The following is a 57671-nucleotide window of genomic DNA, read 5'->3' as shown; positions in this document are numbered from 1 at the left end:
GAGTATGTCTGGGTCATCACGCTGGTCGACTTTGGCGCAAAAAACGTCAAACGCTCGCTCGTATCGGACGAGGCATACGCCACCCGTGCCGCCGCCAAGGACGCCGGCGAGGCTCATCTGAAAGCGCTGGAGGAGGACCGCTAGCCGGGCCTGGGCAAGCTCGTATTCGCGCGCCGACAGGCTATAAGGCCGGTCTATATCTCGACACTGAAAAGCGGGGCGATCTCTTCGTGCGCACGCGTGTTCACTTTACGGCTCACCCCGCCGATCACCCCGCTGCTGCTGCGCTGCCGCCAAGATACGCGGCGCGGACCCGGCTGTCCTGCGCCAGATCGCGGGCCAGGCCGGCAAGCGCGATGCGGCCGCTTTCCAGCACGTAGGCCCGATGCGCGATACGCAGCGCCTGACGGGCGTTCTGTTCGACGAGAAGGATCGATGTGCCTTCGTTGCAGATGTCGGCAATCATGCCGAAAATCGCGCGAACCAGTTTTGGCGCCAGTCCCATGGACGGTTCGTCCAGTACGATTATGCGTGGCCGCAGCATCAGGGCGCGCGCGATTGCCAGCATCTGCTGTTCGCCGCCGCTGAGCGTTCCCGCCAACTGGCTGCGCCGCTCACCAAGCCGCGGAAAAGTCTCATAGACGCGGTCGATCCGCTGCGCCAGCACGGCGCCGTCGCGCCGGATCAGATAGCCGCCGAGCTGCAGGTTTTCCGCTACCGTCAGCGCGCCGAACATGCGGCGGCCTTCCGGCACGTGGCCGAGACCCAACGCCACGATCTGGTGAGCCCGCAGTGCGTTCAGCGGGTGCCCGTCCATCACGATCTCTCCCGCTCGCGCGCGAATCAGGCCGGAAACGGCCCGCAGCGTGGTGGTCTTTCCGGCCCCGTTGCTGCCGAGCAATGCAACGATCTCACCTTCCCCCACGTCGAGAGATATGCCATGCAGAACCTCTACGTTCCCATAGCTCACATGCAGGTCGCGGATTTCTAGGAGTCCCACAGCGATGCCTCCCCGGCAGCATCGTCGGCGGCCTCGTCTTTCCCGGCCGTTCCGAGATAGGCGTCGATCACACGCGGGTTGGCCTGGATCTCGGACGGCAGATCCTCGGCAATGATGACCCCATGGTCCATGACGATAATCCGGTCCGACACGCCCATCACCAGCATCATGTCGTGTTCGATCAGCAGCACCGTTACGCCAAGATCCCGGATACGCCGGATCAACTCCATCAGCGCGTGTTTCTCGGTCGGGTTCATCCCCGCCGCCGGCTCGTCGAGCAACAGCAGGCGCGGGTTGCTGGCGAGGGCACGGGCAATCTCCAGCCGGCGTTGATCGCCATAGGGCAGGTCGGCCGCGCGTTCGCCCGCCCGAGCGACGAGGCCGACGAAGCCGAGCCAGCTCATGCCTTCCTCCACGTGATCCGCTGCTTCGGCACGCGCGGAGGGCCACGCGACCAGCTCGGCCCAGAGCCAGGTCCGAAGCCGGTGATCCATGCCGATCAGCACGTTCTCGAGGGCCGTCATGTTGGCGAACAGGCGGATGCCCTGGAAGGTGCGCGCCATGCCGCTATGGACGATGCGATGCGGCGCTCCGCCGACCAGTGAGGCGCCCCGCCAGAGAACCTGACCGCCGGTCGTACGGATTACACCGGTGAGACAGTTGAACACCGTTGTCTTGCCGGCGCCATTCGGGCCGATCAGGCTGACAATCTCACCGCTGCGCACGGTGAAGCTGACGCCGCCGACTGCCTGAACACCGCCGAAGCGGCGCTGCATGTTGCGTACATCGAGCAGGATTTCATCGGTGACGGTCTCCCGGGGCAAGGGTGCTGTCGCGCTGCCGGCATCCTTGCGCGGGAGCGCCACGCGGCGCAGCGGTGCCGGCCACAGCCCTTGCGGCCGCAGCAGCATCAGGATCACGAGCCCGATCGCAAAGGCGAAGATGCGCCAAAGATTGAGGAAACGCAGTATCTCGGGCAGGCCGGCAACGATGACTGCACCCAGGATCACGCCGGGAATGCTCCCCCGCCCACCCAGCACGACAACGATCAGGATGGTGACGGACTGCAGATAGGTGAAGCCGGTCGGGTCGATGGTCCCGAAGCGCGCGGCGAACAGGCTGCCGGCGAAACCGCCAATCAGCGCGCCCAGGATGTACGCCAGCATTTTGACGCGCAGTGTCGGCACGCCGACGGCCTCGGCCGCATCCTCGTCCTCGCGGATGCTGGTCCAGGCGCGGCCGAGCCGCGACTGGCCAAGCCGGATTGCAAACACGAGCACGAGCACGAGGAACGCGAGGCCCAGTTCGTAGACGGCACGCGGCGAGCTGATCTCGTAGCCGAACAGGCTTGGGCTCTCGATGCCGTAGATGCCGTTCGGGCCGCCAGTGATGTTGAGGTTGGTGGCAACAATGCGCGTGATCTCACCGAACCCAAGCGTCACAATCGCCAGATAGTCGCTTCGCAGGCGCAGGGTAGGGTAGCCGATGACGATACCCGAAGCACCGGCGAACGCCAGGCTGAACGGCAGCGTTTCCCAGAACGAGAAGTGCAGCAACGTTTCCAGCAGCGCCGTTGTGTAGGCGCCGATGGCGAAGAAGGCGGCATAACCCAGATCCAGCAGCCCTGCATAACCTACTACGATGTTCAGCCCGAGACCGAGGATCGAATAGGTGGCGATGGTCAGGCCGACATCGACGACATAATTGCTGGCGACAGCCGGCAGCGCCACGGCGGCCGCAAGAAGCGCGACGCCGGTGGGGCGGGACCAACGTGATGACGCCTGCAGTGCGCTCATGAGCTACATTCTCTCGACAACGCGTTCGCCGAACAACCCGGTTGGCTTGATCACGAGCACGCTGATCAGCACGCCGAACACGAACACATCGGTCCACCGCGACGAGACATAGCCGGCGCCGAAGGCCTCGAGCAGGCCGATCAGGATGCCGCCGGCCATGGCGCCCGGAATGTTGCCGATGCCGCCGAGAACCGCAGCGGTGAAGGCGCGCAGGCCGAGCACGAAGCCCATGAAAAAATTGATCTGCGTGTAGTAGATCCCTTCCATGACGCCTGCCACGGCGGCCAGCGCCGAACCCAGGAAGAAGGTCAGCTGGATCAGCCGTTCGACATCGATACCCATCAGGCGCGCCGCGTCCTGATCAATCGCCAGCGCGCGCATTGCGGTACCGACGAACGTACGGTGAACGAAGAAATAAAGCGAGATCATCAACGCAAAGCTCGCCACGATAATGCCGAGCTGCGCGAACGTCACCTGCACGCCGTGGACATCGAATCCTGTGTGGCTGAGCACATGGGGATAAGTGTTGAAACCGGCGCCGTAGAGCAGCAGCACGCCGTTTTCCAGCGCGAGGGAGACGCCAAGCGCCGTGATCAGGATCGACAGGCGCGGTGCGCGCAACAGTGGCTGGTACGCAACCCGCTCGATCGCGAGGCCAAGTGCGCCGGTGACCACCATCGAAGCCACGAGGGTGATCATCAGCGCCAGGGCGAGCGGCACGTGCGCGGCAGCAAGCGTCGTCAAACCGGTCCAGCCGATGAACGCACCGACCATGAACAAGTCGCCGTGAGCGAAGTTGATCAGCCGGATAATCCCGTAGACCATCGTGTAGCCGAGGGCGACAAGGGCATAGAACGAGCCGATCGTCAGCCCCTCGATGACGAACTGGAAGAAGGTGCTCATGGCTTGAGCGCGGCAGGCGGCTATTTCATCGCCATCCAGTGTCCGCTTGCATCCTGCTTCTGGTAGGGCGCGAAATTACCGTCGCGAACGATGATGGTGATGTACACCGCCACGCTGCGGTCACCCTTCGGATTGAACCCGATCGCCCCGGTCGCGCCCTGGTAGTTCGAGATCTTGTGCAGGGCAGCCGTGATCGCGGCAGGCTTTGCCGATTTCGCGTCCGCGATCGCTTTCGCCGTGACCCCGACGGCATCGTATTCGTAGACGGAATACGGGCCCGGGCCTTGCCCGAAAGCCTTCGTATAGTCGTCGACATAACCATGCGCGGCGCTCAGGAACTGCGCCAGCGGCGCCGTGGTGATGATCATGTCGTTGGCCGCCGGGCCCGCTGTTTTCATCAGCGTCGGGTCATTGGTGGCGTCACCGCCCATGAAGGTCATCTTCAGGCCCAGTTGCCGCGCCTCCTTCACGAGCAGACCCGCTTCGGAGAAATAGCCGGTGTAGTAGATCACGTCCGGTTTCAATGCGCCGACGTGGGTCAGTGTTGGCGAGTAGTCCATCTGGCCGGGTGTGATCGAGTCGTCGTAGACGACATCGACGCCGTCTTTTTTCAGGGCTTCCACCGTGTTGTCGGCCAGGCCTTTGGAATAGGTCGTGTTGTCGTTGATCACGGCCGCGCGCTTTGCATGTAACGAGTTTTTCATGAAACTGGCGGCAAACGGGCCCTGTTCGTCGTCACGGCCGATTGTGCGGAACACGTTGTCAAAGCCCATTTCGGTGAGTTTGGGATTGGTCGATGCATCCAGTACGTACGGAATCCCGGCGCGATGAAATGTGGTGAGTTCCGGTAGCGCCGCGCTGGAGCAATAACCGCCGGCCACCGCGACGACCCCCGCATCAACCAGTTTCTGCGCTGCCTGCACGGCCGTCTGCGCGTCGCAGGCGTCGTCCTCCGGCACTATTTCGATCTGTCTGCCGAGAACGCCGCCGGCCGCATTGATCCGGGTGGCGGCAAGCTTGGCGCCATTGACGATGTCTGTTCCGGCGTTGGCACTGCTGCCCGACAGAGGCACGGGAACGCCGATCTTGATGGTCTCGCCCTGGCTTTGCACCAAACCTGGGGCCATGCCGGCGAGCACGGCGAGCGCCGCGATTGCCGCCAGTTTCGTTTTCCGCAAAACGCGATCAGCGCCGGACGTGTCATTGTTCTGAGCAATCATGTTAGTGACTCCTTATTGTGAAAGGGATCGGATCGATCCGCCACACGGGTTTGCCGGTGGCGTCAGAAAACAACTGAAAACTTACATTTGCATGCACGCATGCACGTCAGGACCTGCCGGTTCAGCCGCCTGACCAGGGCGCTCATCGCAGCGTAATCATGAAAGCACTCCTTTCATGATAGGTCCCGCCGCACGTTTGGACCGTATAGGGTATCTGCGTATAAAACACCATGCAAAAAGTCTCGGCAACATCGTATTTCTGAAAATCTTGGCGAGGTTGTTCGCGCTGTAACACGTCGAATCACCCGGCAACGTTTGCTTTTGGAAAGTGGAGAGTGGACTCCTTACTTGTTGCGTTGAGCAGGCGCTCTTCGAGTTCCACCCAGATCATTTTTGATCCCCGGGACGGCCGGCGCCGAGTGCCTCGAGCAGAGGCCGAAGGGCATCGAGTTCCGAGCCGAAACCGCTCCAGTCTCCTGCCTTCAATCTTTCGATGGCGCGGTCATAGTGCGCGAGCGCCTCGCGGGCGCGCGCGTCCGCCGTGCCCCGGGGCATTGTTGCCGGGGTGGTCTCCTTGAAGAGCGCCGCCAGGGCTTCGCCCAGGGTCTCTTCCATCACCACACGGTCACCGTAGGCGGCGATCACGCGCTTCAACTCGGGCAGCTGACCGGACGCTGCGCGCAAGTAGAGTGGAGAAATGTAGAGGATCGAGTTCTCGATCGGCACGACCACAAGATGGCCCCGGATGACCCGCGAGCCCATCTGGTTCCACAGTGAGATCTGCTGCGAGATCTCGGTGTTCTGCTGGATGCGCGCCTCGATCTGGAACGGCCCATAGACCAGCTTTTCCTTGGGGAAGGTGTAGACGATGAGCTTGCCGTACTCGGGCGGATCGCAACGCGCCGCCAGCCAGGCGATCATGTTCTCGCGCTGGCTGGGCACCATCGGCAGCATCAGGACGAACTCGGCGCGCGCTGCCCCGGGGAGCCGCATGACGGTGTAGTAGGGCGTCATCGGCACGGGGGTATTCCCACCGTCGATGCCGGCCAGCTCCTGGGGAAACTGCCAGAGATCCTCGCGATTGTAGAAGACCTCGGGTGTGTCCATATGGTAGGCGCGGTAGAGCTGCGCCTGGATCAGGAACAGGTCTTCGGGGTAGCGGATATGCTGCTGCAAGTCTTTGGGCATCGCCTCCAAAGGCTTGAACAGACCCGGGAAGATCCGCTGGTAGGTCCGCAGGATCGGATCGGCAGGATCGCTGACGTAGAAGTCGACGGTGCCGTTATATGCATCGATCACCACCTTGACCGCGTTGCGGATGTAATTGCCTCCGTCGCTGATACCCGGCTGGGCATAGGGGAACCAGCTGCTGGTGGTATAGGCGTCCTGCATCCAGAAAAGGCGCCCGTCGCTCACGACAATATACGGGTCATGGTCGAGACTGAGGAACGGGGCAATGGTGCGCACCCGGTCCTGAATGTTGCGGTGGAACAGGATCCGGCTCTGGTCCGTGATGTAGCTGGTCAGCAGGATGTTGGGATCGTCGAACTGCCAGGCGAAGAGGCTGCGTCGCGCCAGGCCGCCGACAGCGACTCCGTCGTGCCCGCTATAGGCGGCGTAGACGTTGTCTTTCCCCTTGGGGTAGTCGAACTCGGGTACGTTGCCCTTCACGATCACATAGTCCTGATCGCCCCCGCCAAAATAGAGGCGGGGTTCGCGGATAGCCGGGCCACCATTGGCGACGGGCGGAATATCCTGCAGATAGAGGGAAGGCAAGCCTTCCGTGGATTTCTCGGTGACCGGCGACATCACGACGCCGTTGCCGTGGGTGAACAGGAGATGCAGGTTCACCCAGGTCTGGGCGTTTGCCGGGAGCATCGCCGGATCCAGTTCACGCGCCGACAGCATCACCTGCCGGTAGCCGTCGTCAAGCCGGTAGCGGTCAATGTCCACGGAGAGGAATTTGTAGTAGGTCCTGATCTCCTGCAACTGGGCGTAGGTATCCATCAACGGCTGCACATCCCACAGGCGGATATTGTCGATGGTCGGGCGATTGGCCTGGAGCGACGCGAGATTGAGCCCCTGCTCGGCAGGAAACGGTTTCGCCGCGATCTGCTCGAGGCCGTAGGCCTTGCGCGTCAGCGCGATATTGTGTTCGATATACGGCGTCTCCAGCTGGAGCTCGCTCGGCTTGACATAGAAACGCTGGAACAGCGCCGGGTAGATCACGGCAAACGCAAACGAGCCGCCGAACACCAGTAATACCGAGGCGGCAGGCACTCGATAGCTCCGCCAGCGCATATTGGCCCAGGAGGCCACGGATGCGGCGGCGGCAACGCCGACGAGCAGCCACAGGACCGGCAGCACGACGTGAACGTCGGAATAACTGGCGCCGACCACGACACCGTTGTCGCCGTACAGCAGCAGGAAGCGGTCGAGTCCGTAGGACCAGGCCTTCAGCACAAAGAACAATCCGAGCAGCGCCGAACCATGAACGGCGGCGGCGGGCGAGAGTCCGCGCGGCAACTGCTCGATGGCGATGTCGCCGCGCATTGCGTAGACCACGCCGGCAACGGCTGCGCTGCAGAAGAGCACATGCAGCAGCCAATTCTTGAGCGCGATATAGACGGGCAGCGAGAAGAGATAGAAGCCGATGTCCTTGCCAAAGATCGGATCGCGCTCGCCAAAAGGCACTTGGTGAATGAAGCGCAGCGCCATGTCCCAGCTCGAGATTTCGCTGACGGCAACGAGCAGCCCCAAAACGATGGCGACGCCGGCGATGGCGGAGCGCCAACGAATGCGCGGCGCGACCCGGTTGGCCAGATCGCTGATGGCCGCCGATGGACCGAACGAAAAAGCTGCTGACACCTGCGAGAATCCAAGGTCCCTCGCGTAACGATGCGCGAGAAACCCCGACACCCATATAGCACTTGCCGATACGGCGAATATGGCGACGAAGAGGAGCACCTGGGCTGAAAGAACCGTCCAGAAAACGTCGACATAGCCGATCGAAGAAAACCACAGCCAGTCGACCAGGATGCCGGTGATGCGCCCGACGACGATCAGGCAAAGTACGACGAGCGCAACCGTGATCGCAGTGCGTCTCAAGCGCGCGCCTGACCTCACTTGCGACCGCATCGATCATGCTCCTTTGCTGGCCCGTCAATCATGGCCGGCGGCGACCCCATCATTGTCTGCCGTTGATCTGTCAGGCGCGTGGATCAACCGGTGATCGATACGCCCCTCACAGTCCCTCATAGCTCAACACGCAGCCACGCAATGACGCGCGGCAGATGACGCCAGATGAATAATTGTAGTCCGGTGAACAAAAGGCGGTGCGCCCGCCAGACCGGACTCGCGCGCCTGAATGCGACGTATCCGCAGCAGCTTCGGGCGGAATGCCCCCGGCCCTTTCCAAGGCCTCCCATGCAAAACGAAACGGGTGCGTCGCACATAGTGGGAAGCCCGGCCCGAGATACACCTGCCCATGACACTAGGGAATGCCTACGCTTGAGCCGCCGCCGTGCAGCGTCGTAAAATCGTGGCACATCGGTTTGGGGGCCCAGCAATGTGCCTGGCTTCTCGTTGCGATTTCAGCCGCGATTTCCGGCGGCACCCGGCGCCCCGGCGCCCGACGCTTTTCCGACCCGCTCCTCGCGATGAGGCCAGCGGAGGTCACGGAATTGTCGTCAAATCCGCGCCATGATGCCGCTCATTTCCGTCAAAGGGCTCAGCAAGAGTTTTCCCGGCGTGAGGGCGCTTCACGAGGTCCAGTTCGAGCTGATGGCGGGTGAAGTCCACGCGCTGATGGGTGAGAATGGCGCCGGCAAGTCGACGCTGATGAAAATCCTCGCGGGCGTGTACACCCGGGATTCCGGCGAAATCCTCTATGACGGCCAGCCGGTCGAGTTCTTGAGCCCGGGCCAGGCGCAGGCCGTGGGCGTCTGCATCATTCATCAGGAACTCCAGCTGATGAACCATCTGAGCGTCGCGCAGAATATGTTCATCGGCCGCGAGCCGCGCGGACGCCTCGGCCTGTTCCTCGACGAAGACAAACTCAATGCGCAAGCGAGCGACATTCTCGCCCGCATGCATGTGAAGCTCGACCCGCGGGCGGTTGTCAGCAGCCTTACGGTCGCCAAGCAGCAGATGGTCGAGATCGCCAAGGCTTTGTCCTTCGACTCGCGCGTCCTGATCATGGACGAGCCCACCTCGGCGCTCAACGACGCCGAGATCGCCGAGCTTTTCCGCATCATCCGGGAGCTGAAGAGCCGGGGCGTGGGCATCATCTATATCTCCCACAAGATGGACGAGCTGAAGCAGATTTCCGACCGCGTCACCGTGTTGCGTGACGGGGAATATGTGGCCACTGTCACGGCCCGCGACACCAGCGTCGAAACGATCATCGGCATGATGGTCGGGCGAACCTTGACCGACGTCGTGCCTCCCAACAGCGCGGCGGACAAAGGCGAGGTTGCACTCGAAGTAAAAAATCTAAACGCCGGCCCGCTGGTCAGGGACGTGAGTTTCGCACTGCACAAAGGCGAGATATTGGGCTTTGCCGGCTTGATGGGCGCCGGCCGCACCGAGGTCGCCCGAGCGGTGTTCGGCGCAGATCCGATCGAGTCCGGCGAGATTGCCGTGAGAGGCGTGAAGGCGACGATCAGGAATCCGAGCGATGCGGTGGCGCGCGGCATTGGCTATCTCTCGGAGGACCGAAAGCGCTTTGGCCTTGCAACCGGAATGGACGTCGAATCGAACATAGTGATGTCCAATCTGCGCAAATTCCTGTCGCTCAATTTTTTCTTGCGCCGCGCCCAGATACGCCGGACAGCCTCCCATTTCATCAACCTGCTTGCCATTCGTACCCCCTCCGCAGCGCAGCCGGTGCGGCTTCTCTCGGGCGGCAATCAGCAGAAAATCGTCATTGCCAAATGGCTCGAGCGCGACTGCGACGTGCTCTTTTTCGACGAGCCGACGCGCGGCATCGACGTCGGCGCCAAGAGCGAGATCTACAAGCTCCTTCGCGCGCTCGCCGGGGAAGGCAAGGCGATCGTAATGATCTCGTCGGAACTGCCGGAAATCCTGCGCATGAGCGACCGCATTATCGTGATGTGCGAGGGCCGTATCACCGGCGAACTCTCGGCCATGGAGGCGACGCAAGAGCGCATCATGCAACTGGCGACGCAGCGGGAATCCCTGAAAGCAGCATGAGCTTCGAGAGGAGAGGTCCAATTTATGACACTGCCATCGGATACTTCGGCGCTGGCGAATGAGGGACGGCCGTCCAGCCTCAGAGCCCGCGTGTTCGCGCCGGCCGCTTTGCAAAAGCTGCTCGCCTTCGGAAGCCTGGTCCTGCTGCTGGCTTTTTTCAGCTTCGCCTCGCCCGCCTTCATGCAGATGGACAATATGCTCGGGATCCTGCAGGCGACGGCGGTCAACGGCGTTCTGGCCATCGCCTGCACGTTCGTGATCATCACCGGAGGCATCGATTTGTCAGTCGGCACGTTGATGACCTTCACGGCGGTCATTTGCGGCGTGTTCCTGACCTATTGGCATTTACCGATGACGGTCGGCGTTGTTGCTGCAATTGGGACGGGCGCGATCTGCGGGACCATTTCGGGAACCCTCACGGCGAAAATGAAAATACCGCCGTTCATTGCCACGTTAGGGATGATGCTGCTGCTGAAAGGGCTGTCGCTTGTCGTCTCGGCCGACAAACCGATCTATTTCAGCGACACGGAAAACTTCTACCGGATCTCTCAGGATTCGCTGATCGGCTATGTATTGCCGAGCCTGCCGGTTCCGAACGCGGTCCTGATCCTGTTTTTCCTGGCGGTCGTGAGTTCGATCACGCTTAATCGCACCGCGCTCGGCCGCTACACCTTTGCGCTCGGCAGCAACGAAGAAGCCGTACGCCTTTCGGGCGTGAATGTCGATCGGTGGAAGATCGCCATTTACGGCCTGGCCGGGGCAATTTGCGGCATCGCCGGGCTGCTTATCGCCTCGCGCCTGAATTCGGCCCAGCCGGCGCTAGGCCAGGGTTATGAACTTGAAGCCATAGCAGCCGTGGTGATCGGCGGGACCTCGCTCAGCGGCGGTGCGGGCACGATCCTGGGCACGATCATCGGCGCTTTCATCATGAGCGTGCTGACCAACGGCCTGCGCATCATGTCGGTTGCCCAGGAATGGCAGATCGTGGTGACCGGTCTCATCATCATTCTCGCGGTTTATGCCGATATCTTGCGACGCAAGAAAAGCTGACGAAGGTTGACGAAAGCGGATGGAGGCTGACGCAGCACGGGACAAGATCAAGACAAGATCAGAAAAGGGAGCGCCGCAGGCTCCCCCAACGGCTGAAGGTTAATGGCCCACCTTAGGAGGAGAACCACCATGTTGAAAAGAAGACTAATCGGTGTCGTGGTCGGCGTTGGCGCGCTCATTGGCGGGACAAGTCTTGCGCGCGCAGACGAAGCCTACATCCCGCTCATCTCGAAAGGCTTCCAGCACCAGTTCTGGCAGGCCGTCAAAGCCGGCGCAGAACAGTCGGCCAAGGAGCACAGCGTCAGGATTACATTCGAGGGGCCGGAAACCGAGGCCATGGTCGATAAGCAGATCGACATGCTCTCGGCCGCGCTCGCCAAGAAACCCCAGGCGCTCGGCATTGCCGCGCTCGACAGCAAAGCGGCCATTCCGCTGTTGAGGAAGGCGCAGTCCGAAAAAATACCGGTCATTGCCTTCGACTCGGGTGTCGACAGCACCATTCCGCTGACGACGTGCGCGACGGATAACGTTGCCGCTGCCGCACTTGCCGCCGACAAGATGGCCGAGGCTATCGGCAATTCCGGCGAGGTCGGCCTGGTCGTGCATGACCAGACCAGCCGCACCGGCATCGATCGCCGGGACGGTTTCCTGAACGAGATGAAAGCGAAGCATCCGAACATCAAGATCGTCTCAGTCCAGTACGGCGGCGGCGACCATCTGAAGTCGGCGGAAATCGCCAAGACGATGATCCAGGCCAATCCCAACCTCAAGGGCATTTTCGGCGCGAATGAAGGCTCGGCGGAGGGTGCCGCGATCGGCGTCAAGGAATCGGGCAAGAAGCTCGTCCTGATTGGCTACGACTCCGGCAAGGAGCAAAAGGACGACATCAGTTCCGGGCTGATGTACGGCGCCATCACGCAGAACCCGGTCGGTATCGGCAAATGTGTCGTCGATTCCGCGGTGAAGGCGCTGAAGGGCGAGACGCTGCCCAAGAAGGTCGACACGGGCTTCTACTGGTACGACAAGACCAATATGAGCGATCCCAAGATCGCTGCCGTGCTCTATGACTGACCGTCGCGTCAGGGAGTGATAAGAGGAGGGGGCCGCGGTACCTTTTGACGCCGCGGCCTTCTTTGTTCATGGGCTTGGTTTAGAGGCTTGGTTCACAGGCTTGTTCACAGGCGCCAAGTAGATATCTGTCGAAGAGGAGGATGTTCAGATGCCCACGATCACCAAGCTGTCCGTCCGGGACATCCGGTTTCCGACCTCGCGTTCACTCGACGGCTCCGATGCGATGAACGCCGCGCCGGATTACTCCGCCACCTACGTGACGCTCGAAACCGATTCGCCGGATGCGCTGACAGGGCATGGCCTGACCTTCACCATCGGGCGCGGCAACGAGATCTGCGTGAGTGCGGTACACGCGCTTGGGCCGCTTGTCGTCGGCAGAACGCTCGAGGACATTGCCGCGAACATGGGCGCTTTCTGGCGCGCGCTGACTTCGGACAGCCAGTTGCGCTGGATCGGCCCGGACAAGGGCGCCATGCATCTGGCGACGGCGGCTGTCGTGAATGCGGCCTGGGACCTGTGGGCCAAGGCGGAGGGCAAGCCGGTGTGGAAGCTGCTCGTCGACATGAGTCCCGAAGAACTCGTGCGTTGTCTTGACTTCCGTTATGTGACCGATGCGCTCACGCCGCAGGAAGCCATCGCCATGCTGCATCGCCACGCAACGACCCGGGGCGAGCGCGAAAAGGAGATGCTGGCGCACGGCTATCCGGCCTACACGACGTCGGCGGGCTGGCTCGGCTACGACGACGACAAGATCCGCCGGCTCGCCCGTGAAGGTGTCGCACAGGGCTGGACGCACTTCAAGCAGAAGGTGGGCGGCAATCTCGAGGAAGATATGCGCCGGGCTCGCATCCTGCGCGAGGAAATCGGCGAAAACCGGAAGCTGATGATGGATGCGAACCAGGTGTGGGATGTCGATGAAGCGGTCGCGAACATGCGGCGCCTGGCGCAATTCGATCCGTGGTGGATCGAGGAACCCACGAGTCCCGACGACGTTCTCGGCCACGCGGCCATCCGGCAGCGGATTCGGCCTATCGGCGTCGCGACGGGCGAGCACTGCCAGAACCGGGTGATGTTCAAGCAATTGCTGCAGGCGCAGGCGATCGACTTCTGTCAGGTCGACAGCTGCCGTCTGGGCGGGTTGAACGAGGTGATCATTGTCCTGCTGATGGCCGCCAAATTCGGCGTGCCCGTGTGCCCGCATGCGGGCGGCGTCGGCTTGTGCGAGTACGTCCAGCACATTTCGCTGTTCGACTATATCTGCGTGTCAGCGTCGCTTGAAAACCGGGTGCTGGAGTATGTGGACCATCTGCATGAGCATTTCGTCGATCCTGTCGTGATCCGAAACGGCCGATACATGCCGCCGCAACGTGCCGGCTACAGCATCGAAATGCATGCGGCGTCGCTCGATCAGTATCACTTTCCCGAAGGTCCGGCCTGGCGCGCCTGAGACGGTACGCGCGGCCAGGAAGGTGCGAACTTCTTCGCGAGTCGCGGCCGCACGTCACTCATGACGTCGCGGCGTCGCCGTGGTTTTTGTGCTGCGCCGCCATCCGCTCCTGCTGGGCGGGGGGGGCCGGATCGTAGTGGCTGAGCCGGATGCTGTAGTTGCCGTGCCCGCCGGCGATGGCATTCAGACGCGACTGATAGTCGTTGAGTTCGGACAGGGGCACCTGGCCTGCCACGACCACGGCGTTACCGGCGGCCGTGCGGGTGCCGTGAACCTGGCCGCGCTTGGCGGACAGGTCGCCGATGATGTCACCCATCGCGGCGTCCGGCGTCGTCACCTCGATGTCCACAATAGGCTCGAGCAGGATGGGCCTGGCTTTCAGCACTGCATCGATGAAGGCCTTGCGCCCCGCGGAAACGAAGGCCACTTCCTTGGAGTCGACTGAATGGCTCTTGCCGTCGAAGACGGTGACCCGGACGTCCTGCATCGGGAAGCCGGCAAGCGGCCCGCTGTCGATGACCTGCAGGATGCCTTTTTCCACGGCGGGCATGAACTGGCCGGGGATGGCGCCACCCTTGACGGCGTCGACGAATTCGAAACCGGCGCCTCGCGGCAATGGCTCCACGCGCAGCATCACTTCGCCGAATTGCCCGGCGCCGCCGGTCTGCTTCTTGTGGCGATAGTGCCCCTCGGCTTTGGCGCCGATCGTTTCCCGATACGCGATCTTCGGCGGCCGCGTCACGACCTCGAGCTTGTACTGTTCCGATAGCCGTTCCAGCATGAGGCGCAGGTGCAACTCGCCCAGACCTCGCACCACCGTCTCGTTAGTGCCGACCAGGTGCTCGATGCGCAGACACGGGTCTTCCGCACTCAGTTTTTGCAGAATCTCCCAGAGGCGCTGCTCGTTGCCCCGGCGCGCGGGCTCGATCGCGAGTCCGTAGATGGGCGTGGGGAAATCGAGCGGGGTCAGGTGGATGTCGCCGTCTTCGGGGGAGTCGTGCAGCACGGAATCGAAGCCGATTTCATCGATCTTCGCCGTGGCGCAGATATCGCCTGGGCCGGCTTGCGGGACATCCACGTGTTCCTTGCCCTGCAGCATCATCAGGTGGGTGACTTTGAACGGCTGGCGCCCGTCGCCGATATAGAGCTGGCTATCGCGCCTGACCGTGCCCTGATGGATGCGAAACACGGCCATCTTGCCGATGTAAGGGTCCATGACGATCTTGAAGGCGTGGGCCAGTACATGCTTGTCGGCGACCGGTTCGGCGCGCACGACTTCCTGGCGGCCGCCGACATCGCGGTAGAAGAGCGGCGGGTTGCCTTCCAGGGGATTGGGCAGGAGCCGGACGAACACGTCGAGCAATTCCGCGATGCCGGCGCCGTTGGCCGCTGACGTGAAGCAGATCGGTACCAGATGCGCTTCGCGCAGCGCCCGCTCGAAGGGCTCGTGCAATTGCTCCGGGGTGATGGCCTCGCCTTGCTCCAGGTACAGCTCCATCAGGGCGGGATCGATCTCGACCACCTGATCGACCAGCGCATTGTGCGCCGCCGCAACAGACAGGAAGTCGGCCTCTCCGGCAGGCTCGAAAAAACAATCCACCACCTGGCGGCCGTTTTGCGCTGGCAGGTTAATGGGCAGGCATTCCTTGCCGAAGGCCTCCTGGATTTGCGTCAGAAGTCCCGGGAGGTCGACCTTTTCACCATCGATACCATTCACGATGATCATTCTGCAGAGCTTGCGTTTCTCGGCCCACGCCATCATGCGCCGGGTGGTCATTTCGATGCCGGTCTGTGCATTGATGACGATGGCGGCAATCTCCACAGCGGGCAGGGCGCTGATCGACAGCCCGGAAAAGTCCGGGTAGCCGGGCGTATCCAGCAGATAGATGCGGGTATCCCGGTAGTGCAGGTGGGCGACGGCGGAGTTCAGCGAGTGGTGATATTTGCGCTCGAGCGGGTCGAAATCGCAGACCGTGGTGCCGCGCTCAACGCTGCCGGGGGCGCGTAACTCGCCACCCTGGTACAGCAGGGCTTCGACAAGCGATGTCTTGCCACATCCGGCATGCCCGACCAGAGCGATGGTGCGGATAGCGTCGGGGCTGTAACGCATGATCGCCCTCGTCCAGTAGTGGATGTGGAGCAATTATTGGCGAAAAAGGACCCGTGTGCCATAAGGGGTAATCGTCCCATTCGTAGGCACTTGCTGAAGAAGCCACCCGGGCGCCATGTATTGGCGAAGCGCAATCGTTGCGCCTGCGCTGGTCACAGCGCCGCCGTCAGCATGTTTTTCACGCGCAAGCGAAAGCGAACTATCCTTAAAGAATCGTGCGCAACAATCTCCCGTTCTCTACCTTTCAGAGGAGGTGCGTCATGTCAATGTCTGCCACTCTCGAGGACTGCCTGCGCAGCAAGGGCTCCCGGTACGAAATCGTGCATCATCCGCACAGCAATTCCAGCATCGGAACTGCGGCGGCAGCGCATATTCCCGGCGACCGCCTCGCCAAAACCGTGCTTTTTGAAGACGAGCACGGCTATGTAGCGGCTGTGCTGCCATCGACCTATGCCGTAAGGTTGTCCGAGCTGTGGGCCAAGACCGGGCGCCACCTGATGCTGGCGAGAGAGTTCGATCTGCGCGAACTGTTCAAGGATTGCGAGGTGGGAGCGCTGCCGCCGGTATGTACGGCCTATGGCATGCAAACCTATCTTGACGAGAGCCTCGCCAGCCAGCCGGACGTCTATTTCGAGGCCGGTGATCATGAAGAGCTGATTCACATGGGCACGGATCAATTCCTGGCTCTGATGGATCAAGCCGAGCGGGCACGCTTCTCCCGTCGCATGCAGGGTTTGCCAACCTGACCGGCGCCGCCTGATGCGGCAAGGCTTGCGCAGTGCGGCATAAAGCGCACTGCGCCACCCAACCTTTGCGCGAGGCAGATCATGCAACGCAGCGATACGGTCCTGAAGCAGGTGATGGCGGCCTTCGAACGCGACTCTCACCTGAAGCTCCACAATCATCCCATTCATATGAATTTCGATGGCGATGTCTTGACCGTGGCAGGCGAGGTGCCGGATATCGCATCCAAGAAGCGCCTTCTTCAGTTGACCCGGATATACAGCGAGGGGAATGGTCTCGTCGACCAACTGCGTGTCACCGCCAACCCGCCGATCGGTGATGGCGAGTTGAGGGCACGCATCTGCGAACGGCTGGCGCAGGCAGTGGATTTTCGTAACTGCGTGATCTGCGCGCGCGTCAAGGGTCAGCTCGAAGTATTGCGAGGCACCATAGACGATGCGGGCAACAACGGCAGCGGCGTCATGGAAGTGACTGTCGAGGATGGTGTGGTGACCTTGACGGGGCAAGTGATCAGCTTGTCTCACAGGCGTCTGGCGAGTGTGACTGCCTGGTGGGTCGGCGGCTGCCGCGACGTGGTGAACCTGCTTGAGTTGGTGCCCGCCGAAGCCGATGGCGACGATGAAATTTCCGAGGCCCTGCACCTGGTGCTCGAAACGGATCAGCGTGTGCGCGCCGAGCAGATCACCATCAATGTGGAAAACCACAGGATCACGCTGGCAGGTTGGGTGGCGACCGAAGCCGAACGACGGCAGGCGGAGCAGGACGCGTGGTGTCTGGATGCTATCGAGGGCGTCGTCAATCGCATCCAGGTGCGGGCCTGAGCTGACCGCAGGTCCGCGTGCGTAGTGTTGTCTGAGGTCAATGTCAAAGACGGCCTTAAGGTACAGGCGGTACAGGCCGTTTGACCTTTACCTGACCCTGTCGCGAGATGATCCTGTGGCCTACCGCCAGGATGAGGCGCGGACACTCGGCAACCTGGGCACGCTCCTCAGCCAGACCCAACGACCGGGTGAAGCCGAACAGGCGAGGCGTGACGCCGCCCGTCTTCTCGATACACCGGGAGCGCCGTAGATCGCACGGCAAAGGGCTTTGAGCTACCTGCGTTGCCGGGGCGGAACCAGGCGCCAGGTCAGCAGCACCACCAGAGCAAACACCACGTAGGCGAGAGTGAACACCCAGGCCGACACATCGTAGTAGAGCAGACGGCTCACCCAACGCTGGATAAAACCTTGCGTCCCGACCGAGCCATTGCGCAGCCAGTCCTCCAACACCGTCAGGGGGCAAGCGATACCCAGCAGCGACAAGGTCGACACCAGGCCGATCGCGAACAGATGAGCAAGCCGGAATAGCCGGAGGCGTACCCATTTCCAGCCGAGACCCGAGCCAATCCAGATCGCCGCAAGTCCGCCCACGATGAAGAGCGCGATCAGCGCGTGCAGGACGAGCACCGCATCGGCGAGCCAGATCATGATGTCCTCACACTATCCGCGGCGAACTTTCGACTGGTTTTTGTGCGGTGCCGCGATGCACGCCGCGCCCTTGGCTAAAGTTTTCCTGATTCTTGTCGTCATACAGAGCGCTACCTATTAGACCGGAGACCGTGATGAAGTCGGTAAGCGCAGAAATCGACATGATGGAAAAGATGCTGCATGAGCTGGTTCGGCGTCCACGTTTGATTCGTAGCGCCTACTGGTCTACGAACATAGAGTGCCTTCTGGCACGCCCGGGACTCCGGGCTCAAGACAAAGCACGGCTAGCCGCTTTGCTCGATTTGATCAGCACGGTAGCGCCAGCCAGTGACGTCACCCAACATTTGCGAACCGACGCGTTGGCTGCGACCTGAGTCAGTTCGCTCACGCGAACTCCGCCGGAGTGGCGGGCAGCACTCGCTACGCGAACACCGCTACTTGCCCACTTTGACCCAATATTTGCGCAATCCGTTCTCAGACTGACGGGTGCGACAAAAAAAGACGCCTGTATCGCGCGGCTTTGTAGTTTTTACGGTCACTGCGACAGGATCCTGAGAAACCCCGCATCGTCTTTCGGTTTCACCGCGCGGGGCGAATTTCGACAGCAGTTCGTCGAAAGCTGCTAAATCAGGAAACCTTCCCGCTATCTGGTAGCTTGGCTTACGTGTTCCGGGTTGTGCGCCGTGGTTGGGAGCGACGTAGGTTCCATTGCCGGATCGTTGGCATCGCCACCGTACGCTAGCAGCAGTTCGAGAGCAGCGGGGTCTGCCATGTCGGGCGAGCGGTGCAGCGCGTTGGTCCCCGTGACGCGGGCGCCGCGCAGCAGCAACGGGCGGGCGCAATCCGGGTTCTCCTGCCAGTGATATAGAGACTCACCATCGTTCGGATCGACACCGGCGTCGAGTAGCAAGTTCGTCAATCCAGTATCGCGGTCGACACCAGCGAAGCCGTACAAGGCGGCAAAAAGGTTTCAGCCGGTGAAGGTTCCGTTAGATATAAAGCATTACTAAAGAATTTGATGAGAGCGCTTAAATCGGACCTTCTCGCGGACTGCATCTCGTCTCCTTCGTAGTTTTACCCGATACCTATCTTCGGTGCTGCCGGGTCGCGCGGCGATCGGCACAGGGCCATTGCAAGGATCTCCTGCTCAGGGTTGATGTGATCGTTTTCCCTTACCCGACGACTGACTGACGCAGATCCACAAAGCCGCAACCCCGTCTGCACGGCGCCACAGCCGCCTCCCCGAACTCGCCGCTTGCCGCTCACAGCGGCTTGCGCTTCCTTGACATGCAACAAAAATTGCGTAGTATTGGTATAGCAATATTAATTGCATAAGCGTTGGTGTCCAATCGTCAGCCGCGCCAGCCGCGCCAGGATCGCACTCCGGCGTCACATAGCGACAGAGAACAGGAGGAGTGGGAGTCATGTATGAGAAGTTCGGTTTATTCATTGGCGGCGAGTGGCGTTTCACGGGGGGCAATGGCTCGGCGGAGGTGTTCGACCCTGCCACTGAGGACGTCCTCGGTCACATACCCCTGGCTTGTGTGGAGGACGTGGAGCGGGCGATCGATGCGGCGGCTGCAGGGCTGAAGCTCTGGCAGCAGACGCCCGCCTGGACGCGTGCGGACATCCTGCATCGGGTGGCCGATGAAATGCTCCGGGCGACCGAAGAGGGCGCACGGCGCATCACGCTCGAATCCGGCAAGCCGCTCGTTCAGGCGAAGCGGGAATGGCAGCTGAGCGTCGACCAGTTTCGCTGGTATGCCGAAGAGGCGCGGCGCATATACGGGCGGGTTGTGGAGAGTCGTGCTCCGGGCGGCCGGTTCGAAGTCCTGCACGAGCCGGTCGGGATCGTGGCAGCCTTTACGGCGTGGAATTTTCCCGCCGTGCTCATTGCTCGCAAGATCGCGCCTGCGCTTGCTGCCGGATGTTCGATCATTGTGCGTCCGTCGACCGAAGTACCGGGCGTTGCGATGGTCATCTTCGAATGCCTGCGCAAGGCCGATGTGCCCGCCGGTGTGGCGAATCTCGTGATTGGTCCGACCTCCACGACCTACGCCACGCTCGTTGCCTCTTCTCAGGTGAGAAAGATCACGCTGACCGGGTCGACATCTGTTGGCCAACAGATGATTCGCGATTCGGCACAGACGCTGAAACGCGTCAGCATGGAACTGGGTGGGAATGCACCCCTCGTGGTGTTCGATGACGCCGATCTTGAAACTGCTCTGGATCTGGCCGTTGCAACGAAATATGCAAATGCGGGGCAGGTGTGCGTCACGCCCGACCGCTTCTATGTCCAGAAGGGCATCTACAGCCGGTTCGTTTCCGGTTTCACCGAGCGTGCCAAGGCGCTACGCCTCGGCAATGGGCTGGACGATGCGACGCAGATGGGGCCGCTTATCAATCAGCGCCGACGCGAAGCCATTGAGTCGATCGTGGCAGACAGCGTCGCTGTCGGCGCAAGCGTCGCAGCGGGGGGAAGCCGTCCGCCAGGGTTCGGCAAAGGCTTCTTCTTCGAACCGACGGTGCTGTCCGACGTTCCTCCACAGGCACTGGCGCTAGTTGAAGAGAATTTTGGCCCGATCGCTGCGATCACTCCATTCGGTGATCCAGAGGACGCCTATACCTGGGCTAACGATTCCCCATACGGCCTGTCCGCCTATGTATTTACAAGGGACCCGGGGCGAATCCGGGAAGCGGTGTCACGGATAGAGGCGGGCATGGTTGGTGTGAACAGTTTCGCACTCGCGGCGGCCGAAGCGCCGTTCGGCGGGATCAAATCGAGCGGCATGGGGCGGGAGGGCGGACTCGAAGGTGTCCTTGACTTCATGAACGTCAAGCTCGCGCAGATCGCAGTCTAGGAGAGGAGCTATGAAACTCAATAACATCAAGTCGTTGTGGTCAGACGGCAAGCCTGTCGTGAACGGCTGGCTTGCCTTCGCATGTCCGTTTTCCGCCGAAATCATGGCAGAGCAAGGATATGACTCGATCACGATCGACATGCAGCACGGCCTGGTTGGCTACGAAGTCGCCACCACCATGCTACAGGCGATGCGCGCAAGCCCGGTGGTCCCGCTTGTCCGGGTGCCTTGGCTCGACCCGGGCGACATCATGAAAGCGCTCGATGCAGGCGCTTACGGCGTGATTTGTCCGATGGTCAATACCGCGGAGGATGCGGCGAGGCTGGTTTCCTACGTGCGTTATCCGCCCCTGGGCTCGCGCAGTTTCGGACCGATACGCGCGAATTTTTCCGCCGGCGCTGACTATGGCCAGCACGCTGACGAGCAGGTTCTCTGCTTTGCGATGATCGAGACGGCGGAGGCGCTTGCGAACATTGACGAGATCGTCTCGACACCAGGCCTGGACGGTGTCTATATCGGACCGGCGGATTTGACGCTTGGTTTGACGGGTAAGAAATATCCGCGTGGATTCGACCGCGAAGAGCCGGAAATGGTCGAGGCCATCCAGCACATCCTGAAGCGCGCACATCACGCCGGCATCAAGGCCGCGCTGCACAACGGAACGCCGGAATATGCGGCTCGCGCCGTGGAGTGGGGGTTCGACCTTGTTACGGTGTCCAGCGACGCGCGGCTGCTTGCGGGTGCGGCGCAGGCAAGCGTGAAGTCCTTGCGCGCGATGCTCGGCAAGACGACGTCTTCAGACGCAAAGCCGGCGGGAGGTTACTGACATGCCCCACGTACTGGTAGCCGGACGGATTCACGACGCGGGGCTGGATATCCTGCGCAATGCCCGCGGTGTGACCTTCGACCTCGTCGAGGACATATCGGTCGCGTCCTATGCACCGCTGGCACCGAATGCGGATGCGATCCTCATCCGTACCCAGCCACTGCCGCGTGCGGTGATCGAATCCGCAAGGCGACTCAAGATCGTGTCGCGACATGGCGTCGGGTTTGACGCTGTTGATGTCGACGCATTGACCGAGCGATCCATTCCATTGGCGATTATTGGCGACGTCATCTCAAACTCGGTCGCCGAGCACAGCATGATGCTGGTGCTTGCGCTCGCCAAGCGTACGATCGTGTACGACCAGAAGACCCGGGCCTCTTCCTGGCAATATCGGAATAGCTACGATGCATGGGAGCTCCACGGCCGGACGTTGCTGCTGCTGGGGTTCGGTCGTATTGGCAAGGCGATGGCGAGAATGGCCGCAGGTTTTAACATGAAGATTCTCGCCTACGACCCGTACGTTGCAGTCGAAACAATCAGTGCATCTGGTGTAACACCTGTCAGCGATCTCCGGCAAGCCCTAGCTGAGGCTGATGTCGTGTCGGTTCACATGCCGAAGTCAGTGAATGGTCCGTTGCTCGGAGCGCGGGAATTGGGGTGGATGAAACCCTCGTCGATCGTGGTGAACACAGCGCGTGGAGGAATCGTCGACGAGCAGGCACTTCGGGAGGCGCTGTCCGCAGGCCGTCTGGCCGGTGCTGGCCTCGACGTGTTCGAGAGCGAGCCGCCGGGGCCGGATAACCCCCTGTTTGATTTCGACAATGTCGTACTAAGTCCGCACTCTGCGGGCTTGACTGAAGAAGCGGCGGCCGGCATGGCGATGTCCGCTGCCACCAATATTGTTAATTTCTTCGCCGGCCATCTGGACCCGGCGCTGGTGGTCAACGACGTGGGAATCGCCCCGCCCGCGACGATGGACTGAGTACAGGGCTGATGGGGCAAAGAGACAGTGGGGACAGGTGTGAGAGTATTGGTTGAGGGCGGCCACATGGGCGATGCTGACCGGGTACTGCGACTCAGGCTTGCCGGAGGCGACCACTGGTGGCATCGTTTGGCTGACAGGACTACCAGCGAGACGAGACGCAACCGGAATGACGAGCGAAAAGAAACCGAAGATGACCAGGGAAACGACCGGCGAGCAGCTTATCCCGGAGGAGAACTACGAGGGGATCGTCAACGTAATCACCACGGAGTACCCCAAGCTGTCTGAGCGGTATCAGCAGGTAGCGCGGTTTTTCACACAGAACCCCAACGTGGTGGCGCTGGAGTCGATCAACGCGATCGCGGCCAAATGCGGAGCACATCCTTCCATACTCGTGCGTTTTGCACAGCACTTCGGATATTCCGGCTTCAAGCAACTCCAGGCGGTGTTTCAGACGCGTCTTGCGACCACCGCTCCGGGTTTTCGTGAGCGCATCAATGCCTTGGAGGTGGATCTCAAGCGCAACGTCGATCAGGGCAACCTTGGATTTTTGCATGACCTGGTGGTGCGTGACATCGCGACGCTTCAGGCGCTGTTGAGCAACGTGACCGAGGAAAGCCTCACGCAGGCAGCCCACTATCTGAAGGACGCGCAGACGATTTACATCGCTGGCCAGCTTCGTTCGGAACCCATAGCGCAGTTTCTGCGCTACATCCTCTCGATGCTGCAACGCAAGGTGATCCTGCTTGACGCATCAGGAGGACTGGCGCCGGAAATGGCTTCGACGATGGCCCGGGAAGATGTGCTGGTCGCCATCGCCTTTCGCCACTACGCCAAGGAGGTCGTCATGATCTCGGATATCGCGGCGCGGGTGGGCGTGCCCATTGTGGCGATTACAGACAGCCAGCTTTCGCCTCTTGCGAAGGACGCAAGCGTGCTCTTTGCCATTCCGGAAGAGGAGTACACGTTCTCGCGTTCGCTTGCTGCTCCCATGTGCCTGACTCAGTGCATCGGCATTGCCCTCGCTGCGCTTCTTCAGCCCGGCCATGACGGAGCGCCGCGCATTGCGACCGTCACAGAGAACGAACGGAACCGGGGCAAACGGTCCCGGCAACGCACGCAATGATGCGACTGATGTAACAGGCGCATCACGTCGGTCCGGCACAGTAGTCGCTTCAGTTTTTTTCCCGCAACCCCTTTGCCGCCCGATGTCACCGGGCTGTGAGCGCTCGTGCGCCAAGGTGCGGAATGCACTGGGAAAACCCTTAAGCAATTTTCATTGCTGAAACAAGTTATCTGCAATAAAGTTTGAGAAGAACGGCGGTGCGACTAGCCGCGGCCATCCCGAACGTGTGAGGAGAAGACAATGTCGACCATTCGCTGCACCGTGGCACAAGCCATAGTGCGTTACCTGAAGAGCCAGCTTACCGAGATCGACGGAAAGCGCGTTCCGCTCTTTCCCGGCGTCTTCGGTATATTCGGACACGGCAATGTCACCTGTCTCGCAGAAGCGCTTGAAGCGGTAAAAGACGAATTCCCGACCTGGCGTGGTCAGAACGAGCAATCGATGGCGCTCGCAGCGATCGCCTTTGCAAAAGCGAAACGTCGGCGCCAGATCATGGTCGCCACCTCGTCGATCGGACCCGGTGCGACCAACTTTGTGACCGCAGCCGGCCTTGCCCACGCCAACCGGTTGCCGATCCTCTTCCTGTCTGGCGACACATTCGCAAGCCGCCGTCCGGATCCGGTTTTGCAGCAAGTCGAGCATTTCAACGATCCGTCGATGACGGTCAATGATGCGTTCAAGGCAGTCACCCGGTACTGGGACCGCATCACGCATCCGGAGCAGATCATCTCATCGCTGCCACAGGCGGTAGCCGTGATGCTGGATCCTGCGGACTGCGGTCCGGCTTTCCTCGGCTTGTGTCAAGACATCCAGGAAGTGGCATTTGATTATCCGGCCGCGTTCTTTGAACCGACGGTTCACTCGATCCCCCGGCCGAGGCCCGACAGCATTCGCGTGGCGCAGGCTGTGGCGGTGCTCAAGGAGGCGCAGCGCCCCATCATCATTGCGGGCGGGGGCGTTCGTTACTCGGAGGCTGAGCAGGCGGTCGTGAAGCTTGCTCAAGCGCGCGGTATTCCCATCGTGGAAACGATCGCGGGCAAAGGCACGCTCACACACGATCACCCGGTCCACATCGGACCGCTAGGCATCGTCGGATCGACCTCGGCTAACGCGCTCGCCGGCGAGGCGGATGTCGTGTTCGCGATCGGCACGCGCTTGCAGGATTTCACTACCGGTTCGTGGAGCTGTTTTTCACACGGCGCGAAGTTTGTTGCTATCAACACAGCGCGCTTTGACGCGGTCAAGCACCGGTCGCTTGCGCTCATCGGTGACGCGCGGGAAACCGTCACTGAGCTGGATGCCGCGCTCGGAGACTGGCACGTGGATGCGTCATGGCTTGAGCATGGCCGGCGTGAATTCGCACGCTGGAACGATGCCCTGGATGCTGGCCAGAAGCACACCGATGCCACCGTGCCTACGTACGCGCAAGTTGTCGGCGTTGTGAATGAAGAAGCCGCGCAACGAGACTATGTCATTTCCGCTGCGGGCGGTTTGCCCGGCGAACTGGTCAAGGGCTGGCGGGTCAAGGCGCCGGGTACGTTCGATTGCGAGTTCGGTTTTTCCTGCATGGGCTACGAGATCGCCGGCGGCTGGGGTGCAGCGATGGCCGATCCGACACGTGACGTCTTCGTCATGGTCGGCGATGGCTCATACATGATGATGAACTCCGACATCTATTCGTCAGTGCTGGCAGGACACAAGATGATTGTTCTTGTGTGCGACAACGGCGGCTTCGGCGTCATCAACCGGCTTCAGAATGGCAAGGGCGGAGCATCGTTCAACAACCTGCTGAAGGACAGCAAGGTCAAGGAGGCCTTCCCGGTTGATTTCATCCGTCATGCCGAATCGATGGGAGCACTTGCTCGCCGCGCCAATACGCTCGACGAGCTGCGCGATGCCTTGAAGTGGGCGAAGTCGAATGACCGGACCACGGTCATCTCGATCGTGACCGATGCCTTCGCGTGGACGCCGGGCGACGCGTGGTGGGACGTCGGGGTTCCGCAGGTCAGTGAGCGCGAAGAGGTGCAGGCCGCGCGCAAGGATCAGGAAAAGGGCCGTATGAAACAGCGCATCGGCGTTTGATCACTCCTTCTACGGAAAAGAGATATGACACTCAAAGCAAAGCTGGGCATTGCTCCAATCGCGTGGTCCAACGACGACTTGCCGCAACTTGGCGGCGATACACCACTCGAGACGTGCCTCGCCGAGAGCGCCGAAGCCGGGTTCCTCGGCGTCGAGACGGGCGGGAAGTTTCCCAAGACGAGTGCCGAGTTGAAGCCGCTGCTGTCACGGTTTGGCCTGCGGCTCGCGTCGGGGTGGTATTCAGGCACTGTCCTCGACTCAGACCTCGAAGCGGAAAAGGACAAAGTCCTGGCGCAGCTTGCGTTATTCCGTGAATGTGGCGCCGCGTGCCTGGTGTACGGCGAGACTGCCGGCACCATCCAGAACCGCCAGAATGTCCCGCTGACAGGTCGACGTACGCTCAACGACGACGACTTCGTCGCATATGGCCGCAAGCTAACGAAGTTCGGCGAGTTCTGTGCCGAACAGGGCGTGCCGCTCGCGTTTCACCATCACATGGGTACCGCGATTGAAAGCGCACTGGACATCGACCGTCTCATGGCCCATACCGGCGAGGCCGTGCATCTTCTGCTCGATACCGGGCACGCGGTGTTCGCCGGTGCCGATCCAATCGCGATCCTGAACCGGCATGGAAAGCGGGTTATTCATGTGCATGCAAAGGACGTCCGCGACGGTGTTCTGTCTGGATTGGACCGCTCACATGAGTCCTTTCTGGATGCGGTGCTCAAAGGCGTTTATACGGTGCCCGGCGACGGCACGATCGATTTCGCCACTGTCGCGCAAAAACTTGCCGACATTGGCTACGAGGGCTGGTTTGTGGTCGAGGCGGAGCAGGATCCCGCCAACGCTCCGCCGCTCGAGTACGCGAGAATTGGACATCGTTCGCTCACCATGGCATTGCAGCGAGCCGGCTACGACATCGAAAGGAGTACGACATGAATCAGTTCGAGGGAAAAATTGCGGTTGTTACCGGCGGCACTCAAGGTCTGGGCGCGGCAATTGCCACGCTCTTTGCACAGCGAGGCGCGGAGGGAATCATCATTTGTGGTCGCTCGCGTGAGAAGGGCGAAGCCAAAGCGAAAGAACTGACTGCCGCGACAAAGGCGAAAGTGGTGTTCGTACCAGCGGACCTGTCAAGCGTCGATGACTGCCGTGCTGTCATTGCGGCTGCTGACCAGTCGTTTGGCCGGGTCGACGCGCTTGTCAACGCAGCAGCCATCAGCGATCGCGGCACAATTCTGGACACCACGCCGGAACGCTTTGACGAGATGTTTGCGACGAATGTGCGCGGGCCGTTCTTCCTGATGCAGGATGCGATCAAACTCATGCTTCGAACGGAAACCAAAGGCACGATCGTCAACATTTGTTCGATGGCGAGTCTGGCGGGCCAACCGTTTATCTGCGCTTACTCCGCTTCCAAGGGCGCGCTCGCCACCCTCACCCGAAACACCGCGTTTGCGGCGCTGAAGAACCGGATTCGCGTGAACGGCCTGAACATTGGATGGATGGCATCCGAGGGCGAAGACCGGATCATGAAAACGTACCACGGGGCAAAGGACAACTGGCTCGAAGAGGCCGCGCAGAAATTGCCTTTTGGCCGCCTGATCGATCCTGCCGAGGTGGCACGCGCAGTAGCGTTCCTGAGCAGTGACGAGTCCGGGCTGATGACAGGCTCCGTGGTCGAGTATGACCAGTCCGTGTGGGGAGGATACGACGAGCCCCCAGGCCCGAACGCGGCCTTGTGACCGGTCAACGAACTCGGGCCGGCAGTGATCGCGGCGCACGTCGCGCCGCACTTCTCGCCGCACTTCTCGAACTTGAATGAGGTCGTGGAAATCATGCGTACCATCAAGGGGCCGGGTGTTTTCCTCGCCCAGTTCGCAGGCAATGAGGCCCCCTTCAGCACGTTTGCCGGACTGGTTGACTGGGCTGCGGACAAGGGCTTCAGGGGAGTTCAACTGCCGGCGTGGGACGCGAGAGTCATCGATCTCGCGAAGGCCGCCGAGAGCCAGACGTATGCGGACGAAATAAAGGGCGTCGCGGCGGCGCGTGGTCTGACGGTGACTGAACTTGCGACGCACCTCCAGGGCCAACTGGTAGCGTCTCATCCCGCCTACGACGTGATAGCTGATTCGTTCGCACCGCAGGCGGTGCGCGGCAATCCGCAGCGGCGTCAGCAATGGGCTCGAGAGCAATTGTTGCTGGCTGCCAAGGCTTCGCGCCGGCTGGGACTTGACCGTCATGTCACTTTTTCGGGCACGTTACTTTGGCCCTACCTGTACCCTTATCCGCAGTGGCCCGAAGGGCTGATCGATGAGGCATTCGATGAGCAGGCACGTCGCTGGCGGCCCATCCTCGACGCGTTTGATCAAGAGGGTGTCGACCTGTGCTACGAAATCCATCCGGCAGAAGATCTGCACGATGGCCTGACCTTTGAGATGTTCCTCGAGCGCGTCGACAATCACCCTCGTTGCAACATCATGTATGACCCGAGTCACCTGATCCTGCAATCGATCGACTACCTATCCTACATCGATCACTACCACGAACGCATCCGCATGTTTCACGTAAAGGACGCTGAGTTCCGCCCGAACGGAAAAACCGGGGCGTACGGTGGCTTCCAGCCCTGGGCCAGTCGCGCCGGCAGGTTCCGTTCACTCGGAGACGGGCAGGTTGATTTCAAGTCCATTTTCTCGAAGCTCTCAACCTACGATTTTGACGGTTGGGCCGTGCTTGAGTGGGAATGTTTTCTGAAAAATTCCGAGGATGGCGCGGCGGAAGGTGCACGCTTTATTCGCGATCACATCATCAGCGTATCAGACCGGGCTTTTGACGATTTCGTCAAGTCGGGTGCGGACCGCGCGTCGAACCGGGCGATCCTCGGCCTCGGACAGGAGGCGCAATGAACAGCACAAGGATCAACAGGCGCTTGCGTCTCGCCATGGTTGGCGGAGGCGAAGGCGCATACATCGGTGGCATCCACCGTTATGCGTCCCGTCTCGATGACCAGTACGAGCTTGTAGCGGGTGCGTTCGACATCTCAGCCGAAAAAGGGCGGGCGTTTGCCGGGAGCGTTGGTGTCGCAAGCAATCGTGCGTATGGCAGCTACCTCGAGTTGATCGAAAGTGAACGTGCGCGAGCAGACAAGGCGGACATCGTTTCAATATGCACTCCAAATCATACGCATTTCCCGATCGCGAAGGCATTGATTGAAGCAGGCTTTGACATCATTTGCGAAAAGCCGATGACGACCACCCTGGAGGACGCGGTGAGCCTGCATCAGTTGGCCCGGTCGAGTGGCTGCTTCGTTGGCGTCACCTATACATATAGCGGATATCCGCTTGTACATGAAGCCCGCGCACTGGTTGCGCAAGGCGTGATCGGCACGGTGCGGGTGGTGCAGGTCGAATACCCGCTTGAGTGGATGGCTACGGCGATCGAGGCTGCGGGAAATGCCCAGGCGGAATGGCGGACGGATCCAAAAAGATCCGGGCGGGGCGGAAGCATCGGAGACATTGGCACACATGCTTACCATCTCGCCGCCTTTGTGAGCGGATTGAAGCTCGACGCGCTATGCGCCGATCTGGCGACCTTCGTCCCGGGTCGATCACTGGATGACAATGCGCACGTGATGTTGAGGTACGAAGGAGGCGCTCGCGGCCTGCTCTGGTCGTCGCAGGTAGCGATTGCTCACTCTAATGGGTTGCGGCTCCGGATAACTGGCGACAAAGGCAGTCTCGCCTGGGCCCAGGAACAACCGAATGAGCTGCTTCATACATCGCTTGGAGGCGCACCCGTCACTATCAAGCGCGGCCGTGACGATGTGTCAGAGGCGGCGAGAGTCCGGACGCGCACCCCTCCGGGGCATCCAGAGGGATATATCGAGGCCTTTGCCAATCTCTATGGCGGGTTCGCCGAAGCGATTCGGGCGCAGAGGGACAATCGGCAAGCCGGCCCGCTCGGCCGGGACATACCGGTCACCTACGATGGTTTGAAAGGCGTAGCGTTTGTCGACGCGGTGGTAGACAGCTTCGAGCGTGGATCGGTGTGGGTGAAGCCGGAATTCGTCTAGTGGCGCGCGGAGTCCATCGGTAATCCAGCAACCAGGACTCTGCCGTATTCCCATTCATTTCTGCATTGAGCGCGGCAGGTCCATGAGATCAGGAGATAGAGGTGGCAGTAACCCATCCCAAGATAATGGGTGCCCCGTTGAAATGCGCTGTGCGGTACCGCTGACTTTGTGACGGGAGAATCCCGGGCATGGTCTTGCAAGTGAATCTGTCCGGGAACTGCCCGACACCGGCGGTCGATGAGAAGACAGTTTTCAATCGGGAAGCGGCCCCTATGAATTGCGATTCAAAACCCGTTGCAGCGGTTACCGCCAAGACGCCGGGGACTGCGGTGAGACGCAGCTTATTTCGCCTCAGTGCGGCGGTCTTTATCTGTGGGATTACTTTTGGCGCCCTGTTGCCGGTCGTTTCCATTTTCGTCGGGCGTCTGCTCGGGTTCAGCGACGTCGTTGCCGGTACGGCTGTAAGCGCGCATTTTCTTGCGACACTGCTCACGCGCGGATATGCCGGGCGTCAGGCTGATCATTTGGGCGCTCGCAGGTCGATGTTGCGGGGTTTGCTGTCGTGCTCGGCTGCTGGCGTGGTTTTCGCTGGCGCAACACTGTTCACCGGAGCGCCTGTCTTTCAACTGGTGTGCGTGATGGCCAGTCGTGTGTTTTCGGGTTTGGGAGAAAGTCAGCTCATCACAGGAGCGTTGACCTGGGGAATCGGCCTGGCGGGCGCGCAGCGCTCGGGCAAGGTGATGGCGTGGAACGGAATGGCGCTATATGGCGCCATTGCAGTCGGTGCGCCATGCGGTATGGCATTGGTTCACATCGGAGGCTTCGCTCTGGTCGGCATCGTCACGATCGGGTTGCCGTTGATTGCGTGCCTTGCGGTACTTGGCCTTTCAGCGGTCGCGGCCGGCGGCGGGCATCGCAGCGGTTTTCTTGAGGTACTCGGAGTCGTTTGGCGTCCCGGGATAACCCTCGCTTTGCAAGGGTTTGGTTTTGCTGCAATCAGCTCCTTTGTTTCCCTTTATTTCGTTGCGCGGGGATGGGCAAATGCGGGGCTGGCTTTATCCAGCTTCGGCTTTGCTTTCGTTCTGGTCAGGCTGTTACTCGGATGGTTGCCTGACAGGCTGGGCGGGTATCGGGTCGCACTGGGATCGATGTGTGTCGAGGCAGTCGGCCAACTCATCATGTGTCTGGCGTCTAATGCTGCGATCGCCGTATTGGGTGCAGCCGTGACGGGAGCGGGATGTTCCTTGATGTTTCCGGCGCTCGGATCGATGACCGTGAAGCGAATGCCATCGCACAGCCGGGCCATCGCCATAGGAACCTTCACCGCTTTTCAGGATATTGCCTATTTCGTAACGGGACCGCTTGCGGGTCTGATCGCGTCGGGGTTGGGGTACAAAGCCATCTTCGGAGCAGGCGTGGTTACGTCGTGTGCCGGAGTCGCCTTGACGGTATGGAGCAAACGGGCCACATGACTGCTCATCAGTATGCGTGAGTCGTCTGATTCGATAGTCGAAGCCAATTGTCGGGACGCCCAGCTACTTGGGGTAAAGGAAACATCCATGTAAGTAGTCACAGATCGTATGGCGGTTTCGCGCAGATATTGGAGCGCCTTGCCAAACGCGCTTTATGGCGACGGTTCAAATCCTGGTGGCCACGCCGGCAAAGATATCGAATAGGTCGCTTTCCGGCATATTTAATATGCATAACGTATTAAGTGAGGGCGGGAAATTTTATGAACCAAACCGCATGTTTACGATTTGAACCAACAGATCGACTCGTGCCGCAAGACACATCGTGCGGTGGTCCGTGGGACCGGTAAGCATTCGGGGTCGAGGCCGGCAGCCGCTGACACGACGGCCAAAATAAATTGGTACGAACTCTTATGCGCGACAACGCAACAACAATTGCATGGGGACTTGCGCTGCGGCGTTCGATAGAAAGAGGTGCCCTGGAGCCTATCGTTTTCCCTTGGTTCACCTTGGCAGGTCGCGCTGCATGGCAGCGGAAAGCCTTGTCGCAAGGCGATCGCGGTTGATAAGGACAACCTCGGGAAGGCCGTTGGAAGTGCACGGAAATCTTGACACGCAACAAAAATTGCATAATATTGATTATGCAACATTAAGTGCCTGTTATACCAGGACATCGACCCTGGCCAGCATGGCCTGCGCAGCTGCGAAGGCAGACGGGCACAGGAAGGAGCGAATCATGCTTGAAAAGTTCGGTTTCCTAATCGATAGCCCGGGCTCCTTGATTGGCACTCTTGAGCGGGGTTGGATGAAACCATCGGCGATAGCGGTGAATACCGATCGAGGCGATATCACCGGCGAAGCAGCGTTTAGTGAAGCACTTCTTTCACGCCGATTGTCGGGTACCGGCCTCGACGTATTCGACATGGAGCCACCGCTCGTTGACAGTCCGCCGTTGCGCGGCGAACGCAGGGTACTAAATCCTCGTTCAGCAGCGTTGACGGAAGAGGCCGCCACTCGAGTTGGTCGCCGCGGTGACCAACATCACGGACTTCCTGTCGGGCAGGCTCGATCCACAGCGTTAATAAACACCAGCCGGTCGGACTACCGGTGACCGTAAATAAAATTGGAGACAGGTATGACACGTATTGCCGTATTGGGCGCCGGACGAATCGGAAAAATCCATGCTGCAAACGCTGCTGCTAGCCGGCACGCGTCGTTGGTTGCCGTAGCTGATCCGTTCGGAGATGCCGCTCGGTCGCTCGCAGAACAACTTGGATGCGACGCTGTTTCGAATCCCCTGGACGCAATTGCGCGTGCAGACGTGGACGCTGTGATCATCTGCACGCCCACCGATACGCACGTCGACTTGATGTTGGCTGCGGCGCGTGCGGGAAAGGCCGTGCTTTGCGAAAAGCCGGTTGATTTGGATATCAAGCGTGCCGACGCCGCCGTGGCGGAACTGGAAGCACTGGGGGTGCCGGTGATGCTGGCATTCAATCGGCGTTTCGATCCCAGCTCGATCGAGCTTCGACGCGCCATCGACGCAGGCGACATTGGCGACGTCAGGCAGGTGATCATCTCGAGCCGTGACCCCGGGCTGCCGCCGCTGGAATATTTGAAGCACTCGGGCGGAATCTTCAAGGATATGACCATCCACGATTTCGACATGGCCCGATGGCTGCTCGGTGAAGAACCCGTGTCGGTGATGGCTGTTGCGAGCAGGGTCGTGGAGAGCACTCTCTCGGAACTCGACGACTTCGATACGTTGATGGTGATCATGCAAACGGAGTCCGGGAAGCAATGTCACATCAACTGCTGCCGGGAAGCCGTCTATGGATACGATCAGCGGTTCGAAATTTTCGGCTCGCGGGGAATGCTGCTTAACGAGAACTTGAGACCAACAACCGTGCGTCGATATACGGCGGAGCAAACCGAGTCTCGGCAACCCTTGCTCAACTTTTTCCTTGAGCGTTATGCCGACGCATATCGGGCCGAACTCGAAGCGTTTCTTACGGCTTTGCGCGACGGTCTGCCGATGCCGGTCACTCCAAAGGATGGCCGTCAGGCATTGAAGCTTGCGGATTGCGCAGTGGAATCCGTGAGAACTGGACGGATGGTAAAGGTCGACTAAGGGCGGACCCGCCTCACGCACGGGTTCAGACCAACGAAGGATTTTGCGGCAATTTCACGGGTGCGCCCGCTCATCGACCCGGCTTCAACGACTTGAACGGCATGGGAGATTCAAAAGGTCACCGACACTTCCATTCGCTCCTCGCGAGAGAGGAGTCGGCTCAACGTGTCGTCAGTCACCGAAGCGTCACGGCCTCGATGCCGTGACGCTTACTAAATCAGGAGACAGGGTCTATGGCTATTCTTGAGTTAAGGAACGTATCGAAAAGCTTCGGCGCCATTCAGGCTGTTTCGGATGTCAGCTGTTCGATTGGAAAGGGTGAAGTAGTCGCCCTTATGGGAGACAACGGCGCCGGAAAATCTACGCTCGTCAAAATGATTGCCGGCAACTTTCCGCCGACCGGTGGTGAGATTTCCGTGGACGGTGAGCTTTGTCACTTCAACCGGCCAATCGATGCCAGAGAGAAAGGCATCGAGATGGTTTATCAGGACCTGGCGCTGAGCGATAACCTCACGGCCGCTGGAAATGTTTTCCTTGGCCGTGAACTGAAGCGCAGAGTTGGCCCGTTCAGCATCCTGGATGACAAGGCCATGGCCGAACGCTCAGCCGAGCTTTTTGCTGAACTGAAGTCCGAGACCCGCCCGTGGCAACTCGTACGGAGAATGTCGGGGGGGCAGCGCCAGGCCGTGGCAATTGCCCGTACTCGTCTTTCCAATCCGAAGCTCGTTGTCATGGACGAACCGACGGCAGCCATTAGCGTTCGACAAGTCGCCGAAGTCCTTGCCCTGATCGAGCGGCTCAGAGACACGAATCACACTGTGATCCTGATCAGTCACCGCATGCCCGACGTCTTCGCGGTTTGCAGTCGCGTCCTCGTCATGCGCCGCGGTCGGAAAGTTGCGGACAAGAGCATCGCCTCAAGTTCACCTGAAGAAGTCACTGGGCTGATCACTGGCGCGATCGAATCGGCCTGACGGCGATCTAGGAGGAAGTAATGATGAACAAGCAATCCGCAACGAGGATCGATGATTTTAGCGACATCGTCCAACGGCGCAAGTCTGGCTTTCTACAGTCCATTACGCACACTCAGCCAGTGTGGGTCTTTTTGGCGATGCTGCTCGTCTGCGTCGTAATGAGTTTTGTGAGTGACCAGTTTATGTCGACACGAAACGTCTTCAACACGAGTCGAAATTTTGCCTTTACAGGCATCATGGCACTGGGCATGACGACAGTAATTATCACCGGCGGCATCGATTTGTCGATCGGTTCGGTGATGGGCGTCTCGGGAATTGTGCTCGGAATGACAATGGCCGGAGGCCATTCGATCTGGTTTGGGCTAGCAGCGTGTCTATTGACCGCGGCAGTGTGCGGTCTGATTAATGGGGTGCTGATTGCCTATTTCCGCATGTCGTCGTTTGTTGTAACACTCGGGATGCTCGCGATGGCCAGATCGCTCGCTCTGGTTTTATCGAACAACAAGCTCTTTTGGCAGTTTGGACCTGATCAAGCGCTTTTGTTTCAGATCGGAGGAGGAACGACGGCGGGCATTGCGAACCCCGTCTGGGTACTGGCGATCATGACTGTGCTCTTTGTCCTGGTGTATCGCTACTCGGCTTGGGGACGGCATATTTTCGCCCTTGGCGGAAACGCCGCGGCGGCGAAACTATGCGGCATCCCCATTGAGAGACTCACTGTCTCGGTCTACGTCCTATCGAGTCTCACGGCAGGCATCACCGCTTTTCTGATGGTCGGTTGGCTCGGCTCGGTAACGAACGCCTTAGGACTATCAAGTGAGTTGCAAGTGATCGCAGCGACTGTTATTGGGGGGGCGAATCTGGCCGGTGGCATCGGCTATGCCATCGGCGCTCCGATCGGCGCGGCGCTAATCGAGGTTATCCGCAACAGCCTCTTGTTGGCCGGCGTTGATCCTTACTGGCAGGGCATGTTCCTGGGTGGATTCATCATTCTTGCAGTAATGCTGGAGAAGTTGCGTCGCAAGTCGGGTGATTGATCCCGACTCGACCGGTTATTCATAACATAACGGAGGAGTACACAATGAAAAAAGCAATGTTGCCGCTGCTGGCGCTCGGGGCTGCCCTGTGCGTCCAGTCGTTCGCTGTCCGCGCCGAGGATGTATATGCGCTAGTTCCAAAAGCGATGAACAATCCCTACTTCGACCTGGCTCGTGACGGATGCAACAGCGTAGCCGACAAGTTGAAGGGCGCGAAATGCCTCTATATTGGCCCGTCGGAAGCCAACGAGCAGGAGCAGATTCAAATCATCCAGGATTTGATTACACGTCACGTCAAGGGTATTGCGGTGTCACCTGCAAATGCGCCGGCAATAGCCCGTGCCTTGAAGTCAGCGCAGGACGCCGGCATTCCGACGATTACCTGGGATTCGGATCTTCTTCCACAAGACAAGTCATATCGGCAGGCGTACGTGGGGACGAAAAACTACGATATTGGTGTGAATCTGGCGAAGCTCCTTCAGCAAATGAAGCCAAAGGGAGGCAAGATCTGCCTGCAGTCGGGCGGGGCCGCAGCTGCGAACCACAATGAACGGCTGCAGGGGATTCGAGACACGCTGGCCGGCACACATGACAGCAGCCCGCCCGGAAACCGCTTGACGGGGCAACATGGCTGGACAGAGGTCGACGGGTGCCCGCTTTTCACGGACGACGACAGCGCAAAGGCGGATCAGCAACTGTCGGATATTCTGACGAAGTATGGAAATCAGCTGGATGCGTTTGTATCGACTGGAGCGTTCACCCAGTGGTCAGATAACGCATACCGTCAGGCCGTACAGTCGATGCTTCCGAGGATCAAGTCAAAGCAGCTCGTCGTTCTTGTTGCGGACACGCTGCCCATGCAGTTGCAGCAGCTAAAGGATGGCTACAGCAACGGCAATGTGGGTCAACGACCGTTTGAGATGGGCGCGAAGGCGATTCTGATGCTGCAAGATATCTCATCTGGAAAGAAGGTATCGGACACCACGTATACCGGCATCGATGTTTGCACGGCCGACAACGTGAACACCTGTCTCAAGCATTAACAGGCATCTACTTCCGCCGGGCGACCGGATTTTCTTCCGTCGCTCTGCGGAACCGGGACTGTGCGGTTCAGTGAATACCATTGGCAAAACCCGGTGTGAGGCGAGGCTCGGGTCACGATGTTAGCGTTCGGCTCTGGTTCCGAAAATGAACCCAGGGAAACGGCGGGAGAGGGCAAGGGTGAATGACGAGCGGTTCGTCCCGGAGGGAAACCACGAGAGGATCGTGAACGTCACCGCCGCCGAATATCAGAGGCGTTCGGAGCACTATCCAAGTTGGCCGGTTCTTCGCGCAAAACCCAATCGGATCGGATAGTCATCCCTCGGCGCGATCTCACCCATGTAAACGCAAGAATCCAAGCTTGGTCAATTTACTACGGCAGTAAATTAGGAAACCTAATAATGAGAAAAGAACTTCGTGTAGCAGTGGTTGGTGCAGGTCTAATGGGTTCAGATCACGTCGAACGGCTCGCCAATCGTATCGCCGGTGCGAGCGTAGTCGCCGTAGTCGATGTGGACGCGGAGCGCGCGCAGCGCGTTGCAAGCAAGGCACCTGGTGCGATCGCGGCCACCGAGCTTGGCTCGCTGCTCACTGGCGACCGTATCGATGCTGTGTTGATCGCGACGCCGGGGGGTCTTCACGAAAAAACGTTGCTGCAAACTATGGAGCAAGGTAAGCCGATTCTTTGTGAAAAGCCGCTGACCCCTGACGCTGCCTCGTCCTGGCGAATCATTGAAGAAGAACAAAAGATTGGCCGGAAGCTGATTCAGGTTGGCTTCATGCGTCGGTTCGACCGGGAATACCGGCAACTGAGACGCCTCATCGAGTCTCGTGAAATGGGGGATACGCTGATGCTCCATTTCTCTCACCGTAACGCAGTGTCGCCATCAAGCTTCACAAGCCAGATGCTGATCAACGATTCCGTTGTACACGAGTTCGACGGAATTCGATATTTGACGGGCGAGGAAATCACGACCGTGCAGGTCCGGCTTGGTCGACCCACGCGCCACGCGCATCACGGCCAGCACGACCCGCAGCAAGTGTTGATGGAAACTGAAAGCGGCATCCTGGTCGACGTCGAGATTTTCGTCAACGCGCAATTTGGATATCAAGTTGCAGCGCAGGCAGTTTTCGAAGACGGGATTGTTAACATCGGCAACGACATTGGACCCTACATCCGATCGTCGGGCCGCTGGGGCGGGGCAGTGCCGCCCAGCTTTGTCGAACGCTTCAATGACGCATTCAACCTGGAACTGCAAACATGGGTTGACGCCGCGCGAGAAGGCACGGTCAACGGGCCGTCGGCATGGGACGGATATGCCACCGCAGCTTGCTGCGAGGCCGGCGTTGCAGCACAAAAGACAGGACAAAAGGTCAAGGTGGCGCTGAACGAAAAGCCGGCGCTCTATAGCGACGAGAAGGTCGCCACCGCAGCCTGATTTAAGCGCTGGCATCTGTGTGATCGTTTGCCATACAGAAGGCCCGGAAAAATAGCATACGGCGTTAGCAATCAAGCAATTGAACTGAGCAGAGACAAGAATGAAACTTTCATTTTGTACTGACAGCCTCGGGTATCTGCCGTATGAGCAGATGCTCGATAAATTATGTGAGCTCGGAGTATCCGGCGTCGAAATGACCGTAGGTGGCTGGTCTTCTGCACCGCATCTGCGAGCGGACGAATTGTTGAAAGACGCGAGCAAGCGTCGTAGCCTCAAGGAGGCGCTGGAGAGCCGGGGTCTGGAGATTGCCGCACTGAACGTTTCGGGCAATCCGCTTGATCCGGGAACGCTTGGCATGAAGCACAAGTCCGATACGGACAAGACGATCCGGCTTGCAGAGCTCCTTGGCGTAAAGAAGATTGTCATGATGAGCGGGCTGCCACCTGCTAGCCCGGAGGACCGAATTCCAAACTGGATCACCTCGACCGTCAGTTGGCCTCCGTCGCTGAAAGATTGCCTGGACTATCAGTGGAACGACGTCGCTATTCCTTATTGGCACCAACTCGTTAGTCAGGCAAAAGCATGCGGCGTTGAAAAGTTCGCGCTGGAAAATTTCAGTTCAATGCTGGTCTGGAATCCCGCAACGCTGTTTCGGCTTCGTGAGGCCGTGGGACCTATGGTCGGGCTAAACCTTGACCCAAGCCACATGATGTGGATGGGTGCGGATCCTATCGCCGCAGCGCGTGCGTTAGGTGACGCGATTCATCACGTGCACGGCAAGGACGCACGCCTGGAACGGGGAATCGTCGATGTCAATGGCCTTTTGGAAACCAGACCGATCGAAGATCTGGCACGACGCTCGTGGAATTACGTCGCGGTCGGCTGTGGGAAGGATCTCCAATGGTGGAAGGAGTTTTTCTCCGTCGTTCGGATGGCTGGATACAACGACTGGGTATCTCTGGAAATGGAGGACCTGACAATGTCCGTGGAAGCTGGCATCAAGACGTCCGTTGAAGCACTGAAGCAGACCATCAGCCGATGATGCGGCGGGTGCCGACCGGCTTGTGGGCGCAGCCTTGACGCGAGGCGCGAAGCCCGCGCCGAATTTGATCATGACAGAGAGATTCAGAGTTTTTTGTCGCGCGATCTTGCGCGACAGCGCCGGCAATGTGCCAACGCCGTGACGCGAGGTCGGGTACGGTCGACGCTGGGAGGGTTCCGATTTTCCCGGTTTCCGCGAAAGAGATTCCCCATTCGGCTCTGTGTCTTCATCGTTGACGAATATACACTCGGGCCAAAGTTCCACGAAAACAACGTCGGAGACACCCTATCGCAGGTAGCCCTTCGCCCCGCAATCTCCTGTACGTCGATGAAGCGCACTGAGCAGACGCGTCCAGCAACCGGTTGGGTCACGTTGTGGTCGGGCGGCAGCGGCTCTAACAAGCAAGTGCAAGTGAAGAAGCAGGACAGCCGGCCGACCTGATGTGTGCTGACCCGGACCCGGAGGAACGCGGTGTCTCCAGGCGAATGATTTGGGATCCTCACACTCGACGGGACCCGGATGAGAGGAAGGTGGACACTACGCGCACTTCTCAACGGATGTTGGAAGCGCGCTTTGTGCGTGACTAACGAACGGCAGCGGTTCAATTTTTTACATTGCCGAACATCAGGTACTGCCGACAGTAACAAATCGCCACAACGCGATGTTCATCCCATGCTCACCAAAACGGTGATTTGTATAGAAGTACTACATAACATAAATAGGAGATGCAATGAAAAAGGTTCTGTTTGGGTTGTTCGCAATGACGGCGGCGGCGTCGGCCAGTGCGCAAAGCAGCGTCACGTTGTATGGCATCGTGGATAACGGACTTGAATACGAGACCGGCATGCCAAAGGGCCACGTGGTCGGCGCGCAGAGCGGCGGATGGGCGCAGTCGCGATTTGGCCTCAAAGGCGCAGAAGATATCGGAGGCGGAACAAAGGCTATTTTCCAGCTTGAATCGCGCCTGAACACACAGAACGGCAGCGTGGCCAACGGTAGCTTCTTCGAGGGGCAGGCGACAGTAGGTTTGCATAACGACACGTGGGGGCAACTGAAGCTTGGCAACATGGGCTCCGCCGAAATAAGTCAGTATTCGGGCGATGTCGACCCCCAGCAGACCAAGAAATATGCGATTGGCACGCTGGTGCGTGGCCGGATCTTTTCGCAGGCGGGTAACGGTGCAGAGTATCTGTCGCCGACACTCGGGGGATTTACGCTGCAGGGGCAATACGACCTGACGAACTCGACGAAGTGGAACTCCGGGAATCCGGGAAGCGCTCCAGGCCAATTGGGCACGTCTAGCGGTCTGGGTAGTGCTCAGGGGCGATCGGACGGCATCAAGCTGTCGTACCAGACCGGCAGCCTTTTCTGGCAGGCCACCTATGACGAGGTCCGCGATCAGAACGGCCAGTTCAGCAATGTGTACCTGGCGTCGCGCTCCGCTCTCACCGGCGCGACCTACACGCTCGGCCCAGTGGTAGCGTATGTTGGTTATCAGCACCTCAGCGCACCCAACGCGTCCAACGCAGGATACTTCGGTACGGCCACTCCAACCACGTTGCCGGCAGGCACAACGCTGCCGACAGCAGTCAATCACGAATGGATTGGAGCCATCTGGCAGACTACGCCAGCGCTCTCGATCACCGGTGCGGTGTATCACGCAAACGCCAATCACGGCAATGGCAACGCGACGCTATACACACTGGGCACGAACTATTCGCTGTCGAAGCGCACGCTCCTGTACACCGAGCTCGGTTATGTTCGCAATAGTTCGACGTCCAACCTTGGGCTCGACAGCGGACTGTATGGCGCGAACACCAACAACGACCCGGTGAGCAGCGCCGCGTCGAGCACAAACCCGAACTACGGCAAGAGCCAGTTCGGCGTGATCGCGGGTATTGCCACTCAGTTCTAAGGAGAGCGGACGGGTTCGGAAAAATCTATATTCTGAACCCGGCCCGGCTCACGCCGACCTGCCGCGCGGGGCAGCATATTGTGTCTGATTGACGCAGAACCATTTGCATCAGGCAGTGCGGAGGCAGTGCGTCAACAGGGTGCCCCGTGACCATCCGTTGCCACACTGCACGCTGCCTTAGTCAACGTCCTTATCAACGAAACCGGCTCGCTATATGCGCGGGAATATTCTCTGGTGTAACGACAACGACCGATGAAGACGGCGATACGGTCGACGCCGGCAGGAGTTTGTGGAAACAAATGATGTGCTGGCACGCCGAGCGCATGTCCTGACGTAGATCGTGATGGAGAATCGCCTGTACCTTACCTTCACGCAGCAGACGCACGTTGTCTCGATCCAGATCGTGTCCGATAAAGCAAATCGGAGATTGCTGTTGTGCTTCGAGTGCTCGAAGAATGGCGACGTTTCCTCCGCCCATGGAGTAGACCGCGGCGATTTTGGTATCTGTGGCGAGGACATTGAGGACTCGCTTTTCGGTGGGCGTGTCAAGGCCGTGGCCGCCGCTCGCATCGATCAACGTAAGCTGTGGATATCGGGTTCTCAACGCGCGTCGAAAACTTATTTCGCGTTCCTCTTCGCCCCTGAACCGCTCATCGCTCATTGTTATCAGGATGTTGCCAGCCCGTGGGCCTAGCCACTGCGCGACAAGATAGGCGGCGGTGGCGCCGGCGACCCGATTGTCCAGCCCCGCGTATGCGACGCGTCCGGACAACGGGATATCGGTGAAGATCGTGATGACCGGAATGCCGCGACGTTGGAGGTCGCCTATTGCTTCGGTAATCTCGGGAACATCGCGCGCCTTCAGCACAACCCCATGGCTTCCCCGGCGTCCAATTGACTGAAGCGAGTCGACCACCTCAGCCGTGGTCATCGTTTCCTGCATCATGAAACGCGGACGAATGACTACCGGGTGCATACCCGCCAGTTCCGTTTCAAGCGCGTCCTTGATCTCGTCGGCAAAGCGTGCGGGAGCTTCCACTATCACGTCGATCATGAGCTTTCGTCCTACGGTCGCCAACTGCAGTTCCTGCTTTTCGAGCTCCTTGATGGCTTGCTCGACGCGCTTGCGTGTGTGTTCCCGAACGTGGGCACGTCCATTGAGCACCCGGTCGACTGTTGCCACCCCGAGGCCGGACTGGAGAGCTATCTCCTTGATAAGAAAGCGGTGTGCCATGCCTGCGTTTCCATTTTTGATGCGTTTTTGATGTTTTTATGATAACCGCATATCGGCTCCGGGGATTATGCTTGGTTGACAGTGGAGGGAGATATGAAACAGGGCGAAGGGTCCGCCGCAAAACGCGGGCAGCAGTGGTATAGCGAGCGTGATTGCTCCCTGAATGAATTCGTGGACCAACTCAAAGCGGGCGACGACTGCCCGACGCGTTATGTGGCGGACATCAGGCAGGGAATTCCCGTGTACGACTGTGATCAGCTCGATGACGTCATAGGCGATGCATCCGGGCTCGCGCAGTTGCAGGCGGAATGGGCGCGCGTCCTTCGAGATGGCGCGGGGGTGCTGGTGCTCCATCGGGCATTCGCGGACACACGATCCGTCGATGCCGCTACGGCCGTCTTCGAATCCATTATTCGTAGTGAGCAGGAGCAAGGCACACGTGCAGCAGACCATTTCGCGAAAGCGGGCGCAAACGACCGGATCTGGAATGCGCAGGAAAAGCTCTGCCTTCGAGCGCCGGCCGTATTCGCGGAGTATTTCTCGAACCGGATGCTTTTGGCCGTGTCGGAAGCCTGGCTCGGCCCTTGTTACCAGATGACATCGCAGGTCAATGTGGTTCGCCCCGGCGGCGATGCGCAACTCGCACATCGCGACTACCACCTTGGCTTCCAGGCGGTCGCCGAAGCTGAACGTTACCCGGCGCACGTGCACAGGATGTCCGCCTTTCTTACCCTGCAAGGGGCGGTGGCACACACCGATATGCCGGTCGAGAGCGGACCAACAAAACTCCTGCCGTATTCACAGCGGTATGCCGAGGGATACGTGGCATGGCGGCGTGCTGACTTCCGCGAATACTTCGAGGAGCACTTCGTCCAGCTGCCGCTCTCGAAGGGCGATGCCGTGTTCTTTAATCCGGCGTTGTTTCATGCGGCGGGCGCCAATCGCACCGCGGACGTTCAGCGCATGGCGAATCTCCTGCAGGTCTCGTCGGCATATGGCCGGGCGATGGAAGTGCTCGACCGTAGAAGTATGTGCGAGGCGGTTTATCCGGTGTTGCGCGAGCGTCGCGCGCTGGGGCGAATGAGTGGCGCCGAAGCCGCCGCGGCAATTGCATCCTGCGCTGAGGGATACCCGTTCCCTACCAACCTCGACCGCAACCCGCCGGTCGGCGGGTTGGCTCCGGAAAGCCAGCGGGAACTCATGCAACGCGCACTTGATGAGGATTGGGAGCCCGCCAGATTCACGCAGGCGCTTAACGATCATGCCTCGCGAAGCCGCACGGCGTAAATTCCCGCCAGATCCGGGTAGACATTTTGATTGATGGTTTTTTGATGTGTTTGGGTCTCTCGGCGATAGAGGGAACACCGTATTGTTGCCTGCCATAGACAAACAAGCGGCCAAGCAAGGTTCTCGATAATCGCGCGCCTGTGCGGTCTGTCGCGCGACGGAACTTGGTAGAAAAGCAGGGTGATACAAGATGGATCAGTTTAAGGAACTACAGCTGTTCGTTGAGGTTGCCGAAACCGGAAGTATCAGCCGGGCCGCGGAAGCTGTGGATCTTTCCATATCCGCGGCAAGCCGTTACCTGATCTCCCTGGAGACCCGGCTTGCGGTCCAGCTCGTGCGCAGGACGACGCGCAATCTCTATCTGACACAGGCGGGCGCCGAGTTTCATAGACGATGCAAGTCCATCCTGGCGGACCTCGGCGAAGCTGAGTCGGTCATCAAGGATGCAACGGTACGACCGAGCGGAATGCTTCGCGTCACTGCGTCGCTCTCGTTCTGCATGCTGCACATTGCACCTATGCTTTCGGAGTTTACGGCGCGTTATCCGGAGATCACGGTAGACGTCGTGGCGGCAAACCGGTACCACGACATCATCGAAAATGGCATCGACGTCGCCATCCGTACCAAGGTTCTTGAGGCGGATAGCAACATAACGGTAAGGCGGCTCGCTGCAACCCGGCGAATACTGGTTGCGGCTCCTTCGTATATTGAGGCAAATGGTTCGCCACGCTTGCCGGCGGAATTAGCCAGGCACAAGGTACTGAATTACGGACTCGCCGACAATCCGCGTGAGCTGGCATTCTGTCGCACGGGAGAATCGGTTCTCGTCAAGATCAAGCCTCTTCTTGAATCCAATGATGGCCAGATACTTCGGGTCGCCGCGCTCGACGGTATGGGTATTCTCGTGCAGCCCAAGTACATCGTGTACGACGACCTCAAGGCTGGCCGCCTGGTTCCAGTGCTCAACGACTGGGACCTTCCAAGGCTCACTATCAATATTGCATTCCAGACCCGGGCACATATGCCGGTGAAGGTTCGCCTGTTTATCGATGCACTCGTCGAGCGGTTTCAGCAGAACGAGTACGAGCGGCACTGGACCGCGTGACGGTCGTGCGGGCGGGAACACTGCCTGCTTTCTCGCACTTTCCCAGTCTTCGCGAAAGAGATTCCCTTTTTAGCTCTGTTTTGCCGACTTCGGGGAATATAGACTTGTCTCAAAGCAGTACGACAATATTGAAGGAGACGCTCCGTGCAGCATCCAGAACCCTCTGTTTCGGTATCCTCATCACCGTATTTCGATGAAGCGCACTCGGCCGACGTCGTTAACGCACGCATGGACCCGAATGCCGATGTGCGGCTGAAAAAGATCACGTCGATTCTGGTCAGGCATCTGCATGCTGCGGTGAAGGAAATCGAACCGACGCATGAAGAGTGGTTTGCCGCGATCCGGTTCCTGACTGAAACCGGTCAGATGTGTACCGACTGGAGACAAGAGTACATCCTGCTGTCGGACATCCTCGGCGTCTCGATGCTCGTTGACGCAATCAATCACCGCCGGCCGAGCGGGGCGACTCCCAATACAATTCTCGGCCCGTTTTATGTCGCGAATGCACCTGAGTACAAGAGCGGCGCGAACATCTGCCTGGACGGAAAGGGCGAACCTCTGGTCGTGGCAGGCCGTGTGACGGACATTGGGGGCACACCTGTCCCGAACGCGAAGCTCGAGGTCTGGCAGACCAACGACGATGGTTTCTACGACGTCCAGCAAAAGGGGATTCAGCCGGACTCGAATCTGCGAGGTGTATTTACCTCGGATGCAGAGGGCCGGTACTGGTTCAAGTCCGTCAAGCCGCGCCACTATCCGATTCCATCAGACGGTCCAGTCGGGAAGCTCCTGGGCGCAATGGGTCGACACCCGAATCGGGCTGCTCACTTGCACTTCATCGTGACCGCGCCTGGCTACGACCCCGTCATTACCCACATCTTCACGCCGGATTGCCCGTATCTCTCCGAGGACGCGGTCTTTGGCGTCAAGCGTGAACTGATTGCCGAATTTAACAAGATTGACGACCCGGATGCAGCGCGGGAGATCGGTTTCAAGGCTCCCTTCTGGTCGGTGACCTGGGATTTTACTCTCGCAACGTCCACGAATCCGACGCGGGCAATCGCATGATTGTGCGGCCCGCGGCAACACGCGTCGTCGAACATTTTGAACAAACCGGAACTAATGGAGCAAATTGAAATGAGCGCCAAAGAGATCGAACTGCTGGCTGCGTACTGGACTATTGCCGGTGACGTCTATCCGTGTGGACCGGCTGAAATCAGTCCGTTCCCGCTGCGAGATCGTTGTGAAGCGGCATCGCGTGCCGGCTGGAAAGGCATCGGTCTCATTCTCGATGATCTCGAGTACAGCGTCGAGAAATACGGGCTCTCCGGCGTCAAGAAGATTCTGAACGACACGGGCATGAAGTACTTCGAGCTCGAAATTCTCATGGACTGGTACCTCGACGGCGAGGCGCGCGCCAAATCGGACAGCTGCCGTCGACGTATCATCGAACTGGGCGGTGAACTTGGCATGCGCAATCTGAAAATCGGTGCGAGCCCTTTCGACGAAAGTCCGGCTGACTTTGCGCGCATGACCGGCGAATTCGCGAAACTTTGCGAAGACGTGGCGACGGTGGGTGCGACGGTTGCAATCGAGTTCATGCCTTTTTCTCCCATCAGAAAAATCGGGGAAGCGCTGAAGATTACGGAAGGCGCCGACCACCCCAACGGTGGCCTGATGGTTGACCACTGGCACGTGGCACGCGGTGGCAGCCCTTATAGCGAGGTCGCCCAAATCCCGGCGCGCTTCATCAAGGGAGTAGAGCTGAATGACGTAGCCGCGCAAGTTAAAGGGACGCTGTTCGAGGACTCGAGCTTTAACCGCCAGCTTTGTGGCGAAGGTGCCGGTGACTGTCCCGCCTTTATAGATGCCCTGCAACAAGCAGGGTGCACGCTTCCTTATTACGGCGTGGAGCTCATCTCCGAGAAACACCGGAAGTTGCCGCTCGACGAGATGGCAAAGCGCGCCTACGACACCACCATTGCCCAGTTCTCGGCAAAAAGCGCGACTTCCGTCTGACGCTCTTGACCTTAAATCACAAAGTACTCCTGGAGACTCACATGATTCGTATCGCTGTACTCGGCGCTGGCCGGATTGGTCGTATTCACGCAGGCAACGTTGCCGCGAGCCCGAACGCGAAACTGGTTGTCGTCGCAGATCCCTTTGAAAAGGCTGCCAGCTCGCTCGCCGAACGACTCGGCTGCGAAGCGTCGATGGATGCCTCGGCTGTCCTCGAGCGCGATGACATAGATGCCGTGGTGATTGGCACGCCGACGGACACTCACATCACATTCATGTTGCAAGCCGTGGCGAAAGGCAAGGCTGTGTTGTGCGAAAAGCCCATCGACCTGGACATGGAAAAGTCGCTCGCAGCGGCGAACGAGGTCGAGCGCCTCGGCGGCCGTGTGATGCTTGCGTTCAACCGCCGCTTCGACCCTACGTCCCAGGCCTTCCGCAAGGCGATCGACGCAGGCGATATAGGCGAGGTGCGCCAGGTTGTCATCTCCAGCCGCGATCCGGGCATGCCGCCCCGCGACTACGTCGAGCATTCCGGCGGCATCTTCCGCGACATGGTGATCCACGACCTCGATATGGCCCGCTGGCTGCTCGGCGAAGAGCCAGTGGAAGTGATGGCGTTCGCGAGCCGGCTCGTCGACTCGTCGCTGGCCGAACTCGACGATTTCGATACGGTCATGGTGCAGTTGCGGACCGCTTCGGGCAAGCAATGCCACATCAATTGCTGTCGCGAGGCTGTGTACGGCTACGACCAGCGCATGGAAGTCTCCGGCTCCAAGGGCATGCTTCTTCAGGAGAACCTCCGGCCTTCGACGATCCGTCGCTGGACGAAGGAGGCAACCGATGTCCGCGAACCCTTGCTCAACTTTTTCCTTGAGCGTTACGAAGCGGCCTACAAGGCCGAACTCGAAGCGTTCGTCGAGGCGCTGCGTACGAATGCGCCCTTGCCGACATCGGTGCAGGACGGCCTGAAGGCGCTGCGTCTGGCCGACTGTGCGCTCGAGTCCGCTGTATCAGGGAAATCGGTCAAGGTGTAACTCGTAACCTGGAGGAGATAAATCATGACGCGAAAGATCGGTCCCAACGAAACGACAGGCGTGGCATGCCTTGGCGTCACCCACCCCCACACGTCCGGCCGGGTCAAGGCGATCCAGCGTCGCTCCGGCGCAAAGATGCTCGGCGCGTGGGACACCAGTCCGCTGCTCAAGCCGTTCGTGGATGCGCTCGGCCTCGAGGCGAGAACGAAAGAGGACATCCTCGCTGACGAAAATGTGCACGTCGTGCTCGTGCATTCGAAAAGCGAGAAGATGGCCGACCTGACCATTGAAGCACTCGAGGCCGGCAAGTCGGTCCTGTGCGAAAAGCCCGCAGGGCGCAGCTCCGCGGATGCCAAACGGATTGTCGAAGCGGTCGAGCGTACAGGCGGTCTCGTACAGGTGGGCTACTGCTGGCGCTTCGCTCCGTCGGTTGACGCCATGCAGGCAGCGCTGAAGAGCGGCCGCCTCGGGAAAGTCGTCCAGGTGCGCGCGCACGGCGGCTGCTCACATGACGAGGCGGGCACGGCCCACATGACCCAGCCCGGTGATATCGGGGGCGCCGTGTTCGTCATCGGCTGCCATCTGGTGGACCGCATCCTCTTGCATTTCGGCATGCCGCGAAGTGTCAACGCCCGCATTACGAAGTTCCCTAACTTTCATGGCGACGAGTCTCGCGAGGATGCGGCGGGCGCGGTGCTGAACTACGAAGACAAGATCGTGGTGATCGACTTCATGTCGTGGGACGTGCTGCCGTGGACCGAAAGCTGGGACATCACAGCGTACGGCACGGAAGGCATCATGTCTTCGCGATCGCTGCCGTCAAGCTACAAGGTCTACGATGCCGGCAAGGGGGCCTATCCGGAAGGATGGACCGAATGGCAGGAAACGAGCTTCCCCGAAATATGGGCCACGAAGAAGACCGAATATTCCCCCGATATTGCTGAAATCGGGAACCCGGTGTACTTCGACCGCGAATCGAATGCCTTTTTCGAAGCGCTTCGTGACGGTACGCCGTCGGTTGTTCCCGCCACGCAGGCGTACAACATCAGCCGCGTTATCGAGGCTATGTTCGCTTCGTCGAAGCAGGCCGGTTCAGAGATCTTTATTGAGTAGGAAGGTGAGTGGCTGGCTGGCCTCCTTTCGGGACCAGCTACCAAAAACTGACTGAAGAAAGTCAGAAGTAAATTATGTAATCCTTATTAGGAGACAAACGATGAACATCATCAAGAACGTCGCTGTAGCTGTGGCCGCTTCGATTGCATTGTCTGCGGTGTCCCTATCCGCCTACGCCCAGGACAAGGGTGTCATTGGCATTTCGCTGCCGGACAAGACGGAATCGCGGTGGATTACCGATGGCAAGAGCATGGTCGACGCGCTGAAGGCGAAGGGCTACTCCGCCGATCTCCAGTATGCCAACTATGACGTCCCGACGCAGGTCAACCAGGTCGAGAACATGCTGGCGAAGGGGGTCAAGGCGCTCGTGATCGCCCCGATCGATGGCAAGACCTTCTCCGACGCCCTGGCGCTTGCGCAACAGAAGGGTATCAAGGTTATCTCGTACGATCGCCTGATCAGCCAGACCAAGAACGTCGACTACTACGCCACGTTCGACAACTACGGTGTGGGTGTCCTGCAGGGTCAGAGCATCGTCACCGCCTGGCAGAAGGCGGGTAGCAAGACCCCGTTCAACGTTGAGGTCTTCGGCGGCTCCTCTGACGACAACAACGCGCATATGGTCTACGCCGGCGGGATGTCGGTACTCAAGCCATATATCGACAACGGGAAGTTCGTGATCCGAAGCAAGCAGGTGGCATTCGAGAAAGTCGCCACTCGCAACTGGGACGGAGCCACGGCCCAGTCCCGCATGGACAACCTGCTGAGCGCCTTCTACGGTAACAACCGGCTCGATGCCGTGTGGACGCCGAATGACGCCATTGCGATCGGTGTGATTTCCTCACTCAAGGGTGTCGGCTATGGTTCGGCGCAACAACCGATGCCGGTCGTCACCGGACAGGATGCGGATCTGCAGAACGTCAAGGGAATCATACGCGGCGACCAGACGACGACCGTGTTCAAGGATACGCGCAAGCTGGCTGGCATCACAGCCGATATCGTGGACGACGCGCTGACTGGAAAGCCCGTGCCCGTGAACGACACGAAGAGCTATAACAACGGCGCCAAGATTGTTCCGACCTACCTCGTGAAGCCCATCCTCGTCGACAAGGACAACTGGCAGCCGGAGCTCGTCACCAGCGGGTACTACACGCAGGCGCAGCTGAAGTAACAGTGTCCCGGCCTTCGTGGGTGCCGGGCGCGTCAGCAGCCCGGCACTACACAGACACGCGTTGTACGTGAGCAACCCGAGGAATACGACGATGGAAACCATTCTGGAGATGAACGAAATTCAGAAGAGCTTTGGCGCGGTCAAAGCCCTGAATAACGTCAGTCTTAAAGTCCGCAAAGGCGAGATTCATGCCATATGCGGCGAGAACGGCGCGGGTAAGTCGACGCTGATGAAGATCCTGAGCGGCGTCTATCCACACGGCTCTTATGCGGGCAATGTGGTCTACGACGGTGAAGATCGTGCGTTCTCGGATATTTCCGACAGCGAGCACGTGGGGATCATCATCATCCATCAGGAACTCGCACTCGTACCCATGCTCTCGATTACCGAGAACATCTTCCTGGGTAACGAACAGTCGAAGTGGGGTGTTATTGACTGGCAGGGCTCCCGGTCCCTGGCCAAGGAACTGCTGGCGAGGGTGGGTCTGCCTGATTCCCCCGATACCCCTGTAGGCACGCTCGGCATCGGCAAACAGCAGCTTGTCGAAATTGCCAAGGCGTTGTCGAAAGAGGTCCGCCTGTTGATCCTCGACGAGCCAACGGCAAGCCTCAACGAAAAGGACAGCGACACGCTGCTCAATCTCCTGCTGGAGCTGAAGGCGCGTGGAGTGACGTCCATCATCATTTCGCACAAACTCAACGAGATCTCACGCGTGGCAGACGGCATAACGGTCATCCGTGATGGCTCAACGGTCGATGCGCTCGACTGCAAGGCCGATAGTGTGAGCGAAGACCGGATCATCAAGGCGATGGTCGGCCGTGAGATGTCTGACCGTTATCCCAAGCGGGTGCCGAATATCGGCGAGGTGATTTTCGAAGTCAGGGACTGGCGCGCGCAGCATCCGACCCAGAGGGAGCGCGCCGTCATCAAGGGCGTTAATCTCAAGGCGCGAAAGGGCGAGATCGTAGGTATCGCCGGTCTTATGGGTTCCGGACGGACCGAGCTTGCGATGAGTGTCTTCGGCGCAACGTACGGTCAGGACATTTCCGGAACGGTGCTCATGCACGGGAAACCGGTAGACGTTTCCTCGGTACAGAAAGCCATTAAAGCGGGTCTCGCGTATGTGACTGAAGACCGTAAAGGAAACGGCCTGCTCCTTGACGACAACATCCAGCGAAACATCACGTTGGCGAACCTCGCAGGTGTGTCGAATCTCGGCGTCATCAACGAACACGAGGAAGCAAGGGTCGCGGGGGATTTCCTGAAGAAGCTCCGTATCCGCGCCCAGGGGGGAACCCATGTTGTCGCCAATCTGTCCGGCGGCAATCAGCAGAAAGTCGTGCTGAGCAAATGGCTGTTTTCCGGACCCGAAGTACTCATTCTGGACGAGCCCACGCGCGGCATTGATGTGGGAGCGAAGTACGAAATCTACAGCATCATCAATCAAGCGGTTGAAGCGGGTAAGTGCGTGGTCATGATTTCTTCGGAAATGCCGGAGCTTCTTGGAATGTGCGACCGCGTTTATGTCATGAACGAAGGCCGCTTCGTCGGCGAGTTCACCGCGGAGGACGTCTCGCAGGAAAAGATCATGCGGGCAATCATGCGAAATGGAGGCATCTGAAATGCGTAAGACACTCTCACCGGCGGCGCCGCAGGATGCCGGAGTCAAACATAGCGAAATCGTTCGGGTGCTCAAGCGGGGCGCCAGTGAATACGGACTGCTGATTTCGCTCATCGTCATCATGGCTTTCTTTCAGATGTCGACGAGCAGCGTGTTGATGCAGCCGCTCAATCTGACGAATCTCGTGCTTCAAAACAGTTACATCGTCATCATGGCGCTCGGCATGCTGATGGTGATTGTTGCGGGCCACATCGATCTCTCGGTCGGTTCGACCGCCGGACTGGTGGGCGCACTCGCAGCGGTGCTGATGGTGCAGTTTAATGTCAACTACGTGCTGGCCACCATCATCTGCATAGCCACCGGCGCGCTGATTGGAGCCATCCAGGGTTACTGGATTGCATTCTGGCGGATGCCATCGTTCATCGTGACATTGGCCGGCATGCTGGTATTCCGAGGCCTGACAAACCTCGTGTTGCAGGGCCAATCCATTGGGCCGTTCCCCGACGCTTTCGCGGCTTTCAGTTCCGGCTTCATTCCCGACATCTTTCACGGGCAGAGTCTGCACGTCACGTCCATCCTGCTTGGAATTCTGGTGGGTTTGCTCTTCTTCGTGATTGAATTTCGACACCGCGCGAGCGCAACGAAATACGGCATGGGTAGCGGGTCGTTCTCCGTGTTCGTCGCGAAGAACGTCATCCTCACCGGCCTGATTGTCTTCCTCTGCACCATCCTTGCCTCGTATCGCGGCCTGCCGACAGTTCTCGTCATCATGGGAGTACTGATTGGCGTGTACACATTCGTCATGAATCGCACCACCATTGGCCGTCGTATCTACGCAGTGGGCGGCAACGCGAAGGCGGCGAGATTATCCGGGGTCAGCGTTCCGGCCATCAGTTTTTTAACCTTCGTGAATATGGGTGTTTTAGCCGCATTGGCCGGCCTCATATTCGCAGCCCGCTTGAACAGCGGCACACCGAAAGCCGGAACGGGCTTTGAACTCGATGTGATCGCTGCATGCTTCATCGGCGGCGCGTCGGCTTCCGGCGGTGTCGGGAAGGTGGTTGGTGCGGTAGTAGGCGCCTTCATCATGGGTGTCATGAACAACGGGATGTCCATCATGGGTATTGGTGTTGACTACCAGCAGGTGATCAAGGGCGTGGTGTTGCTCGCGGCTGTCTTTGTTGATGTGTACAACAAGAACAAGGCCTGAGCGTCGGCTTGGCGGACGTGCAGCCAGATGGTACGGGCGAGAAACAGCCAATTTCAACGGCAGAGTACCTGGCGAACCTGGGCGAATTATCCATAGGTGTGGATGACTAAACAAAATTCGCACGGACTTCGGTCGTAAACACGGAATCGAGATGATTAAACACATCGTTATGTGGGATGTTCGCGGTGAGTCGCCCGAGCAAAAGAAGGAAACGGCTCAACTGGTGAAGAGCGCCTTTGAAAGCCTGATCGGCAAAATTCCGGGACTGGCGAAGCTCGAGGTCGGTATGGATGTGAGCGGGGTCGACTACGCCTGTGACGTCGTCCTCTACACGGAGTTTGAGGATCTCGAGTCGCTGGAGGCGTACGCGTCCCATCCAGAGCATCTGCGCGTCAAGCAGGTTATCGGGGACAGCCGTATCGCCCGGCACCAGGTCGATTACATCTGAGCCGACGAACATGGAACGGTAGGGAACAACGGGAAACTCCAATCTTATGTACGAATTTACCTACACGACGCATGCCTCGCGGGTGGTGTTTGGCGCGGGAAGCATGAAGCTCGTCCAGCAGGAAGTTGAGAAGCTGGGAGCCCGGCGGGCGCTGGTTCTGTGCACGCCGGAGCAGAGAGCGCAGGCCGAGGTTGTTTCGTCCCTTCTTGGTCCGTCGAGTGCCGGAGTCTTCGACGGGGCGCAGATGCATGTACCCATTGAAATCGTGCGCCGTGCGGGGGAGCACGCGAACGCGGTCGACGCGGATTGCGCGGTGGCGATTGGCGGAGGCTCAACGATTGGCCTGGGCAAGGCCATCGCCCTCCAATCGTCCTTGCCGATCATCGCTATTCCGACGACCTATGCGGGTTCGGAAATGACACCGATCTATGGGATAACCGAGGGTGGGCTCAAGCAGACCGGGCGGGACTCCAGGGTACTTCCTAAAACGGTCCTCTACGACCCGGAGTTGTCGGTCGATTTGCCAGATCATCTCTCGTTCGTGAGCGGCTTGAATGCCATCGCACATGCTGCCGAGGGGTTGTACGCAAAAGATGGAAACCCGGTCATGTCGCTTATGGCAGAAGAGGGAATCAGCGCGCTGTCGAATGGGCTTCGTGGCTTGAAGAGGAGCAGCAAGGACAAGACGGCGCGCGGCGAGTGCCTCTATGGCGCGTGGCTTTGCGGGATGGTTCTGGGCAATGTCGGCATGGCGCTTCATCACAAGCTCTGTCACACACTTGGCGGCACGTTCAACCTTCCGCACGCGGAGACGCATGCGATTGTTCTCCCGCATGCGCTTGCCTACAACAGCGTCGTGGCAGAGGAAGCAATGGCACGAATCGCGCGTGCGCTCAATGTGGAATCCGCTGCGGATGGGTTGTATGAACTGAGCCAGGAACTCGGTGTACCACGAGGATTACGTGAGATCGGACTGAGAGAGGCCGACCTCGATCGTGCGTGCGAGATAGCAATGTCCAATCCGTACTGGAACCCGCGTCCAGTGGAGACTGCTCCCCTTCGAGAGCTGCTCCAGCGTGCCTGGCAAGGAAGTCGGCCGTGTCCGTGAGAAACGGCTGGGCGCTTACGCAAAATGCGCTGATCCTCAAAAATCGCTATTGGAAAGAACTCGTGAGAGCTACGAGCGGAGCAAGCTGAAGAGCGCATGACGTGTTGAACTTCCCGCTTTCTACGCCACTGATCGCTAGCCGCGGCGTCTGGACTTCACCGGTCTTTTGCTGACAAGACATCGGAGTCAGAAGTGAGACAATTCGTCATGCGAACTAAAATTGGTTTAGCCTTATGCTCTTAATTTAGAAATATATACGCCGTAAAGGTGGTATGTCACCACCGAGGAGAAGATCATGAGGATGACCGTAGGCAGGAAGCTCGCCGCAACGTTTGGGGCAGTAGTTGTCGTTTCTTTGATCGGCAACACGATCTCTATCATCAACTTCCTTCGGCTCAATCACGCGAACGGCTGGAACGTCCGTAGCTACCAGGTTCTCCGGACCAGCGACGACATGTTGACCAATATGATCAAGATGGACGCGAGTGTGCGTGAATTCGTGGCGTCTGGAACAGAGCGAGTGCTGCAGCCTTACAAGGCGGGGAGCGATCAGTTTGCCAAGTCACTGAAGCTGTCCCGCTCCTTGACAGCCGACAATCCTGACCAGCAACAACGACTCAATACCTTGAGTGAGATGCGTACGAAGATCAGTGAAATTGACGAGAAGCTGATCGGACTGCGTAGAGAAGTAACCGCTGGCGAGCAGCCTTGGAACGCGCTGACGGACTATTTCAGGCAGGGCAACGACAAGCAGTTCATGGATCGCTATCGGGCGGTCGCGGCCCAATTCGACAGCGCCGAGCAGGCCCAGCTCGACAGGCGCGCTGACGAGGTGGCAGCGATGACGTGGGCGACAGAGCTTGCGCTTGCGGTAGCAGGCGTCATGACGGTGCTCCTCGCGATCGTGTTGGGGTCCTTGATTACCCGTGGGATCATGCGGTCGCTGGGTGGAGAGCCCGTGGACGCGGCGGAGGTTGCGGCGCGCATCGCGGAAGGCAACCTGGCGATTGCAGTGCCGGTGGCACCGGACGATCGCGGTAGCCTGATGGCGTCGCTGGAGTCCATGCGGCGGCAGCTTAGAACCATCGTTGCAGGCATCCAGTCGTCAGCCGAGTCGATGAAGATTTCGGCTAGAGAAATTGCACAGGGAAACAGGGATCTTTCCGAGCGCACGGAAGAGCAGGCAGCCTCGCTTGAGCAGACGGCGGCGAGCATGGAGGAACTGACCTCGACGGTGCGTCAGAACACGGAAAACGCGAAACAGGCGAACGCGCTGGCTGGAGATGCCTGTGCAGTCGCGATGCGAGGGGGCGAAGCGGTACATCAGGTGGTCGAAACGATGCAGTCGATTTCACGGAGTTCGGACAGGGTCGCCGCAATCATTTCCGTGATCGAAGGGATTGCGTTCCAGACCAATATCCTCGCGCTCAATGCGGCGGTTGAGGCGGCGCGGGCCGGTGATCAGGGCAGAGGGTTCGCGGTGGTTGCCAGCGAAGTTCGAACGCTGGCGCAGCGCAGCGCCACTGCGGCGAAAGAAATCAAGGAATTGATTACCCAGTCCGTCGAGCGTGTGGCTGAAGGATCGGAGCAGGTTGAACGGGCCGGCTCGACGATGCACGACATCGTGAAGTCGGTGCGGCAGGTGACCGATATCATGGGCGAAATCACGGCGGCCTCGGAAGAGCAGGGAACCGGGATCGAACAGGTGAACGACGCGGTCAGCCAGATGGACGAGGTTACGCAGCAGAACGCGGCGCTCGTCGAGCAGGCGTCGGCTGCCGCGCAGGCCATGTCTGAGCAGGCCACGGCCTTGCGCGACGCTGTCTCGGTCTTCAAAATCGAAGAAACGGCCACTTCAGGTTCGGGACAATTCGACCAACGTCCGTCACTCGTCGCCGGACTGCGAAGCCTGCAGCCGCAGGCGGGTGACGCAACTGGCTGACGTTGAGACGAGTGGAGAGGTCGCCCGGGAGGGACCATAGGTCCACACCGCGGGCCCGTGAGCAGGTTGAGCGTCGCAAGGCGCAGGGTATTTAATCTGGAAGGCTACGATCACCTCGGCTACGGCAACGTACTGCGTTATCGCTCGACGTCGATGCCGCAAAATCTACGTTAAAGAAAGTGCAAGTTCAACTTTGAGTGACCAAAGGGAACCAGCAATGGAAGAAAAATGGAGAACTATCAGGAGCGAGCCTCTCTTAAAGGACCGCTGGATCGATGTGCGCGCTGATTATTGCGTTACACCAGGAGGGCGGGAGATTAGCCCTTATTACGTGCTTTCTTATCCTGACTGGATACACATAGTGGCAATTACGGCCGACGACCGCTTGGTCCTGGTACGCCAATATCGCCACGCGGCCGGCGATTTCTTTACGGAGGTACCTGCAGGGGCGGTTGAAAAAACTGACAGCGATATCGAACAGGCAGCGCGTCGTGAACTTGAAGAAGAAACTGGGTTCACGGCAAAATCTTGGAAACATGTAAGTACGTTGCATGCGAATCCTGCGTCGCACACGAATCGGGTGCATATATACCTTGCGCTTGACGCCGTGGGTGATCAACAGCAACGCCTTGACCATGGAGAAGAAGGGCTGTCCGTTCATGTCATCCCGATTGCCCAGGTTCTCGCGAAACTGCCAACGGGTTTTATCGGGCAGGCAATGCACGTATCTTCTATTCTGCTGGCGCTGAATGTCGCGGGGTATCTGAAATGAAGCCATGACTGGCGCAGGGCATTGTCAACTTAACGAGACTTACTGCTGCGCCGCCCTCAGGAAATTCATGCGTCGGTGCAACAACCTGAAGCCCAACGTCACCATTGACACGCAAAGTCATATCAATACCAGCGAACTGCGCAACTGGTGACTGTGACGGGAAAATCGTGACCGTGATAGAGCGATTTTGATTTCTTCGTCACGCCATCGCACGTGACCAGCCCAACAACCTGACAGCGCCGAAATCGGGTTTGCACTCGATGTGGCGCCGCGCGAAGGATCGGGCGCAAGTAACCGACGATATTCAGTTCAAGGATTTGCGCGCGCTGGGTGTAACTGACGCCGCGAGAGCCCGAAAGAGAAGGTCGGAAATCCAGACGCGCCTGGCGCACACGACCGGAAAACAGCCGAAATCTACGTCAAAGAAGCATTTCCAGAGAAGTCTTCGATCGATCTGAAGCTCCCTTGGTAGGACGCGAATATTAGATGCGTCCAATATTCGGTCTAGTCCGTACTTTTCCCCATCAATTAGCCGAAACCTCCGCTAGCATTGGGTTTCGGCTATTTTTAGGGTTTAGGTGTAGCC

At 59.3% G+C, this 57671-nt stretch carries 46 protein-coding genes and 1 pseudogene (1 of these 47 running past the window's edge); 38 read left to right on the top strand and 9 right to left on the bottom strand.

Annotated features, from left to right (window positions below; all coding sequences use genetic code 11):
• A protein-coding gene (locus AWB69_RS27380; protein ID WP_062089968.1) for a hypothetical protein crosses the window boundary here: on the top strand, positions 1-144 show its 3' portion. 60 nt of this gene lie to the left of the window's left edge; only the last 144 of its 204 coding nucleotides appear in the window; the start codon falls outside the window, past its left edge; the stop codon is at positions 142-144.
• A gap of 124 nt (positions 145-268) precedes the next feature.
• On the opposite strand, the gene AWB69_RS27375 is transcribed toward AWB69_RS27380, so the two are convergent.
• From AWB69_RS27375 to AWB69_RS27355, 5 genes are all read right to left on the bottom strand, one after another.
• A complete protein-coding gene (locus tag AWB69_RS27375; RefSeq protein ID WP_062089967.1) occupies positions 269-1000 on the bottom strand; it encodes an ABC transporter ATP-binding protein in 732 nt (243 codons plus the stop codon).
• A complete protein-coding gene (locus tag AWB69_RS27370; protein ID WP_062089966.1) occupies positions 988-2796 on the bottom strand; it encodes a branched-chain amino acid ABC transporter ATP-binding protein/permease in 1809 nt (602 codons plus the stop codon). The genes AWB69_RS27375 and AWB69_RS27370 overlap by 13 nt, the downstream gene beginning before the upstream one ends.
• A gap of 3 nt (positions 2797-2799) precedes the next feature.
• Positions 2800-3699 (bottom strand): branched-chain amino acid ABC transporter permease, encoded by a 900-nt coding sequence (locus AWB69_RS27365; protein ID WP_062089965.1) that lies wholly within the window; start codon positions 3697-3699, stop codon positions 2800-2802.
• 20 nt (positions 3700-3719) lie between these two features.
• The gene (locus tag AWB69_RS27360; protein WP_062089964.1) at positions 3720-4919 is read right to left on the bottom strand and encodes a branched-chain amino acid ABC transporter substrate-binding protein; all 1200 of its coding nucleotides are present in this window, start codon (positions 4917-4919) and stop codon (positions 3720-3722) included.
• Between the two features lie 387 nt (positions 4920-5306).
• Positions 5307-8057: a UPF0182 family membrane protein gene (locus AWB69_RS27355; protein WP_062089963.1), complete on the bottom strand. Its 2751-nt coding sequence runs from the start codon at positions 8055-8057 to the stop codon at positions 5307-5309.
• Positions 8058-8621: 564 nt separating this feature from the next.
• Between AWB69_RS27355 and AWB69_RS27350 the strand changes: the two genes are divergently transcribed.
• From AWB69_RS27350 to AWB69_RS27335, 4 genes are all read left to right on the top strand, one after another.
• Positions 8622-10133, top strand: coding sequence for a sugar ABC transporter ATP-binding protein (locus AWB69_RS27350; protein WP_062089962.1), 1512 nt, complete (start codon positions 8622-8624; stop codon positions 10131-10133).
• 24 nt (positions 10134-10157) lie between these two features.
• Positions 10158-11183, top strand: coding sequence for an ABC transporter permease (locus AWB69_RS27345; protein WP_062089961.1), 1026 nt, complete (start codon positions 10158-10160; stop codon positions 11181-11183).
• 129 nt (positions 11184-11312) lie between these two features.
• Positions 11313-12254 (top strand): ABC transporter substrate-binding protein, encoded by a 942-nt coding sequence (locus tag AWB69_RS27340; protein WP_062089960.1) that lies wholly within the window; start codon positions 11313-11315, stop codon positions 12252-12254.
• Between the two features lie 148 nt (positions 12255-12402).
• The gene (locus AWB69_RS27335; RefSeq protein WP_062089959.1) at positions 12403-13701 is read left to right on the top strand and encodes an L-fuconate dehydratase; all 1299 of its coding nucleotides are present in this window, start codon (positions 12403-12405) and stop codon (positions 13699-13701) included.
• A 58-nt stretch (positions 13702-13759) separates the two neighbouring features.
• On the opposite strand, the gene fusA is transcribed toward AWB69_RS27335, so the two are convergent.
• Entirely contained in the window at positions 13760-15811 is a 2052-nt protein-coding gene (fusA, locus tag AWB69_RS27330; protein WP_062089958.1) for an elongation factor G, read from the bottom strand.
• A 260-nt stretch (positions 15812-16071) separates the two neighbouring features.
• On the opposite strand from fusA, the gene AWB69_RS27325 reads away from it, so the two are divergent.
• On the top strand, positions 16072-16557 hold the full coding sequence (locus AWB69_RS27325) for an aminoacyl-tRNA deacylase (RefSeq protein WP_062089957.1): 486 nt from the start codon (positions 16072-16074) through the stop codon (positions 16555-16557).
• Between the two features lie 81 nt (positions 16558-16638).
• On the top strand, positions 16639-17376 hold the full coding sequence (locus AWB69_RS27320) for a BON domain-containing protein (RefSeq protein ID WP_062089956.1): 738 nt from the start codon (positions 16639-16641) through the stop codon (positions 17374-17376).
• A 273-nt stretch (positions 17377-17649) separates the two neighbouring features.
• Here AWB69_RS27320 and AWB69_RS27310 read toward each other — a convergent pair whose 3' ends face one another.
• Positions 17650-18024 (bottom strand): DUF2784 domain-containing protein, encoded by a 375-nt coding sequence (locus tag AWB69_RS27310; RefSeq protein WP_062089954.1) that lies wholly within the window; start codon positions 18022-18024, stop codon positions 17650-17652.
• Positions 18025-18727: 703 nt separating this feature from the next.
• Positions 18728-18985: pseudogene (locus AWB69_RS27300) on the bottom strand (hypothetical protein); the annotation flags it as partial.
• Positions 18986-19448: 463 nt separating this feature from the next.
• Between AWB69_RS27300 and AWB69_RS27295 the strand changes: the two are divergent.
• From AWB69_RS27295 to AWB69_RS27210, 18 genes are all read left to right on the top strand, one after another.
• Complete coding sequence (locus AWB69_RS27295) at positions 19449-20885, top strand: NAD-dependent succinate-semialdehyde dehydrogenase (protein ID WP_062089951.1); 1437 nt, start codon at positions 19449-19451, stop codon at positions 20883-20885.
• Between the two features lie 10 nt (positions 20886-20895).
• Complete coding sequence (locus AWB69_RS27290; RefSeq protein WP_062089950.1) at positions 20896-21711, top strand: HpcH/HpaI aldolase family protein; 816 nt, start codon at positions 20896-20898, stop codon at positions 21709-21711.
• 1 nt (position 21712) lies between these two features.
• The gene (locus AWB69_RS27285; RefSeq protein WP_062089949.1) at positions 21713-22693 is read left to right on the top strand and encodes a hydroxyacid dehydrogenase; all 981 of its coding nucleotides are present in this window, start codon (positions 21713-21715) and stop codon (positions 22691-22693) included.
• Between the two features lie 169 nt (positions 22694-22862).
• On the top strand, positions 22863-23819 hold the full coding sequence (locus AWB69_RS27280; protein WP_231937247.1) for a MurR/RpiR family transcriptional regulator: 957 nt from the start codon (positions 22863-22865) through the stop codon (positions 23817-23819).
• Positions 23820-24059: 240 nt separating this feature from the next.
• On the top strand, positions 24060-25901 hold the full coding sequence (iolD, locus tag AWB69_RS27275) for a 3D-(3,5/4)-trihydroxycyclohexane-1,2-dione acylhydrolase (decyclizing) (protein WP_062089948.1): 1842 nt from the start codon (positions 24060-24062) through the stop codon (positions 25899-25901).
• A 24-nt stretch (positions 25902-25925) separates the two neighbouring features.
• A complete protein-coding gene (gene iolE / locus AWB69_RS27270) occupies positions 25926-26840 on the top strand; it encodes a myo-inosose-2 dehydratase (protein WP_062089947.1) in 915 nt (304 codons plus the stop codon).
• Positions 26837-27646: an SDR family oxidoreductase gene (locus AWB69_RS27265; protein WP_062089946.1), complete on the top strand. Its 810-nt coding sequence runs from the start codon at positions 26837-26839 to the stop codon at positions 27644-27646. Before iolE ends, AWB69_RS27265 begins: the two co-directional genes overlap by 4 nt.
• Positions 27647-27739: 93 nt before the next feature.
• Positions 27740-28807: a sugar phosphate isomerase/epimerase family protein gene (locus tag AWB69_RS27260; protein WP_062089990.1), complete on the top strand. Its 1068-nt coding sequence runs from the start codon at positions 27740-27742 to the stop codon at positions 28805-28807.
• The gene (locus AWB69_RS27255) at positions 28804-29973 is read left to right on the top strand and encodes a Gfo/Idh/MocA family protein (protein ID WP_197500333.1); all 1170 of its coding nucleotides are present in this window, start codon (positions 28804-28806) and stop codon (positions 29971-29973) included. The genes AWB69_RS27260 and AWB69_RS27255 overlap by 4 nt, the downstream gene beginning before the upstream one ends.
• A gap of 188 nt (positions 29974-30161) precedes the next feature.
• Positions 30162-31445 carry an arabinose transporter gene (locus tag AWB69_RS27250; RefSeq protein WP_331712697.1) on the top strand — a complete coding sequence of 428 codons (1284 nt, stop codon included), beginning with the start codon at positions 30162-30164 and terminating at the stop codon, positions 31443-31445.
• A 592-nt stretch (positions 31446-32037) separates the two neighbouring features.
• Complete coding sequence (locus AWB69_RS47190) at positions 32038-32553, top strand: NAD(P)-dependent oxidoreductase (RefSeq protein WP_231937249.1); 516 nt, start codon at positions 32038-32040, stop codon at positions 32551-32553.
• Positions 32554-32577: 24 nt separating this feature from the next.
• Complete coding sequence (iolG, locus tag AWB69_RS27240) at positions 32578-33573, top strand: inositol 2-dehydrogenase (protein WP_062089944.1); 996 nt, start codon at positions 32578-32580, stop codon at positions 33571-33573.
• A 233-nt stretch (positions 33574-33806) separates the two neighbouring features.
• A complete protein-coding gene (locus tag AWB69_RS27235; protein ID WP_062089943.1) occupies positions 33807-34547 on the top strand; it encodes an ATP-binding cassette domain-containing protein in 741 nt (246 codons plus the stop codon).
• A 20-nt stretch (positions 34548-34567) separates the two neighbouring features.
• Positions 34568-35584: an ABC transporter permease gene (locus AWB69_RS27230; RefSeq protein ID WP_231937246.1), complete on the top strand. Its 1017-nt coding sequence runs from the start codon at positions 34568-34570 to the stop codon at positions 35582-35584.
• Between the two features lie 44 nt (positions 35585-35628).
• The gene (locus AWB69_RS27225; RefSeq protein WP_062089942.1) at positions 35629-36627 is read left to right on the top strand and encodes a sugar-binding protein; all 999 of its coding nucleotides are present in this window, start codon (positions 35629-35631) and stop codon (positions 36625-36627) included.
• A gap of 273 nt (positions 36628-36900) precedes the next feature.
• Positions 36901-38064 carry a Gfo/Idh/MocA family protein gene (locus AWB69_RS27220; RefSeq protein ID WP_197500331.1) on the top strand — a complete coding sequence of 388 codons (1164 nt, stop codon included), beginning with the start codon at positions 36901-36903 and terminating at the stop codon, positions 38062-38064.
• Between the two features lie 100 nt (positions 38065-38164).
• Complete coding sequence (locus tag AWB69_RS27215; protein WP_062089940.1) at positions 38165-39106, top strand: sugar phosphate isomerase/epimerase family protein; 942 nt, start codon at positions 38165-38167, stop codon at positions 39104-39106.
• 730 nt (positions 39107-39836) lie between these two features.
• Positions 39837-41021: a porin gene (locus AWB69_RS27210; protein ID WP_062089939.1), complete on the top strand. Its 1185-nt coding sequence runs from the start codon at positions 39837-39839 to the stop codon at positions 41019-41021.
• A gap of 193 nt (positions 41022-41214) precedes the next feature.
• Here the strand turns inward: AWB69_RS27210 and AWB69_RS27205 are convergent, their stop codons facing one another.
• Positions 41215-42255 carry a LacI family DNA-binding transcriptional regulator gene (locus tag AWB69_RS27205; protein ID WP_062089938.1) on the bottom strand — a complete coding sequence of 347 codons (1041 nt, stop codon included), beginning with the start codon at positions 42253-42255 and terminating at the stop codon, positions 41215-41217.
• A gap of 93 nt (positions 42256-42348) precedes the next feature.
• On the opposite strand from AWB69_RS27205, the gene AWB69_RS27200 reads away from it, so the two are divergent.
• From AWB69_RS27200 to AWB69_RS27140, 13 genes are all read left to right on the top strand, one after another.
• Entirely contained in the window at positions 42349-43542 is a 1194-nt protein-coding gene (locus tag AWB69_RS27200) for a phytanoyl-CoA dioxygenase family protein (RefSeq protein WP_062089937.1), read from the top strand.
• Between the two features lie 190 nt (positions 43543-43732).
• A complete protein-coding gene (locus AWB69_RS27195; RefSeq protein ID WP_062089936.1) occupies positions 43733-44647 on the top strand; it encodes a LysR family transcriptional regulator in 915 nt (304 codons plus the stop codon).
• Between the two features lie 228 nt (positions 44648-44875).
• On the top strand, positions 44876-45715 hold the full coding sequence (locus AWB69_RS27190; protein WP_082913617.1) for an intradiol ring-cleavage dioxygenase: 840 nt from the start codon (positions 44876-44878) through the stop codon (positions 45713-45715).
• A gap of 54 nt (positions 45716-45769) precedes the next feature.
• Complete coding sequence (locus AWB69_RS27185) at positions 45770-46666, top strand: sugar phosphate isomerase/epimerase family protein (protein ID WP_231937245.1); 897 nt, start codon at positions 45770-45772, stop codon at positions 46664-46666.
• Positions 46667-46707: 41 nt separating this feature from the next.
• Complete coding sequence (gene iolG, locus AWB69_RS27180) at positions 46708-47700, top strand: inositol 2-dehydrogenase (protein WP_062089934.1); 993 nt, start codon at positions 46708-46710, stop codon at positions 47698-47700.
• Positions 47701-47724: 24 nt separating this feature from the next.
• Positions 47725-48813, top strand: a complete 1089-nt coding sequence (locus tag AWB69_RS27175; protein WP_062089933.1) for a Gfo/Idh/MocA family protein — start codon at positions 47725-47727, stop codon at positions 48811-48813.
• Positions 48814-48913: 100 nt separating this feature from the next.
• Positions 48914-49984, top strand: a complete 1071-nt coding sequence (gene chvE / locus AWB69_RS27170) for a multiple monosaccharide ABC transporter substrate-binding protein (RefSeq protein WP_062089932.1) — start codon at positions 48914-48916, stop codon at positions 49982-49984.
• A 91-nt stretch (positions 49985-50075) separates the two neighbouring features.
• On the top strand, positions 50076-51605 hold the full coding sequence (mmsA, locus tag AWB69_RS27165) for a multiple monosaccharide ABC transporter ATP-binding protein (RefSeq protein ID WP_062089931.1): 1530 nt from the start codon (positions 50076-50078) through the stop codon (positions 51603-51605).
• Between the two features lies 1 nt (position 51606).
• Entirely contained in the window at positions 51607-52815 is a 1209-nt protein-coding gene (gene mmsB, locus AWB69_RS27160) for a multiple monosaccharide ABC transporter permease (protein WP_082913615.1), read from the top strand.
• A gap of 151 nt (positions 52816-52966) precedes the next feature.
• Entirely contained in the window at positions 52967-53263 is a 297-nt protein-coding gene (locus AWB69_RS27155; protein WP_062089930.1) for a Dabb family protein, read from the top strand.
• A gap of 46 nt (positions 53264-53309) precedes the next feature.
• Complete coding sequence (locus AWB69_RS27150) at positions 53310-54371, top strand: maleylacetate reductase (protein WP_062089929.1); 1062 nt, start codon at positions 53310-53312, stop codon at positions 54369-54371.
• A 301-nt stretch (positions 54372-54672) separates the two neighbouring features.
• Positions 54673-56313, top strand: a complete 1641-nt coding sequence (locus tag AWB69_RS27145; RefSeq protein ID WP_197500334.1) for a methyl-accepting chemotaxis protein — start codon at positions 54673-54675, stop codon at positions 56311-56313.
• 217 nt (positions 56314-56530) lie between these two features.
• A complete protein-coding gene (locus AWB69_RS27140; RefSeq protein WP_062089928.1) occupies positions 56531-57085 on the top strand; it encodes an NUDIX hydrolase in 555 nt (184 codons plus the stop codon).
• Positions 57086-57671 lie beyond the last annotated feature (586 nt).

Origin of the sequence: Caballeronia udeis (genome assembly GCF_001544555.2) — a bacterium.
GTDB classification, from domain to species: domain Bacteria; phylum Pseudomonadota; class Gammaproteobacteria; order Burkholderiales; family Burkholderiaceae; genus Caballeronia; species Caballeronia udeis.
Note: the sequence above shows the minus strand (reverse complement) of the source record. Positions and strands in the feature narration are given on the sequence as shown.

Excerpts from the sequence above, each read along its gene's own strand:
- iolG (WP_062089944.1), top strand. The coding sequence starts at position 32,578 with ATGACACGTATTGCCGTATTGGGCGCCGGACGAATCGGAAAAATCCAT.
- iolG (WP_062089934.1), top strand. The coding sequence starts at position 46,708 with ATGATTCGTATCGCTGTACTCGGCGCTGGCCGGATTGGTCGTATTCAC.
- AWB69_RS27175 (WP_062089933.1), top strand. The coding sequence starts at position 47,725 with ATGACGCGAAAGATCGGTCCCAACGAAACGACAGGCGTGGCATGCCTT.
- AWB69_RS27215 (WP_062089940.1), top strand. The coding sequence starts at position 38,165 with ATGAAACTTTCATTTTGTACTGACAGCCTCGGGTATCTGCCGTATGAG.
- AWB69_RS27200 (WP_062089937.1), top strand. The coding sequence starts at position 42,349 with ATGAAACAGGGCGAAGGGTCCGCCGCAAAACGCGGGCAGCAGTGGTAT.
- iolD (WP_062089948.1), top strand. The coding sequence starts at position 24,060 with ATGTCGACCATTCGCTGCACCGTGGCACAAGCCATAGTGCGTTACCTG.
- AWB69_RS27345 (WP_062089961.1), top strand. The coding sequence starts at position 10,158 with ATGACACTGCCATCGGATACTTCGGCGCTGGCGAATGAGGGACGGCCG.
- AWB69_RS27285 (WP_062089949.1), top strand. The coding sequence starts at position 21,713 with ATGCCCCACGTACTGGTAGCCGGACGGATTCACGACGCGGGGCTGGAT.
- AWB69_RS27150 (WP_062089929.1), top strand. The coding sequence starts at position 53,310 with ATGTACGAATTTACCTACACGACGCATGCCTCGCGGGTGGTGTTTGGC.
- AWB69_RS27350 (WP_062089962.1), top strand. The coding sequence starts at position 8,622 with ATGATGCCGCTCATTTCCGTCAAAGGGCTCAGCAAGAGTTTTCCCGGC.
- AWB69_RS27195 (WP_062089936.1), top strand. The coding sequence starts at position 43,733 with ATGGATCAGTTTAAGGAACTACAGCTGTTCGTTGAGGTTGCCGAAACC.
- AWB69_RS27370 (WP_062089966.1), bottom strand. The coding sequence starts at position 2,796 with ATGAGCGCACTGCAGGCGTCATCACGTTGGTCCCGCCCCACCGGCGTC.
- AWB69_RS27230 (WP_231937246.1), top strand. The coding sequence starts at position 34,568 with ATGATGAACAAGCAATCCGCAACGAGGATCGATGATTTTAGCGACATC.
- AWB69_RS27355 (WP_062089963.1), bottom strand. The coding sequence starts at position 8,057 with ATGCGGTCGCAAGTGAGGTCAGGCGCGCGCTTGAGACGCACTGCGATC.
- AWB69_RS27155 (WP_062089930.1), top strand. The coding sequence starts at position 52,967 with ATGATTAAACACATCGTTATGTGGGATGTTCGCGGTGAGTCGCCCGAG.
- AWB69_RS27210 (WP_062089939.1), top strand. The coding sequence starts at position 39,837 with ATGAAAAAGGTTCTGTTTGGGTTGTTCGCAATGACGGCGGCGGCGTCG.
- AWB69_RS27235 (WP_062089943.1), top strand. The coding sequence starts at position 33,807 with ATGGCTATTCTTGAGTTAAGGAACGTATCGAAAAGCTTCGGCGCCATT.
- iolE (WP_062089947.1), top strand. The coding sequence starts at position 25,926 with ATGACACTCAAAGCAAAGCTGGGCATTGCTCCAATCGCGTGGTCCAAC.
- AWB69_RS27365 (WP_062089965.1), bottom strand. The coding sequence starts at position 3,699 with ATGAGCACCTTCTTCCAGTTCGTCATCGAGGGGCTGACGATCGGCTCG.
- AWB69_RS27260 (WP_062089990.1), top strand. The coding sequence starts at position 27,740 with ATGCGTACCATCAAGGGGCCGGGTGTTTTCCTCGCCCAGTTCGCAGGC.
- AWB69_RS27290 (WP_062089950.1), top strand. The coding sequence starts at position 20,896 with ATGAAACTCAATAACATCAAGTCGTTGTGGTCAGACGGCAAGCCTGTC.
- AWB69_RS27140 (WP_062089928.1), top strand. The coding sequence starts at position 56,531 with ATGGAAGAAAAATGGAGAACTATCAGGAGCGAGCCTCTCTTAAAGGAC.
- mmsA (WP_062089931.1), top strand. The coding sequence starts at position 50,076 with ATGGAAACCATTCTGGAGATGAACGAAATTCAGAAGAGCTTTGGCGCG.
- AWB69_RS27205 (WP_062089938.1), bottom strand. The coding sequence starts at position 42,255 with ATGGCACACCGCTTTCTTATCAAGGAGATAGCTCTCCAGTCCGGCCTC.
- AWB69_RS27360 (WP_062089964.1), bottom strand. The coding sequence starts at position 4,919 with ATGATTGCTCAGAACAATGACACGTCCGGCGCTGATCGCGTTTTGCGG.
- chvE (WP_062089932.1), top strand. The coding sequence starts at position 48,914 with ATGAACATCATCAAGAACGTCGCTGTAGCTGTGGCCGCTTCGATTGCA.
- AWB69_RS27145 (WP_197500334.1), top strand. The coding sequence starts at position 54,673 with ATGACCGTAGGCAGGAAGCTCGCCGCAACGTTTGGGGCAGTAGTTGTC.
- AWB69_RS27320 (WP_062089956.1), top strand. The coding sequence starts at position 16,639 with ATGCAACGCAGCGATACGGTCCTGAAGCAGGTGATGGCGGCCTTCGAA.
- AWB69_RS27190 (WP_082913617.1), top strand. The coding sequence starts at position 44,876 with ATGGACCCGAATGCCGATGTGCGGCTGAAAAAGATCACGTCGATTCTG.
- AWB69_RS27340 (WP_062089960.1), top strand. The coding sequence starts at position 11,313 with ATGTTGAAAAGAAGACTAATCGGTGTCGTGGTCGGCGTTGGCGCGCTC.
- AWB69_RS27265 (WP_062089946.1), top strand. The coding sequence starts at position 26,837 with ATGAATCAGTTCGAGGGAAAAATTGCGGTTGTTACCGGCGGCACTCAA.
- AWB69_RS27310 (WP_062089954.1), bottom strand. The coding sequence starts at position 18,024 with ATGATCTGGCTCGCCGATGCGGTGCTCGTCCTGCACGCGCTGATCGCG.
- AWB69_RS27325 (WP_062089957.1), top strand. The coding sequence starts at position 16,072 with ATGTCAATGTCTGCCACTCTCGAGGACTGCCTGCGCAGCAAGGGCTCC.
- AWB69_RS27255 (WP_197500333.1), top strand. The coding sequence starts at position 28,804 with ATGAACAGCACAAGGATCAACAGGCGCTTGCGTCTCGCCATGGTTGGC.
- AWB69_RS27280 (WP_231937247.1), top strand. The coding sequence starts at position 22,863 with ATGACGAGCGAAAAGAAACCGAAGATGACCAGGGAAACGACCGGCGAG.
- AWB69_RS27225 (WP_062089942.1), top strand. The coding sequence starts at position 35,629 with ATGAAAAAAGCAATGTTGCCGCTGCTGGCGCTCGGGGCTGCCCTGTGC.
- AWB69_RS27250 (WP_331712697.1), top strand. The coding sequence starts at position 30,162 with ATGGTCTTGCAAGTGAATCTGTCCGGGAACTGCCCGACACCGGCGGTC.
- AWB69_RS27185 (WP_231937245.1), top strand. The coding sequence starts at position 45,770 with ATGGAGCAAATTGAAATGAGCGCCAAAGAGATCGAACTGCTGGCTGCG.
- AWB69_RS27295 (WP_062089951.1), top strand. The coding sequence starts at position 19,449 with ATGTATGAGAAGTTCGGTTTATTCATTGGCGGCGAGTGGCGTTTCACG.
- AWB69_RS27335 (WP_062089959.1), top strand. The coding sequence starts at position 12,403 with ATGCCCACGATCACCAAGCTGTCCGTCCGGGACATCCGGTTTCCGACC.
- mmsB (WP_082913615.1), top strand. The coding sequence starts at position 51,607 with ATGCGTAAGACACTCTCACCGGCGGCGCCGCAGGATGCCGGAGTCAAA.
- fusA (WP_062089958.1), bottom strand. The coding sequence starts at position 15,811 with ATGCGTTACAGCCCCGACGCTATCCGCACCATCGCTCTGGTCGGGCAT.